56 protein-coding genes and 1 riboswitch (2 of these 57 running past the window's edge) are annotated in these 57671 nt (G+C 48.8%); of the genes, 42 read left to right on the forward strand and 14 right to left on the reverse strand.

All coding sequences use genetic code 11. The features are described 5' to 3' along the window. Positions 1-607, forward strand: the 3' portion of a protein-coding gene (locus tag MHB82_RS02550; protein ID WP_341173735.1) for an anti-sigma factor domain-containing protein. It extends 377 nt beyond the left edge of the window; the window shows 607 of its 984 coding nt (coding positions 378-984); its start codon lies off the left edge, out of view; the stop codon is at positions 605-607. Between the two features lie 231 nt (positions 608-838). Beyond that, the gene (locus tag MHB82_RS02555; protein ID WP_341173736.1) at positions 839-2362 is read left to right on the forward strand and encodes an HD-GYP domain-containing protein; all 1524 of its coding nucleotides are present in this window, start codon (positions 839-841) and stop codon (positions 2360-2362) included. On the opposite strand, the gene MHB82_RS02560 is transcribed toward MHB82_RS02555, so the two are convergent. Then, positions 2355-3008, reverse strand: coding sequence for a phosphatase PAP2 family protein (locus MHB82_RS02560; RefSeq protein WP_095361518.1), 654 nt, complete (start codon positions 3006-3008; stop codon positions 2355-2357). The genes MHB82_RS02555 and MHB82_RS02560 overlap by 8 nt on opposite strands. Before the next feature lie 232 nt (positions 3009-3240). Here MHB82_RS02560 and MHB82_RS02565 point away from each other — a divergent pair, with 232 nt between their 5' ends. The 4 genes from MHB82_RS02565 to MHB82_RS02580 all read left to right on the forward strand — a co-directional run bounded on the left by MHB82_RS02565 (position 3241) and on the right by MHB82_RS02580 (position 7175). Then, complete coding sequence (locus MHB82_RS02565; protein ID WP_110756837.1) at positions 3241-4656, forward strand: sensor histidine kinase; 1416 nt, start codon at positions 3241-3243, stop codon at positions 4654-4656. Between the two features lie 91 nt (positions 4657-4747). Next, entirely contained in the window at positions 4748-6022 is a 1275-nt protein-coding gene (locus MHB82_RS02570; protein ID WP_341173737.1) for an MFS transporter, read from the forward strand. A 19-nt stretch (positions 6023-6041) separates the two neighbouring features. Beyond that, positions 6042-6728 carry an oxidoreductase gene (locus tag MHB82_RS02575; RefSeq protein WP_258377571.1) on the forward strand — a complete coding sequence of 229 codons (687 nt, stop codon included), beginning with the start codon at positions 6042-6044 and terminating at the stop codon, positions 6726-6728. A gap of 72 nt (positions 6729-6800) precedes the next feature. Beyond that, positions 6801-7175: a RidA family protein gene (locus MHB82_RS02580; RefSeq protein ID WP_095291831.1), complete on the forward strand. Its 375-nt coding sequence runs from the start codon at positions 6801-6803 to the stop codon at positions 7173-7175. 107 nt (positions 7176-7282) lie between these two features. On the opposite strand, the gene MHB82_RS02585 is transcribed toward MHB82_RS02580, so the two are convergent. Beyond that, complete coding sequence (locus MHB82_RS02585; protein WP_110756845.1) at positions 7283-8041, reverse strand: tryptophan-rich sensory protein; 759 nt, start codon at positions 8039-8041, stop codon at positions 7283-7285. Between the two features lie 229 nt (positions 8042-8270). Here MHB82_RS02585 and MHB82_RS02590 point away from each other — a divergent pair, with 229 nt between their 5' ends. Then, a complete protein-coding gene (locus tag MHB82_RS02590) occupies positions 8271-9218 on the forward strand; it encodes an arsenic resistance protein (RefSeq protein ID WP_181429692.1) in 948 nt (315 codons plus the stop codon). Between the two features lie 9 nt (positions 9219-9227). Here MHB82_RS02590 and MHB82_RS02595 read toward each other — a convergent pair whose 3' ends face one another. Genes MHB82_RS02595 through MHB82_RS02605 form a run of 3 tightly spaced genes read right to left on the reverse strand, consistent with a single transcriptional unit; the run spans position 9228 to position 13187 of the window. Beyond that, positions 9228-9713 (reverse strand): AAA family ATPase, encoded by a 486-nt coding sequence (locus MHB82_RS02595; RefSeq protein WP_220039401.1) that lies wholly within the window; start codon positions 9711-9713, stop codon positions 9228-9230. A gap of 4 nt (positions 9714-9717) precedes the next feature. Next, positions 9718-11352 carry a response regulator gene (locus tag MHB82_RS02600; protein WP_341173738.1) on the reverse strand — a complete coding sequence of 545 codons (1635 nt, stop codon included), beginning with the start codon at positions 11350-11352 and terminating at the stop codon, positions 9718-9720. A 5-nt stretch (positions 11353-11357) separates the two neighbouring features. Then, positions 11358-13187: a sensor histidine kinase gene (locus MHB82_RS02605; protein ID WP_341173739.1), complete on the reverse strand. Its 1830-nt coding sequence runs from the start codon at positions 13185-13187 to the stop codon at positions 11358-11360. A 143-nt stretch (positions 13188-13330) separates the two neighbouring features. Between MHB82_RS02605 and MHB82_RS02610 the strand changes: the two genes are divergently transcribed. The 6 genes from MHB82_RS02610 (at position 13331) to MHB82_RS02635 (ending at position 21084) form a co-directional block, all read left to right on the forward strand. After that, positions 13331-14212 carry a carbohydrate ABC transporter permease gene (locus tag MHB82_RS02610; protein ID WP_095361509.1) on the forward strand — a complete coding sequence of 294 codons (882 nt, stop codon included), beginning with the start codon at positions 13331-13333 and terminating at the stop codon, positions 14210-14212. Next, complete coding sequence (locus MHB82_RS02615) at positions 14213-15049, forward strand: carbohydrate ABC transporter permease (RefSeq protein ID WP_095361508.1); 837 nt, start codon at positions 14213-14215, stop codon at positions 15047-15049. It abuts the gene before it with no gap. A gap of 612 nt (positions 15050-15661) precedes the next feature. Then, complete coding sequence (locus MHB82_RS02620) at positions 15662-16963, forward strand: ABC transporter substrate-binding protein (protein ID WP_095361507.1); 1302 nt, start codon at positions 15662-15664, stop codon at positions 16961-16963. Between the two features lie 408 nt (positions 16964-17371). Continuing rightward, entirely contained in the window at positions 17372-17992 is a 621-nt protein-coding gene (locus MHB82_RS02625; RefSeq protein WP_341173740.1) for a TetR/AcrR family transcriptional regulator, read from the forward strand. A 60-nt stretch (positions 17993-18052) separates the two neighbouring features. Next, positions 18053-20020 carry an alpha/beta fold hydrolase gene (locus MHB82_RS02630; RefSeq protein ID WP_341173741.1) on the forward strand — a complete coding sequence of 656 codons (1968 nt, stop codon included), beginning with the start codon at positions 18053-18055 and terminating at the stop codon, positions 20018-20020. A gap of 116 nt (positions 20021-20136) precedes the next feature. Further along, a complete protein-coding gene (locus tag MHB82_RS02635; protein WP_110756855.1) occupies positions 20137-21084 on the forward strand; it encodes an aminopeptidase in 948 nt (315 codons plus the stop codon). A gap of 351 nt (positions 21085-21435) precedes the next feature. Here MHB82_RS02635 and MHB82_RS02640 read toward each other — a convergent pair whose 3' ends face one another. Then, on the reverse strand, positions 21436-23415 hold the full coding sequence (locus MHB82_RS02640; protein ID WP_341173742.1) for a methyl-accepting chemotaxis protein: 1980 nt from the start codon (positions 23413-23415) through the stop codon (positions 21436-21438). 298 nt (positions 23416-23713) lie between these two features. Between MHB82_RS02640 and MHB82_RS02645 the strand changes: the two genes are divergently transcribed. From MHB82_RS02645 to MHB82_RS02670, 6 genes are all read left to right on the forward strand, one after another. Continuing rightward, positions 23714-24157 carry a chemotaxis protein CheW gene (locus MHB82_RS02645; protein ID WP_176476190.1) on the forward strand — a complete coding sequence of 148 codons (444 nt, stop codon included), beginning with the start codon at positions 23714-23716 and terminating at the stop codon, positions 24155-24157. A gap of 230 nt (positions 24158-24387) precedes the next feature. Then, positions 24388-27588, forward strand: coding sequence for a DEAD/DEAH box helicase (locus MHB82_RS02650; protein ID WP_341173743.1), 3201 nt, complete (start codon positions 24388-24390; stop codon positions 27586-27588). A 47-nt stretch (positions 27589-27635) separates the two neighbouring features. After that, the gene (locus MHB82_RS02655; RefSeq protein ID WP_146239786.1) at positions 27636-28403 is read left to right on the forward strand and encodes a hypothetical protein; all 768 of its coding nucleotides are present in this window, start codon (positions 27636-27638) and stop codon (positions 28401-28403) included. 65 nt (positions 28404-28468) lie between these two features. Then, positions 28469-28642: a hypothetical protein gene (locus tag MHB82_RS02660; protein ID WP_176476187.1), complete on the forward strand. Its 174-nt coding sequence runs from the start codon at positions 28469-28471 to the stop codon at positions 28640-28642. Between the two features lie 80 nt (positions 28643-28722). Further along, positions 28723-29688, forward strand: coding sequence for a M15 family metallopeptidase (locus MHB82_RS02665; protein WP_095361499.1), 966 nt, complete (start codon positions 28723-28725; stop codon positions 29686-29688). Positions 29689-29904: 216 nt separating this feature from the next. Further along, positions 29905-30306, forward strand: coding sequence for a RidA family protein (locus tag MHB82_RS02670; protein WP_095291863.1), 402 nt, complete (start codon positions 29905-29907; stop codon positions 30304-30306). 138 nt (positions 30307-30444) lie between these two features. On the opposite strand, the gene MHB82_RS02675 is transcribed toward MHB82_RS02670, so the two are convergent. Then, positions 30445-31521 (reverse strand): copper amine oxidase N-terminal domain-containing protein, encoded by a 1077-nt coding sequence (locus MHB82_RS02675; RefSeq protein ID WP_095361498.1) that lies wholly within the window; start codon positions 31519-31521, stop codon positions 30445-30447. Between the two features lie 280 nt (positions 31522-31801). Here MHB82_RS02675 and MHB82_RS02680 point away from each other — a divergent pair, with 280 nt between their 5' ends. Together MHB82_RS02680 and MHB82_RS02685 are read left to right on the forward strand one after the other, a co-directional pair. Next, the gene (locus tag MHB82_RS02680) at positions 31802-32278 is read left to right on the forward strand and encodes a GNAT family N-acetyltransferase (protein WP_095361661.1); all 477 of its coding nucleotides are present in this window, start codon (positions 31802-31804) and stop codon (positions 32276-32278) included. Between the two features lie 41 nt (positions 32279-32319). Continuing rightward, the gene (locus MHB82_RS02685) at positions 32320-33390 is read left to right on the forward strand and encodes a Gfo/Idh/MocA family protein (RefSeq protein ID WP_341173744.1); all 1071 of its coding nucleotides are present in this window, start codon (positions 32320-32322) and stop codon (positions 33388-33390) included. An 85-nt stretch (positions 33391-33475) separates the two neighbouring features. Here MHB82_RS02685 and MHB82_RS02690 read toward each other — a convergent pair whose 3' ends face one another. The 3 genes from MHB82_RS02690 to MHB82_RS02700 all read right to left on the reverse strand — a co-directional run bounded on the left by MHB82_RS02690 (position 33476) and on the right by MHB82_RS02700 (position 36709). Further along, positions 33476-33844 (reverse strand): hypothetical protein, encoded by a 369-nt coding sequence (locus tag MHB82_RS02690; protein ID WP_341173745.1) that lies wholly within the window; start codon positions 33842-33844, stop codon positions 33476-33478. A 94-nt stretch (positions 33845-33938) separates the two neighbouring features. Beyond that, entirely contained in the window at positions 33939-34115 is a 177-nt protein-coding gene (locus MHB82_RS02695) for a hypothetical protein (RefSeq protein ID WP_341173746.1), read from the reverse strand. A 17-nt stretch (positions 34116-34132) separates the two neighbouring features. Next, complete coding sequence (locus MHB82_RS02700) at positions 34133-36709, reverse strand: UvrD-helicase domain-containing protein (protein ID WP_341173747.1); 2577 nt, start codon at positions 36707-36709, stop codon at positions 34133-34135. A 338-nt stretch (positions 36710-37047) separates the two neighbouring features. On the opposite strand from MHB82_RS02700, the gene MHB82_RS02705 reads away from it, so the two are divergent. Next, on the forward strand, positions 37048-37842 hold the full coding sequence (locus MHB82_RS02705; protein WP_341173748.1) for a zinc ribbon domain-containing protein: 795 nt from the start codon (positions 37048-37050) through the stop codon (positions 37840-37842). Between the two features lie 67 nt (positions 37843-37909). Next, positions 37910-38713 (forward strand): TrmB family transcriptional regulator, encoded by an 804-nt coding sequence (locus tag MHB82_RS02710; protein ID WP_095361492.1) that lies wholly within the window; start codon positions 37910-37912, stop codon positions 38711-38713. 228 nt (positions 38714-38941) lie between these two features. On the opposite strand, the gene MHB82_RS02715 is transcribed toward MHB82_RS02710, so the two are convergent. Further along, on the reverse strand, positions 38942-39601 hold the full coding sequence (locus MHB82_RS02715; protein ID WP_341173749.1) for an NUDIX hydrolase: 660 nt from the start codon (positions 39599-39601) through the stop codon (positions 38942-38944). Between the two features lie 80 nt (positions 39602-39681). Here MHB82_RS02715 and MHB82_RS02720 point away from each other — a divergent pair, with 80 nt between their 5' ends. Continuing rightward, positions 39682-39984: a hypothetical protein gene (locus MHB82_RS02720; protein ID WP_095291879.1), complete on the forward strand. Its 303-nt coding sequence runs from the start codon at positions 39682-39684 to the stop codon at positions 39982-39984. A gap of 155 nt (positions 39985-40139) precedes the next feature. On the opposite strand, the gene mscL is transcribed toward MHB82_RS02720, so the two are convergent. Next, the gene (mscL, locus tag MHB82_RS02725; protein WP_095291881.1) at positions 40140-40634 is read right to left on the reverse strand and encodes a large conductance mechanosensitive channel protein MscL; all 495 of its coding nucleotides are present in this window, start codon (positions 40632-40634) and stop codon (positions 40140-40142) included. A gap of 245 nt (positions 40635-40879) precedes the next feature. Then, positions 40880-40979, forward strand: a riboswitch (purine riboswitch). Positions 40980-41229: 250 nt separating this feature from the next. Between mscL and MHB82_RS02730 the strand changes: the two genes are divergently transcribed. Both MHB82_RS02730 and MHB82_RS02735 read left to right on the forward strand, forming a co-directional pair. After that, positions 41230-41817 carry a xanthine phosphoribosyltransferase gene (locus MHB82_RS02730; RefSeq protein ID WP_110756883.1) on the forward strand — a complete coding sequence of 196 codons (588 nt, stop codon included), beginning with the start codon at positions 41230-41232 and terminating at the stop codon, positions 41815-41817. A gap of 1 nt (position 41818) precedes the next feature. Beyond that, positions 41819-43180 carry a nucleobase:cation symporter-2 family protein gene (locus tag MHB82_RS02735; RefSeq protein WP_110756885.1) on the forward strand — a complete coding sequence of 454 codons (1362 nt, stop codon included), beginning with the start codon at positions 41819-41821 and terminating at the stop codon, positions 43178-43180. A 192-nt stretch (positions 43181-43372) separates the two neighbouring features. Here the strand turns inward: MHB82_RS02735 and MHB82_RS02740 are convergent, their stop codons facing one another. Beyond that, positions 43373-43711, reverse strand: a complete 339-nt coding sequence (locus tag MHB82_RS02740) for a DUF4870 domain-containing protein (RefSeq protein WP_341173750.1) — start codon at positions 43709-43711, stop codon at positions 43373-43375. 241 nt (positions 43712-43952) lie between these two features. After that, a complete protein-coding gene (locus MHB82_RS02745; protein WP_095361487.1) occupies positions 43953-44234 on the reverse strand; it encodes a transposase in 282 nt (93 codons plus the stop codon). A 397-nt stretch (positions 44235-44631) separates the two neighbouring features. On the opposite strand from MHB82_RS02745, the gene MHB82_RS02750 reads away from it, so the two are divergent. From MHB82_RS02750 to MHB82_RS02825, 16 genes are all read left to right on the forward strand, one after another. Continuing rightward, positions 44632-44820, forward strand: coding sequence for a hypothetical protein (locus MHB82_RS02750; RefSeq protein WP_017690840.1), 189 nt, complete (start codon positions 44632-44634; stop codon positions 44818-44820). 192 nt (positions 44821-45012) lie between these two features. After that, positions 45013-45774: a type I methionyl aminopeptidase gene (gene map, locus MHB82_RS02755; RefSeq protein WP_095361486.1), complete on the forward strand. Its 762-nt coding sequence runs from the start codon at positions 45013-45015 to the stop codon at positions 45772-45774. Positions 45775-46358: 584 nt separating this feature from the next. Continuing rightward, positions 46359-47411, forward strand: coding sequence for a cytochrome c oxidase subunit II (coxB, locus tag MHB82_RS02760; protein ID WP_095361485.1), 1053 nt, complete (start codon positions 46359-46361; stop codon positions 47409-47411). Between the two features lie 71 nt (positions 47412-47482). Then, a complete protein-coding gene (gene ctaD / locus MHB82_RS02765; RefSeq protein ID WP_426643393.1) occupies positions 47483-49333 on the forward strand; it encodes a cytochrome c oxidase subunit I in 1851 nt (616 codons plus the stop codon). Beyond that, positions 49330-49956 (forward strand): cytochrome (ubi)quinol oxidase subunit III, encoded by a 627-nt coding sequence (locus MHB82_RS02770; protein WP_341173751.1) that lies wholly within the window; start codon positions 49330-49332, stop codon positions 49954-49956. The genes ctaD and MHB82_RS02770 overlap by 4 nt, the downstream gene beginning before the upstream one ends. Before the next feature lie 3 nt (positions 49957-49959). Beyond that, positions 49960-50280: a cytochrome C oxidase subunit IV family protein gene (locus tag MHB82_RS02775; protein WP_095291893.1), complete on the forward strand. Its 321-nt coding sequence runs from the start codon at positions 49960-49962 to the stop codon at positions 50278-50280. Positions 50281-50386: 106 nt separating this feature from the next. After that, on the forward strand, positions 50387-51307 hold the full coding sequence (gene ctaG / locus MHB82_RS02780) for a cytochrome c oxidase assembly factor CtaG (protein WP_095361483.1): 921 nt from the start codon (positions 50387-50389) through the stop codon (positions 51305-51307). Positions 51308-51343: 36 nt separating this feature from the next. Further along, positions 51344-51808 (forward strand): DUF420 domain-containing protein, encoded by a 465-nt coding sequence (locus MHB82_RS02785; protein ID WP_341173752.1) that lies wholly within the window; start codon positions 51344-51346, stop codon positions 51806-51808. Between the two features lie 112 nt (positions 51809-51920). Continuing rightward, a complete protein-coding gene (locus MHB82_RS02790; RefSeq protein ID WP_095291899.1) occupies positions 51921-52292 on the forward strand; it encodes a hypothetical protein in 372 nt (123 codons plus the stop codon). A gap of 349 nt (positions 52293-52641) precedes the next feature. Continuing rightward, positions 52642-53355 carry a hypothetical protein gene (locus MHB82_RS02795; protein WP_095361481.1) on the forward strand — a complete coding sequence of 238 codons (714 nt, stop codon included), beginning with the start codon at positions 52642-52644 and terminating at the stop codon, positions 53353-53355. 87 nt (positions 53356-53442) lie between these two features. Next, positions 53443-53841 (forward strand): GntR family transcriptional regulator, encoded by a 399-nt coding sequence (locus MHB82_RS02800; protein ID WP_095361480.1) that lies wholly within the window; start codon positions 53443-53445, stop codon positions 53839-53841. A 6-nt stretch (positions 53842-53847) separates the two neighbouring features. After that, positions 53848-54741: an ATP-binding cassette domain-containing protein gene (locus MHB82_RS02805; RefSeq protein ID WP_095361479.1), complete on the forward strand. Its 894-nt coding sequence runs from the start codon at positions 53848-53850 to the stop codon at positions 54739-54741. 20 nt (positions 54742-54761) lie between these two features. Next, positions 54762-55664 (forward strand): ABC transporter ATP-binding protein, encoded by a 903-nt coding sequence (locus MHB82_RS02810; RefSeq protein ID WP_095291910.1) that lies wholly within the window; start codon positions 54762-54764, stop codon positions 55662-55664. After that, entirely contained in the window at positions 55657-56955 is a 1299-nt protein-coding gene (locus MHB82_RS02815) for an ABC transporter permease (RefSeq protein WP_095361478.1), read from the forward strand. Before MHB82_RS02810 ends, MHB82_RS02815 begins: the two co-directional genes overlap by 8 nt. 87 nt (positions 56956-57042) lie before the next feature. Next, positions 57043-57225: a hypothetical protein gene (locus MHB82_RS02820; RefSeq protein ID WP_095361446.1), complete on the forward strand. Its 183-nt coding sequence runs from the start codon at positions 57043-57045 to the stop codon at positions 57223-57225. 135 nt (positions 57226-57360) lie between these two features. After that, positions 57361-57671, forward strand: the 5' end (the start) of a protein-coding gene (locus tag MHB82_RS02825) for a TraB/GumN family protein (RefSeq protein WP_095361445.1). It continues 907 nt past the right edge of the window; only the first 311 of its 1218 coding nucleotides appear in the window; the start codon lies at positions 57361-57363; its stop codon lies beyond the right edge, outside the window.

Below are 57671 nucleotides of genomic sequence, written 5' to 3' on the forward strand. Positions count from 1 at the left end.
GGCAGAAGAGGCTGCACAGGCACAGCCGTGGCAGCCGCAAGGGCGCGCGCGTGCACGCAGCAGCCGCGCCTGGCGCGTGGCCAGCGCCGGCCTTGCTGCGGCGGCGCTGGTGCTCGGCATCTACGCTGCGCAGCTGCAGAGCCGAATCGATGCACTCACGCAGCAAGCGGCAGGCTCATCAGCTGCACAGGAGCAGCTCGCACAGGCACAGGCGCAGAATGAAAAGCTGCAGCAACAGCTTGCGGCTGTGCAGGAGCCTTCGCGCTCCGTGCGCATGGGCGAGGCCGTGAAGCTTAGCCCTGCAGCACAGGACATCGTGGCGAATGGACTGGCGACCATCGTCATCGACGATAAGGGTACACATCTGGTTGTGCAGGCAGAAAACCTGCCTGATCTGGAAGGGAACGAAGCATTCCAGGTATGGTTGATCAAGGGAGATACGCCTCAGAATGCCGGAACGTTCCTAAGCCATGATGGCATGGGTGCTGTGTACTATACTTTGGATTCAGTCAATGACTATGACACAGTTGCCATTACTCTGGAACCGGATGCGATGGGTGACCAACCTCGGGGGACGATGATTCTGGCTGCTAAGATTGAAGGATAAATAGAACAAGTGATGATACGAGGCTGTTTCCTACGGGAAACAGTCTTTTTTTTGCTGGGAGCATGACTACAAATGGAGATATGCACATAGTGTAATATGCCGGAGATGAATGATTGTGAAGATCATTAATTTTTTGACGCGGCTTGACCGATAAAAAATAAAGGCAATGCCCTGAATCTCCCCCTTACATTATCGGGAGAACTGGTTGCACATAGAGAGTGAGGGGTTTGGGTGGAGGTATACCGTTCATTTATCTTTCGTCTGGTGCGCAATTATCTGGTAGGTTCACTCGCAGCCGTATTTGTTGTTGGTACTGTGGTGATGGTCTCTACGCTGCAAATACCAAATGTTGAATATGTGCGTTTGATTCTGATTGTGTTCATTTCCCTTTTGTTTATGCTCGTTGCCGAAGGCATTGCTTTCCGGGTTCAGCTTAGACCAATTAGACAATTTTTCGCTGGGGAGCATCACGAGCGGGCTGAATTGAGCCAAATGTATGAGGTTATTCACCATTTTCCGGGGCGAACCATTTACCGGATCATGGGACCACATCTGCTGGGATTTTCATTGCCAGCTGCCGGGTTAACCCTATGGATGCTTGCAGTGGGTTGGTTGGACTTCCCAACAAACTATGTTGCTGTAGCAGCGGCCTGTGCCATGTTGATTGCCATCATGCATGCGTTAATTGAATATTTTCTGACCGTTCGGGCGATCAGACCACTTCTGATGGAGGCGCGCCGCCGAGGTAAACAGCAATATGGCACCGAGCCGTCATTGGGAGGACGTGTGCTGGTATCCATTCAACGGAAATTTCAGCTGAGCACAGCCCTCATTGGACTATTTCCATTGTGTTTATTTTTCCTAGCTACGTTTATCAGGCTTCAGTATATGGATCAGGAATTTGCGAAAGAGTATATCCTGTGGGGAATCATCGTTGTTGTGTTGGGGGCGGGCTTTGCCCTGGTAGGCAGCTGGTTGCTGATCCGGGATGTGCGTGATCCGGTCGCAGAATTAACAAAAGAGATGAACCGAATTCAGGAAGGGGACCTGGGCAGAAGAGCACCCGACCTTTATGCGGATGAATTTTCGGCACTTATTTCCGGGTTTAATATGATGATTAATCGGCTGGAGATGAGGCAGGAACGTAATCGGCAGCTGCTGCAGAGTTATTTTTCCACGCTGGCTGCTGCACTGGATGCGAGGGATAAGTATACGGCCGGACATTCCATGCGGGTGGCCGAGTATTCACTCATGATCGGCAAACTGAGTGGTATGAGTGAGGAGCAAGCAGATTTGCTGTACAAATCTGCCCTTCTTCATGATATTGGTAAAATCGGAGTGCCTGATGAGGTTTTGCTCAAGGACGGGAAACTCAGTGAGGAAGAATTCGCAATCATTCAGACCCACCCGGTATTGGGCGAGAGCATTTTATTACAGATCGAACCGATGGATGCAATGGCTGATTTTTTGCCGGGTGTGCGGTCTCATCATGAACGTTACGATGGAAAAGGGTATCCGGATGGCAAAGCAGGCCTCGAAATTCCGCTCTTCGGGCGGATTATTGCCGTTGCGGATGCCTTTGATGCCATGACCTCGGATCGTCCATATCGTAACGGCATGAGTCATGAGAAAGCGCTATCTATCCTGGAAGAAGGAAAAGGGACCCAATGGGACCCTTATTTTGCAGGCTTGTTTATAGAAGAGTGGAGAAGGAAAGAGCATCTCCACGGTTCTTCGGAGCGAGGGGTCAGTTGATCCCCTCGGTCCACTTTGAATCTTTCCGGCGCCGCCGGTATAAGGACAGTCCGGTAATAATGGTGAAGATGCACTCACCAAGGATGATTGCGCCCAGAGCATCATAGATCACATGCTGCTTAATCAGCAGGGTAGATAGAACAATTAGTGTTGCCCCAGCTGCTACGAGTAGTTTGACATAACGGCGAATGCTCTGCACCGAGAGGACTGCTCGCATAACAAGATAGGAATGAAGTGCATGAATGCTTGGGAAGCAATTATAAGGGCGATCCTGGCTATAGAGCCATCCCAGGACGGATGCGCCGAGGCCCGTACCTGTGATTTCTGGTCTAGGAACACTGGTCTGAAAGTTGAAATAAATCAGATAACAGATCCAGACGCAGATGTTCATGGACAGCAGTACGCGATAATAGGTAAGTCTGTCTTTGGCACATAGGTATGCCAATACACCGAACACAAACGGGTACCAGCCCAGATAAGGAAGGGACATTCCGGGTACGAAAGGAATGAGCCGATCGATCGGTGAATTGAGCACTGCGAATCCGCGCTCAGGGCTGTTAAGAACATCATATAACAGTCCCATGACAGCCAGAGAAAGCATCAAGCTTAATGACAGCCAGTAGGATTTGCTTTTTAACGTTTGCACTACAACGTTTCTCCTTTCAATCCAAATCCGTCAAGGAAGTGGATCACAGCGATAAATTAAACAACACTATATTCTACTATGTTTCGAGCACAAATTGAATCCGAATTTGTGTATTTTTGTGTATTTTTTTGACGTGCCAAGAATGTCGAAGGCTGTATGGGCATGATATGATAGAAGTACATACGGACAAATGGTGTGTCTACGAACAAATCGGGGCAACAGGAGTGAGTGAATGCAATTTTCTAAGATGTTCGTATTAAATATGGGGATGCTCATCACCATAGCCTATCTGGCTAGTGTGTTCTATAAATACATTGTGATACGTGCATCCTCCAGATTTAAACAATGGAGCTCTGTACTGGTTCTTATTTTCGCAGGTTGGATTAGTACGGTATTTGGCTTTCAGTTAACCGATGAAGTGATTTTTGATCTCCGGTTTGTTCCATTAATCATTGCTGTTCTGACTTTCAGGCAGTCCTATAGTTTAATTATTATTGGTGCCGGGATCGGCTTGACCCGATTGACCTTTGGTATTAATGAAGCTACGCTCGCGGGTCTGGGTATCATGACCATCCTTGGAGTGGTATGTGCTGGGTTAAATATATGGATGAGACGCAGTGATTACAGACTCATTATCAAGGGTGTGCTGGTTATTGTCATCGTCAATGTCGTCAACAGCATCAATATTGCCCTGCTTGGTGTCGTTCCTCCAGCGTATTTTTTCTCCCATATTATGCCCTACACGCTTCCTACCGGTATTTTACTTAGTCTTATTTTTGCTTTTATCCTGCGGGACTTCCAGAATGAACGGAATCGAATTCTGCTTATTCAACGTACCAACCGCTTATTGTCTGTGCAGAAGGAAGAGCTGCAGAGCGCCAAAATTGTACTGGAAGAGCGCGCCAAGCAGTTGATGCTGGCTTCGCAGTACAAGTCTGAATTTCTCGCCAACATGTCGCATGAGCTGCGTACACCGCTCAACAGTGTGATTAACTTTGCCCAGATGATTAGTGAAAACAGCGAAACGATGGACCAGGAGGATATTGCTCGGTTTGCAGCGATGATAGACCAATCCGGCCAGGAACTGCTTACGTTGATTAACGATATTTTGGATTTGTCAAAAGTGGAGGCTGGGCGGCTTGATATCGTATATGAGGATATTAGTGTGTCGCAGCTCGTTGAAGACGTAATGAGTCACTTCCAGTTGGTGGCTGAGAAAAAAGGAATTCAACTGCTGATGGAGAAATCGCCTGACGCACCAGACACAATGTGGTCTGACCCACAGCGCGTGCAGCAAATTTTGCGTAATCTGATGTCCAATGCTATCAAGTTTACGCATAAAGGAGCTGTACATTTGACGGTGAGCACCGAACAGTGGGACGAGCCTGAACGTTCGGGGAAATGGCTGGTCTTCTCGGTTAAAGACACGGGAATCGGCATTCCTGCAGATAAGCACCACTCCATTTTCGAAGCTTTCCAGCAAGCAGATGGGTCGATCAGCCGCAAATTTGGCGGCACAGGACTTGGCCTGTCCATCAGCCGGGATTTGGCGCGTTTGCTGGACGGATCAATCCAGCTTGAAAGTGTTGAAGGCAAGGGAAGTACCTTCCGGCTTTACCTTCCTCTAAACCATGAAAAAATGAGTTGACAACCATCTTGCTGTGAGTAGAATTTGTGGTGATAACTAGCATCGGCCGGCAGTCAAAACCCGGTCTAAGGAGTGTATCCCCATACAGAAGATGGTCAAAGTTAACCCTCCCTCGTTTGCTGGCAAACGTCGCAAGGGTTCGACACAACGCATCAACTTATCGATCGCAACATGGGAGGGTGTACCGGCAATTATATTGCAAACATTGCTGGGTGGACCATTCTTAACGGGATTTCTGCTGTATCTTGGGGCCGGGTCAAGACACATTGGTTTTGTACTCGCCATAACCACGTTTGTGAATATTGCCCAGATTGGAGCAGCCTTCTGGATGCAGCGTATTCGCAGCCGGAAACGCATGCTGCTGTTATTCGTTGGGGTACACCGCATACTGTGGAGCGCCACCGGATTAATACCCTTCCTCTTCCCCAAAGAGTGGTGGGTAGGCGTTTACATTGGAATGTACACGGTTGCATTCATATCCAATACCATCGGGGGCATGATCTGGACCTCTCTGATTGGGGACATCGTACATGCCAAAGTGAGGGGACGTTATTTCGGCATTCGGAATACAATCCTGAATGCACTTGGAAGCGTATGTTTGTTTGTGGGAGGTATCGTTTTGGACCGTTTTCCGGGCGAGATGGGGTTCCTGATTCTGTTTATTCCGGTATGGATCTGTGCGATAGCGAATATCGTTATTTATTTCTTTTATCCGGATGTTCCCTTTGAACGTTCGACCGAGACGGTTTTCTGGCGGATGCTGAAGAAGCCGTTTCAGGATCGGTCTTTTCTGAAGGCTGCCCTATTTCTGGCGGTTTGGTTATGGATTCAGACTCTGATTGTTCCGCTGTATTCGTATGTAATGCTTGACTTGCTTAACATTAATTATCAGATGGTTTCTCTCATTACGGTAGTACAGACCATCGTCATGATGGCCGGATTCTATATTTGGGGTAATCTGAACGCACGATTCAGCAACAAAACTTTATTATTTTGGACATTGCCGATCATCGCACTCTCCTGTTTATCCTGGGGTTTGATGTCGTTCATGCCCGTATTGGTAGCGCTCTTTTTGTCTCATATCTTTTTGGGTATTGGTGTCGGAGGCTTTAATCAGCTGGCCTTCAACTTTACGATTGGAGATACACCTAAAAGTGAAAGACCGATGTTCGTCGCCGTTTATTCAGCCTTAACGGGGGTAACGTCGTTCCTCGGACCGCTGATTGGCGGTTGGTTGTATGAGAAAATGGAAGAATGGCCGGAGACGCTAAATTGGATGGCTGCCTATGGGTTTCAGGTAGGTATTGGTGTCGCCATGCTGCTTCTTGCTTTTACGCTGGGACGCCGGGTGCTTCTGAAATCGTAATCACAGGTGAAATGGAGGGATGAGTATGGAAATTAGCGGGCGAAAGGCCGTTGTGATCGGGGCCACAGGTCTGGTGGGCAGCTTGCTCGTCCATCGTTTGCTTCGGCAACCCGAATATGGATTAGTTCGTATTCTGGTCAGGAAGCGACTGGAACTTGAGCATCCCAAGCTTGAACAATATGTGGTGGATTGGGATCAACTGGGGGACGTCAAGGATTTGTTTCACCATATGGATGACTTATACTGCTGTTTGGGCACGACGATCAAAAAAGCAGGCAGTCAGGAAAATTTCCGCAAGGTCGATCTTCACTATCCGATAGAGGCGGCCAAACTTGCGAATGAGCAAGGGGTGTCCCAGATGCTGGTGATTTCCTCCATGGGGGCGAATGCGGCCTCGCGAGTGTTTTATAGTCGAACCAAAGGGGAGATGGAGCAAGCTCTATCCTCGGTTGGCTTCCGCTCTTTGCATATCTTCAGACCATCTCTGATCTTGGGTGACCGCGGTGAAAAACGTGTTGGGGAACAGCTTGCCGCCCACCTGATGACGTTCATGGATCGCTGGATGAAGGGGAAAGCTGCCAAATACCGTGCGGTACATGCTTCAACCATCGCCAGGGCTATGATTAATATTGCGCTTGTCAGGGCCAAAGGCAACCATGTCTACTCCAATGAAGTGATTCATGCACTTGGAACAGAGAATTCCTGAGATGTTTCTTGCCAAGAGAAGATCATGATATAATAGGCTTCAAAACTTGAGAACATGAAGGAGAACCAGCCCATGAAAAAACCAATTTCTACAGATCAGGCTCCAGGTGCTATCGGTCCATACAGCCAGGCTGTTGCTGCAGGTGACTTTGTCTACACATCCGGTCAGCTTGGCCTGAATCCCCAAACGGGAGAGTTTGGCGCAGATGTTCAGGAACAGACCCGCTTGTCCTTAAGTAACGTAAAAGCAATTTTGGAAGCGGCAGGCACAAGCATGGATAAAGTCGTAAAAACGACTGTATTCCTGAAAGACATGAACGATTTTGTTCCTGTGAATGAGGTATACAGCACATTTTTCGAACAGCCTTACCCGGCACGTAGTGCGGTTGAAGTAGCTCGTTTGCCGAAGGATGCGCTTGTGGAGATCGAAGTTATCGCTCTGAAATAGAACGGGAACACCCTTTTCTGAGTGTTACAATACATAAAAAGCCGATTCCGAATGAGTTGACCGGAATCGGCTTTTTTTCAACGACGTTTACAATGGACTCTTTCCACTTAATCACGGTCTTGGTTACGGGCGAAGAAGAGATATACGGCATAGATCGCAAGCAAGATTGCAAGGATAATCGCCGTATAATAGACAGAGGAAACATCCTTCTGTTTAAGGGCGATGGCAATGTATGCCCATGTAAAGACAAGAGGGTAGATGCTGTCCCGATAAGGGAAGCTCACCAGTACAGCCAGCACAAGACCTACAATCAGCATGATGATCGTCCAGGTAGGTTCGCTGATACCGAAACCATCCCAGCCGATTTTGTATAATAGAACAGCCGCATTTATAATGGTCGCGACACTAACCCATCCAAGATAGATGCTGAATGGCAGTTTAACCAGCCAAATCTCCGCTGTTGTTGGGAGGGTGATGGCACGTGTTTTGAGATACAGCATGATCAGGCACAGCAGAAGCAATACAATAATAAGCAGGGCGAGGCCTGTCTGAAGATTTTGAAAAGCGAAGATCCAAGCTACGTTAAAGACGCAGCTTGCTAGAAACCAGTAACCGAGCCGGGTGATGGAATCCCTTTTAAACGATGACGGAAGAAACTGATAGATCACGAAGCCTGCAAGCAGCAGATAGATCAATCCCCAGATGGAGAAGGCGTACCCTGAAGGTGTAAGCAGCACGGGATACATATCGGATACTTCCTTGTTGGTCCTCCCGCCGATGGGTAGAGAATTCGACAGGTAGTTTACAACGATAACTGCGATAAAGCCAATCGCATTTAACCATTTGTACGGATTGTTACGAGACATTGTACATCCTCCTTGGTTTACAAAAGAATAAATGAACCGCGGGTCAGTCTACAATGAATATACCCAATTCTTCCACATTCTAATTAGGAGCCGCAAAAAATTCACAGGATTCATGACAGGATAACCTGTATTTCCTTCACAGGCTGAATCATGCTCTGTCCAATGTACGCTTAATGAAAAAGGAATATGCTTCAAATAAGGAGGTTGAAGTTTGCTTACGAGAGAGACGATGGAAAAGCAGCAAACCTGGTTCTATGTTGCAGCACTGCTCATTGGTGCAGCCATTGGCCTGGGAAACGCTGAGTGGGGATCTGCTTTGCATTACTCAGTGTCACCCGTGCTGGCCATTTTGCTATACAGCATGTTTTCACAGATTCCTTTTTTGCAGTTAAAACAATCGTTATCCAACCTCAGGTTTATCGGCGCTGTTCTAACAGCCAATTTTATCGTTGTACCTGTGATTGTATCGTTGCTAACGTGGATATTCCCGCAATCGCCTGCGGTTCTCATCGGTGTGTATCTGGTTTTGTTAACCCCGTGCATCGATTATGTCATTGTTTTTACCCAGCTTGGACGTGGGAATGAAAAGCTTATGCTGGCTGTAACGCCAATCTTGTTTGTGGTGCAGATGCTGTTACTGCCTTTGTATTTGTGGTTACTGATCGGGAAGGAGACGGCCCAGCTGATGAAGGTGGGGCCATTTGTGGAAGCATTCCTGTTTCTCATTGTTATACCACTGATTCTCGCAATCCTTACTCAAGTGTGGGCGAGGGAAAAAGCCGGTGGAGAACGGATAATGAATGCAGCAGCGTGGCTGCCTGTTCCGATGATGGCGCTAGCATTAATGGTGGTGGTTTCATCGCAGATTGGCAAGGTGTATTCAGACTTCTCCATTATTGTGAATGTAATTCCTATTTACGTGGCTTTTCTTATATTGATGCCATTTCTGTCCCGCTTGGTGGCGCTTCTGTTCCGATTGGACATCGGTGCCGGACGTGCGCTGATCTTCAGCTCGGCCACCCGCAATTCGCTCGTCGTGCTGCCGCTGGCGCTTGCACTCCCGGAAGAATGGGCTACAATTGCTGCTGCAGCCATCGTAACCCAAACCATTGTCGAATTAGCGGGAGAGTTAATCTACATTCGTTGGGTGCCTTCATTTTTCATTAAAGATAAATGAGATAATCATTTAGGTTATGCTTCGCTTACAAGGTGAGGCAGCTATTCTCTCAAGCTCGTCGGTCACTTCCTCTATGGATTTGCGCGTGTCGATCTCAAACGTAGATCCGGCACGCAGCAGTGGCTCTACCGTATGCACATAATGAATAATTTCTTCTCGTTCAGCCATGGTCTTCCCGTAAGGATTATTCTCACGGGAAGATATTCGTTCCAAGATAACTTCAAGTGGCGCACTTAATAAGACAATTGCATCAAAGAGGGAGTAAAATTTGCCTTGGTTAGAAACTGTACCTGAAATAAATAGCGCTCCTTCGTTATGCCCTGCAAGAAGTGCCATGATCCGTTCTTCATTCCATAACCAACCGGTGCTATCTGTGTGCTCGCTCCATTCCCCATAATCGGTGTCCACCACACGATACCCTTTTCTGGCCAGTTCGGCCAAAGCTGTTGACTTTCCCGTACCAGACATTCCTGTAATCAAAATCAGCCTTTTCATTTTACTAGGTATTCGCCTCCGTTAACGTTTTACGATATTCTCCGGGGGTTAAGCCTTCCATCTTTTTAAACACTTTGCTGAAGTACTTCTCGTCCTGGTATCCAACCATTTCTGAAATTTTTACGATTCGTAGTGAAGGATTCTGGAGGAGCAGTTTGGCATTGTTGATTCGCAGTTTCCCCAAATATTCGGACCAGTTCAAACCGAACTGCTGTTTGAATTTGCGAGATATATACTCTCGGCTGAGATAGAACCGTGCAGCGATCTGCTGCAGGGACAGATCCTCTTGATAATGGGCATCTGTGTAACGCGCAATATCGGTCATCGGATCAGAATGGGTATTGGGTTGAAAAGTAAGAGCTTTCCCCGCTGCCAGCAGTCGCTGTTCCAGCAGAGACCGAAGCAGTGGCAAGGACAGCAGCCCTTCGGAGTCCAGTGGTAATTCCGCAAAGGGGATAGACAGTTCCTCCACTGCATCCTCATCGCTTGCTGGCGGAGAGTCTGCCGCATCATCAAGCCACCGCCCAAGGATCCATTCCAGTTCTTCCATCCACTGATGAACCTGTTCGGCGGAGATGATCTGAAGCTGCGTTATGGGCTCGATCCACTCTGCCACAGCAGTGGTTACACTGGAAGCACGCCCACTCATTGAGGCAAGCCGCATGGATTCTTCATAAGCATTTAAACGTAAACCTTTATTATTCCCTGAGGAAGTCTCTAGAGAATCGTGGAATCTTTGAGCGTTCTGGAGCGTATTGCGCCTCCATAACCGAAGGCTGGCTTCCTGATAGGCAGCCGCGATTCCGGAAGGATAGGATTCGCACGCGGAGACACCAAAGTGAAGCCGGCGCTGAATGGTTTGCTGCAATCCATCGTTTATCTTCTCAAGCAAAGGGCGAAGAGCAGTACAGCTTCCCCAGTGCAATATTACGATCTCATCAGGCTGATCCAAGTGGCGGAATGCTACGCCTTCCTCAGGTGTGGATAACATCTCGGCGCAAATATTCAGAACAGAGAATACAAGCAGATCGGGATGGCTGCGGTATTTGGCCAGACATTCTGCGTCCAAATGGGACAGGCTGGTGACAGCTATATTGCAATTTCCAGCCTTCACCGGAAGATTCAGCTCATCCCTCAGCCGCTGAATTTGAGCTTGACCATTGCCGCGTCCAGCGACAAGCTCTGTCAGCAGCCTGTCATGATAGTGGGGTCGCATGCGGTTAACCACAATGGACTGGCGTGCTGCCTGCATACGAGCGGATTCTTCTTCCTGCCAGGCGCTCACGGCTTTGGATAGGGAAGCATTCAGCTCATCCGCTTCTACGGGCTTGAGCAGATAATCCATGCCCCCGTAGCGAATCGCATGCCGGACAAGCTCAAAATCGTCATACCCACTGATAACCAGTACCTTGCTCTGCGGAGCGTGAACCGATATCCATTCGAGCAGGGCCATGCCATCCTGACCGGGCATGCGCATGTCACTAAGAACAATCTCCGGTTGGTGGGCTGAGATCGCTGCTGCCGCTTCATGGCCGTCTGCGGCTTCGAGGAGGGTATCTATCCCCAGGTCATCCCAATGCCCAAGCAGCCGGATCGCGTCGCGAACGTGCTTTTCATCATCAACAATAAGTGCTTTCATGTTGTTCACTCCCCCGCGTAAATGTTGAGCTTAATCATGACACCGTGTGGTTCCAGATTGCTGATCTCCAGCGTAGCCGTATGCTCCGGCGGCGAGTTCAGTTGGAGCCTGCGCATCACATTCCGTAGGCCGATGGATTCGGATGGGTCAGAATCCTGAGCGGCAAGTCCGGAAGAGGTGTGAATCAGACTTAGCCATCCCTGAATCTCGGACAACTTCTCCTCGGGTATGGGAGGTCCGTTATTCTCCAGTTGAATTTCAATCCAGTGGTCAGATGTCCTGCGACTGCTTATGCGAATGAATCCTTTACCCGGCTGAACATCCGCACCATGCTTGAAATAATTCTCAATCAATGGCTGCAGAGTCATTCTCGGCAGTTCGGTGCGTAACGTATCTTCGGCAAAATCAAGCTGTACCTCAAGGCGGTCGCCAAACCGCTCTTGTTGAAGTTCCAGATACAACCTTGCATGCTCGGCTTCCTCTCGCAGGGTGACACGAGTTTGGTCCCGCATGCTGTAACGCAGCATTTTGGAGAGGGAAGAGAGGAGTACGTACACCCGCTGCCCTTGATGCTGGAGGGCGAGTGTGCCTATGGATTGCAGTGTATTGTATAGAAAATGTGGATGGATCTGCGCCTGCAATGCTTTGAGCTGGTTGGTTTTGTTGGCAATCTCCAGTCGGTATTCTCGCAAAATCAGATTGTTTACCGTATCCATCATATCCCGGAAATGACGCGCAAGTACTCCAATCTCATCCTGGCTCTTAAGCCGAATGTCCACATGCAGACGTCCCGCCTGAATCTGATTCATATACCGCATTAATTGCTTGAGTGGTCCGGTAATGCGGATCGAGATGAACAGGGTAGCCACGATAACGAGTACAAGCGCTGCAATGGCAATCATGGCATTATTCCATGTCAGTGTGGTAGCCCTGGCATATAGCGTCTCATTCGGAATTTGTTTGATGATCGTCCAGTCGGCGAAGGTGCTTCCCATTTGTTGATAGACATACATGGAATGCTCTTGTTCAAAATGTCCTGCAGCGGTGCTGCTTGTTCCCGTTCCGGTCCGTGCTGCATCAAGCTCCCTGGATGCTTCCTGCCTTAATTGATCTGTTCCACTGATCTCAGAACGACCTTGGTATATGATCTGATTCTGACCATCCACGACATAGATTTGTTCCTTCTCCGGATCGTACAGCCTACTGCAGATGGCTGCAATGGTATTCATGTTCAGGTCTATGGCGAGTACCCCCAGGCGCTCGGTTGAGGGCACATCCTTGATTACACGATGTAATGTAATTACTGTTCGTGCAGGATCATCGGCGGAAGCCGCCTTGAAGCCGTAAGTATGACTCATATGCGCTGATTCTACCCATATATCCGGACTCTCACCACCTGTTTTTCCATGAAGGGCGTCAGAATAGGCTTGTTTGCGTTCCTCCCGCTTTGGAAAAGGACTCATAATTAAGGTAGATTGATTGGCTGCAAACGAGTGCAAATAGAGCTGGAACACATCCGGTACAGCTGAGCGAATGGTCTGCAGCGTTGTATACACCTCGGCTACAGCGCGATAATCCCCAGGGATTTTTGCCAGATTACGCAGGAAATTAGGGTCACTGTATACGGCAAGTGATGCTCGGGCCACATTATCCACATAGTTGTTGAGGTTGGTGGATGCCTGATAGATGAGACGTTTGTTCTCGGCAACAGCCTGCTCGCGCAGGGCTGTTTTGGTCTGGATGAATGACATGCTGATGGAAGCCAGCAGGGGAAGTGTGGTGGCTATGAGCATGAAAGCGATTAACTTGGTGCGAATGCTGTAGTATTTTGACATCGGGACACCCCTTCTGGTTGCAGGATAAGAGAGGACAATATTTTACACCCAACTGTTCACGAGGGTCAGTGTTTCCAACCGGAATATTGGGGTTTAATAGAAAAAGAGACCAATTCCATCCATCTATAGAAGGGGAGAACGATATGAAGCATCGCAAATCTTCGCAGCTGTTACAGCAGCTGGTGTTCGTGGGTCCCTCCATCGTGTTCTTTATTCTCATCATCGTGGTCCCTTTCCTGCTGGGAATGTATTACTCCTTTACAGATTGGAACGGGGTGTCAGAGAATATCAATTGGGTAGGGTTCGACAACTTTCTTCATATTTTTGCGAATGATCCCAAGTTCCAAACAGCGTTCTGGTTTACGGTACGTTTTACGGTGGTCGGTGTAGTATTAACCAATATCATCGGTTTTTTCCTGGCGTACTTCCTGACCAAACCGCTTAAGACGAGAAACATTCTGCGCACGATCTTTTTTATGCCTAACGTGATTGGTGGACTGTTGCTCGGCTTTATCTGGCAGTTCATATTTGTGAAAGGGTTTTCAGCAGTTGGTGACGTGACCGGCTGGTCCTTCTTCAACCTCCCTTGGCTGGGAGACGAGCCGACCGCCTTCTGGGGAATCGTCATTGTATTTGTCTGGCAGACCGCAGGTTATCTGATGGTCATCTACATCTCGTCCCTGACCAATGTGTCGCCGGATCTGCTGGAAGCTGCTGAAATTGATGGAGCAAGCCGCTGGCAGGTACTGCGGAGCATCATTCTACCGCTCATTATGCCTGGGGTAACGATCTGTCTGTTCCTGGCGATCTCCTGGTCATTCAAAATGTTTGATCTCAATCTGTCACTGACCAAAGGTGGACCGTTTGGATCAACGGAGTCCGTTGCACTCAACATTTACAACGAGGCATTCGTAAACAACCGTTACGGCATTGGTACGGCGAAAGCACTCATTTTCTTCGTAATCGTTGCGATCATTACGATGATTCAGGTCCGTCTGACGAAGAGCAAGGAGGTAGAGGCATAGATGGAAACGACGAAAAACTATCGCTTCGGTACGATCATAACCGAGATCATCATGGTACTGATTGGACTACTGTTCCTGGTTCCGTTCTACTTCCTGTTTGTCAATTCGGTCAAAACATTTGGTGACCTGCTTACCAATTCGGCAGCATGGCCGGAAGTCTTTCAATGGGGCAACTATGCAAACGCCTGGGAGAAAATCAACTTCCCTTCGGCACTGATGAACTCACTTATCGTTACAGTAGTCAGCAACCTGCTGCTTGTACTGATCAGCTCGATGGCTGCATACCGAATGGTTCGCAGTGATACCCGCTTCAACCGGATTCTGTTCGGCATGTTCATTGCCGCCATGGTGATTCCGTTCCAGTCTATCATGATTCCGCTCGTTACGGTAACCAGTAATCTTGGGCTGATCGACAGTCTGGGAGGATTAATCATCTGTTATCTCGGATTTGGTGCACCCATGTCGGTGTTCCTGTTCCACGGGTTCGTTAAATCGGTCCCGGTTGAGATTGAAGAAGCCGCCCGGGTGGATGGCAGCTCCGTATATGGGGTGTTCTTCCGGATTGTATTCCCGCTGATGAAGCCGATGTATGTCACGGTCATTATCCTGAACACACTCTGGATCTGGAATGACTATCTGCTTCCGTCCCTCATCTTGCAAAGCTCCAACCTGCGTACGATCCCGATTGCGACCTTTGCGCTATTCGGTCAATATACGAAGCAATGGGATCTGGCACTGCCTGCTCTGGTGCTGGGCATCATGCCAATCATTATCTTCTTCCTGCTGATGCAGAAGTACATTATTCAGGGTATTACTGCTGGATCAGTTAAGGGGTAGGAGCGAAGGTGAGGTGCTCAGGGATCATGGGAGTGCGAGGGATAAGGTTGCTTTCGGTCTCATGTGCGCTTTCAATCGCAGTTGCTCCTCGGTGGCCTGATTGAATTAGGGAAGGAAGCCACCGAGTATCAAAGGCGAACGCTCCGCTTTTCCAGCGCATCATGCTCCCTACGCTCCACCTCGCATGGAGGGGGGCAAAAGGAGTCTTGCCCGCATGGCCTGGCCTGACTCCTGGAGGAAAGGGCCAAAAACTAAAAGATGTAGAGCTAGAATAAGTAAGGCCAAGAGGTAAGCAAGGGTAAGAGGGGAACTTCATTTTGGCAGAAATGAGGGATTACACCAAGATCAAGTTCTTAAGAATCTAGCGCATCTTAAAAGGTGAGTAATCAGGGCATGCAAAGATTAACGAACTCCAGTAACGTTATTTAGGTATCAACAAGCATCAGCAATCAAAAATTGCCGGAATAACGTCTCTATAATTCGTTAAACTGCAAACCTGAAGAAACAAAGACAGATAGCATGCGCTCAGTTCGTTGGAAGCTGCCTGCGCCCATGTGGCTGAATCAAACCAACAATTTGGTAAACAGAAACTACTATAGGGAGAGTGTATGTATGAAAAGAATGACAAAGTTGACGTTGCTCATGCTGATTGCTTTTTCGGTAATGCTCGCAGGTTGTGGCAACGGGGACAAAAGCGGTAGTCCGGTGAATACAGATGCTCAAACGGGCGGAGGAGAGGCTGCTGCAGGGGACAAAACCATCAAAATCTTTCAATTCAAAGTCGAAATTGCGGAAGCGCTTAACCGCCTTAAGGCAGAGTATGAATCCTCGCATCCAGGCATCAAGCTGGATATTCAGACCGTTGGTGGCGGCAGTGACTACGGTGCAGCACTGAAAGCCAAGTTTGCCGCAGGCGAACAGCCGGACATTTTCAACGTTGGCGGATACCGCGAACTGGACACTTGGCTTGAATATCTGGAAGACCTGTCAAATGAAGCTTGGACGAAGGACGTGCTTGAGGTAGCCAAAGAGCCAATGACCAAAGATGGTAAACTCTATGGACAGCCGCTGGCACTGGAAGGCTACGGATTCATTTATAACAAAGACCTTTTTGAAAAGGCAGGCATTACTGAAATTCCAACAACATTGGAACAGTTGGATCAGGCAGCTCAGAAACTTCAGGCAGCCGGCATTACACCGTTTTCGAACGGATATCAGGAGTGGTGGGTGCTTGGCAATCATAACGTAAACGTTGCATTTGCGAATCAGGCAGATCCGGTAAAATTCATTCAAGGCCTTAACGAAGGTACAGAGAAAATTCCGGGCAACCAAGTGTTCACAGACTGGATGAACCTGCTCGATTTAACGCTGAAATACAGCAACAAAAACCCGCTTACTACCGACTACAATACACAGGTAACCCTGTTTGCAAGCGGGGAAGCAGCGATGATGCAGCAAGGGAACTGGACTCAAGTGCAGATTGATGGAATTAACCCCGACCTGAATCTCGGTATTCTGCCAATGCCAATTACGAATGAACCGAATGATAAATTGTTTGTAGGTGTACCTAACTATTGGGTTGTAAACAAAAACTCGCAAGTGAAGCCGGAAGCGAAGGAATTCCTGGAATGGCTCGTGACATCGGATATCGGGAAACAGTACATGACCAAAGAGTTCAAATTTATCCCGGCGTTCAGCTCCATTCAGGCCTCGGAAGAGGATTTGGGCGATCTGGCGACAGAGATCATGAAGTACAGTCAGGAAAACAAAACGTTAAGCTGGAACTTCAACCGCTTCCCGGAAGGTGTTCCGCAGGAATACGGCAGCACCATCCAAGCATATGTGGCAGGCAAATCGGATAAAGCCGGATTGCTTGATGCTTTGCAGCAAAACTGGGACAGTCTGAAAAAGTAAAAATTTCAGAATGACGTTTATACGTAAGTGGAATAGGAGATGGACCAGTATCACTAAATGTTATCCACAGAAAACAATATCCACAGGCCATCTAATCCTGTTCGACAATTCACTACAATGACTCATTCCATAGGTCAGCCAGAATATCGTTCTGGTTGGCCTATTTTTTTTTATTTTGAGAACCATCCTGAAAGGATAACATGGCTATCTGTATTTCGATTGTGGATAACAACAATGATTATGAATAGGTAAGCTAAAACTTAGCCTAGTACTGGATACTATATGTGGATATCCTTTGAGCATAAGTGTCTACATATGGATGAGAGCTGTGTATAAGTCAGGCTCGTGTCCTACTCTGCAAAAAAAGAAAACTTGCAACGAAGTATCTAGTACTATATAGTTCTAACTATGACAAATCAAACATCAAGCTCAGGTTCTACCAAACCGAGAAGTGCCAATCCGGTCAACCGGACCAAAGCGGTCGAAGTGGCAGCGCAGTTATTTTTGCGTCAGGGATACAGCTATGTCAGCATGGATGAAGTTGTGCGGGCAAGCGGGGTGTCCAAGTCCAATATTTATTATCATTTTAAAAATAAGGAGGAACTGCTTCAGGCAGTGGTACAATATTGGATCGCCCAGTATGAGTCACAGGTCTATATACTGCTCAGTCAGCGGGAAAGAAGCGTCGAAGAGCGCGTTAACTCGTTTATAGCCACGTTATCGGCAGGCATTGAAGGGCGCAATTTCGAAGGCAGTTGTCCTTTTATAACGCTCTATATGCAGACACCCGCAAGTGCCCCCGACGTGAAGGCCAGTATCTCCCGATTCTTCCGGGAATTGCAGCCCATGATTGAGAAGCTGTTTCAGCAGGGAGTGGACAGTGGAGAATTCCGTGAAGGCATGGATGCAGGGTCAGTATCTTCGCTGTTTGTTGCTGCATTGGAAGGATCTCTGGTTCTGGCTGAGACCGCGCGGGATACCGGGATTATAGAACAATCCGTACGTACATTTTGTCAGATGCTTCGTTAAGCGAAGCTCTTTTTTTGGATTTTACTAGTACTATATAGTTCTAATTAGGAGGAAAGAATAATGAACGTAAATTCTACATACTTAAAAACAACTGACCAGATGCTTACCCATAAGGTGGACTCAAGGGCTGCATCCATTATTTTTATGACAGGTAGCACCGGATTTATTGGCAAGGAGGCAGTAAAGCAGCTGGTCGATGAAAATCTGGAATTGCTGCTGCTTGTCCGTTCAGAATCCAAAGCCAGACAAGGCCTGACTTCATACGGAATATCGGATTTCAGCAGAATTACATTTGTACAAGGAGACTTATCGGTGGAGGGACTCGGTCTTACTGAAGCAGATCGCAGGCGCGTGCTGGAAGCAGACGTCATTATTCATGCTGGAGGAACGATGGATGTCACCCTGGGGCGCAAAGTGGCGGAACGGATATTCATGAATGGAGCGCGAGAGGTTGCCGGGCTGGCTGAAGAGATTCAGCAGATTAAAGGTCTGAGGCATTTCATTCACGTCGTTGGATTCATGAGTCCCTATGGCCTGCGTAATGAGAAAGGAGAAGCCATACCCACTGGCAATGTGGCCCCGAATGAAAGTGCATATGAAGAAATGAAGTTCCACGCCGATCTGTACCTCCGTGAGCATGCTGTAAAAAATCAGTATCCACTTTCTGTTGTAAACCCAAGCACAGTCGTTGGACCGCGCCCTACAGGTGAGACTGAGCAAACTGGCGGTATCGGGCTGCTCATCCAGGCGATGCAAAAAAGACTTATGCCGGTTGTACCTGGAGGTTCGTCTTATTGGTTACCGTTAGTGGAGAATGATGTGGTTGGGCGGACTCTGGTCTTCCTAACCAAAGAGGCGTTCCCAACAGGCGGGACCTATCCACTTCTGGCACGCAAGGAAACCAGTCCCAATATGAAGGAACTTCTTCATCTTCTTGCGAAGCAGCTGGACGTGCCGAAGCCAAAATGGACTGTACCCTTATCCTGGATGCAATTCGCAATGAGATCAGGAGGGGCGCGGATCAGCGGTGTCCCTGCGGAATCGGTTTCCTTTGTTACAGACAGAATATGGAATGTGGAAGGGACGGAAGACTTATTTAAACGCATGGGTCAAACATGGCCCGACATCCGGGAGCAGCTTCCGTCCGTTACGGCGGATCTGGATTATCGCCTGAGCCTTCAACCTTACAAAAATCTCTCTTCCGGTTGGACCCGAACCCGGATAGGGGACCTAGCAGCGCTTGGCTGGGAGGGCGAAGGTGAACCGTGGCTGATCGTGCATGGAATGCTGAATTGTGCAGATGAGATGCTTCCTTTGGGAGAAGTGCTCCATCAGCTGACTGGGAATCCGGTTTGGCTTGTCGATCTGGCAGGGTTCGGACGTTCGGCTGTACATCAAGGGGAGGAGGCCTTTGAGGGTCAGGTGGATGAACTGGTTACAGCCATTGGCGAGTTTGAAGGTCCGATGAAGCTGGTAGGCCATTCCATAGGTGCTGCGATTGCATCTGAGGCGTTGCAGCGCAGCGGACGAACAGATATCCGTCTTGCTTTGCTTCAGCCCGTCGCTCACAATACGAATCCAAACATGCTGCGGTGGATTTCCCGCTTGCCCAGAGGAATAATGCGTACCCTTCTCAGCCGGAGGTCGGAAAAAAGCTGGCGGCACCTGTTAAATCCACACAGCACTCAAGCTGAAGGAAGCATTACGGCATCTGCACTGGCTGGAAGAATCAGGTCCAGTCTGCAGTCCCCCCGAATAGCAGGAGCGCATGCAGGCTTGCTACGATGGATTTACTCCGGCAAAATAAAAGGCAGCACCTCGACGTTTGGGGGGAGCACGTGGAATCGGGCAGACCTCGCCAATAGTGCATTGGTGGTATGGGCTGGCAGAGATACGGAATATCACTACCCTGGAGATTTGAATCCACAATGTAAACGAGTCGATGTCCCTTACGGGCACTATTTTCCGGTCTTTCAATACCGGGAAACGGCAGCGATTCTCGTCAAATGGGCGGAACCTAAACATTGATTTCAGGTTTCAGTCCGAGGTGGAAATGTACGTGATCCCCAACAGATTACCCAAAGGGTCAATTCAAGCGCAAAGAAGTACAAAGGGTTCTACCAATGACAGGAGCGATTAGTGAAATGAATCAGCAGCGTGTGGAAATTAGTAAAAATGTATTAACCGAATGTCTGGGTCTGCGTGAGGGAGAGAATCTCGTGGTTGTGGCAGATGATGCCAAAAGGGAACTCGCAGAATCCATTTATGAAGCGGGGAAAGCACTTGGAGCGGAATCCGTGCTGATGATTATGGCGGAACGCAGCAGATCTGGGGAAGAACCGCCTGCACCAATTGCACAAGCCATGATCCAAGCCGATGTAGCCGTATGTGTGACAAGATACTCCTTAACCCATACACAGGCTCGGAAACAGGCCGCTGCATCGGGTACACGTGTCGCAACCATGCCTGGCATGACAGAGGATATGTTCATGAATGGTGCCATTACAGCCGAATATCCGCAGGTGAAGGCACTGACCGAGAAGGTCACGGCTTTATTAACTGGGGGAAGCCAGGTCCGGATCGAAAAGGAAGGGCACAGTCTGTCCTTCTCCATCAAGGATCGAAGCGGAGTACCCAGCACAGGGATGTATTTGAACCCTGGTGAATCGGGCAATTTGCCTTCAGGGGAGGCCTATATTGCACCGCTTGAAGGAATAGGTGAAGGCAGCATTGTCGTAGATGGATCTGTTGCGGGAATTGGAGCACTCCGTGAACCGATGACTTTGAAGGTAGAAGAAGGCCGACTGGTCTCGGCTGAGGGTCCGGATGGACAACAGCTGCTGACGATGCTGGGTGATGGGGATGGCCGTTATCTCGGCGAATTTGGTATTGGCACCAACAATAAGGCGCGAATTACGGGAGTCGTTCTGGAAGATGAGAAGGTGTATGGAACGATCCACGTTGCCTTTGGCAGTAACAATACCTTCGGAGGGACGATTGCGGCAGGAGTGCATATCGATGCAGTAGTGCAGAAGCCTGATGTCTATATTGATGACAAATTGATTATGAGACAAGGCGAACTGGTTAATTAAACGAATAAAGACTGCTGCAATCCACAGTGTGTCCACAATGAGGGATAAATGAAGTAGATGATTAAGCTTTTACGTGAGATTTACAAACAAGTACACAACATGTCCACATCAAATTGTTGTATATCCACATAATCATGCCCATTTATCCACAAACTGTGTGCAATATGTGCACAACTTATCCACATATAGGGTATAACTTAAACTTTTTCGTGTGAATTTCACTCTATTTAACCAATCTGGATAGTTATCCACAGCATCACGTGCAAAAAAGACCAGAGTTTTGGCATATAGCCAATCTCTGGTCTTTTTGATGTAGTTTACATTCGTTAGTTTATTTTATAGCGATCTTTCTTATTTATCTTCCGTATTGAAACGACTGACTTCACGCAGCAATTGATCTGCATGATCGGATAACGCCTTGGCTGTTTCCGAGATATTACTGATCGACAAGGATTGTTCCATTGTGGAAGATGCGGCTTCTTCGGTAGAAGCAGCGCTCTCCTCAGCGACAGCGGCGAGCCCTGTAATAACGTCAGATACCTGGGCAGCACCTGATTTGATCTCATTCATACCCAAAGTGATCGAGCTAATTTTGTGTATGATTTCATCTACGGACCCACGAATCAGATCAAAGGAAGCTGATGTTTCTGCCATGGAATCCAATTGATCCGAGCTATTCAGGCGGAACTGCTCCAGTTCGGCTGCGCTTTGCTTGCCTGCTGCATTCAGGTCGTTCAATAACTGATCGATCTCAGCAACGGAGTGGGAAGATTGTTCGGCAAGCTTGCGAACTTCCCCGGCAACAACGGCGAATCCTCTGCCATGTTCTCCTGCACGTGCAGCTTCAATGGATGCATTCAGGGCAAGCAGATTGGTCTGTGCTGCAATGTTCTGAATACTGCCTGTAATGACGGATATTTCACCAATTTTGCTCAGCAGCAGTTCATTGGATGTTTCGACCCGACTGGTGGATTCCTGTCCTGCCTGGGATAGATCTGACTGACGAGCGATTGCACTTTGGCCGCTCTCCATCGCGTGATTAACGTCCAATATCGTTTCGGAAGCCTGCCGGGCTTCGTCTGTAATCTGATCAATGATTCCGTTAATTCCGGACACCATTTCAGCTCCGGCTTGAATCGATTCAGCTTGTTCTCCCGCACCTTTGGCAATTTCCTCGATTACTGTCGAGATCTGCCCGGCAATTTCGTTACTGCCGGAAGCATCTTTGAACATGGTTTGGGAAGAGGCCTGAACCTGCTGAGCCGATTGATCGACCTTTCCGATCAAACTGCGTAGTGAAGCAGACATTTCATTAAATGACGAACCCAGTTGTGCAATCTCGTCTTTTCCTTTCACGGCAACTTGCACGGTAAGATCTCCGGCTGCCAGCTGCTTGGCACTATTTTTCATGGCAAGCAAGGGCTTGATCGTTTTTAGAGCAAAGAAATAGGCGAGAGCCGCCAAAATCAGTGTAAATACAACGATAAAGGCCAGATACAACGTTCTTGTCTTCGTAAACTCAGCCAGGGCAGCTGCCTTGGAGATGGATGTGGCAACAATCCAATTGGTGTTCGGAATTTTCTCATAATAGATTAATTGGCGATCATTATTGTAGGTATATTCGGATAATCCGCTTGGCTCCTTAAGCATCGTGCCCACAATATCGGTATAGTCACTTTGATCCGCAAGTGGGGTATTCAACAACTCCTGATTGGGGTGGGAGAGCACTACACCGGCCTGGTCCAGCAAAAAGGTAAATCCGTTCTCCGTCTGAATGGAGTTAATCTCATCCTTGATGGAATCCAGAGCAATATTTTCAGCGATCGCACCTTGGAAATTCCCGTCTGCATCATGGAGAGGCACCCCAATGAATATGGACTGTACACCGGCTTTGGTCACGTAAGCGTCACTATATGTCAGCTCATTGGAAGCTTTGGTTTGCACGTACCAGGGGCGTTCGCGGGCGTCGAAGGTCGCATCAGGAATAAAGCCTGCTCCATCCATGTAGGTTCCGTCCTCAAGCCCGAAATATATGGTAGCGATATTCTCCTTATTAGACGGCAGTTGGAAAGCTTGGAGGTGGTCCATACCGATCTCGTTCAGAGGCACGGTATCTTCAATGACCTTCCCGAGTGTCTCAATCACTTTAGCTTGGGCTATGGCCCATCCATTGACCTCGGCTGCAGCATATTGAACCGTACTCTGCAGTTGGTTATCCACAGACTCCGTAGCCTGTTTTTCAATTACGAGGAGGGCGATATAACTTAGCGGGGCTGCGAGCAAAATACAAATAGCGGTGACGATGACAATGACTTTGGCTTTTAGCGTCATGTTTTTCCTCTTTTCATAAAATATGATCGTTAGAGCAAGTATTGATTCAAAAAGAACTTATAGTGTATATCGACATTTTTCGCGTTTTTTATAGAGTGATTATAGGAAAAATGAACTATATGATAGAAAGTTATATTTCTTCTGATGAAAGAGAACTCTTCACGACTTCTTCCGCCCTCGCTTCGGTTGTTTGGAAAGGAATAAACAGCTTGTTAAATTAAATGAAGCTCTAAATATTTCGTGGAAAATAGCCGATACACCAAGTAACCTTTAAAAGTGAGAGGGTATGGGGACAACTATGAATGAGGAAGCTCAAGTTCAATACATTAATTTTACGGTTGGAGATCAGTTTTTCGCGCTTCGCATTGAGGAAGTACATGAAATTATCAGAATGATTCCCGTGACAACTGTTCCGTTCGGCAGTCCGGAGATCAGGGGCTTTGGGTCTTTGTACGGCAAGGTGGTTTCCGTCGTTAGTCTGCGGGTTCTGCTGGGCATGCCCGATAAAGATGACGATGCTTCTACGCGTATTATTGTCGTACCGTATAAAGGAGGATATGTGCCTCTAATTGTGGACACGGTGGATTCTGTGGTGACCTACGATCGGTTTGAAGAACCTGCAGAAGAGCATAAGCGTTTCATGACAGGTGTATTCAAAGAGATTGGACATGCCCCGGATCATACGGCGGGAATTTTGAACCTGGAAGTAATGTTGGGCCTGCTGACAAGTTTAGGTGAATAAATCGTTTGGTGTCATTTTAGCAGCAGGTGAAGACCTGCACACAATCTTAATGTTCCTAATCCCATCCAGGGGAGAAGGAACATTTTTTTATGCGGATTGAAGTGATCAGGAACGTATCTGGAGTGTATCAAGAGATGAATAAAGCAATTTTTGTGCGTAAAGGTTTTTAAATCCGGGCATTTTCGTATATGATGGAGAGTAACAATGCGAAGGGATGACGGGAGACTGTAATGATGCAATCGCTGTATGGAGTATGGCTTGGTGACGTATTTTTTTGTTTTTCCGGTGAAACATCGGAGCCGCGTGTGGATGCATGGACCCACGTGGTAAGGAGGCTGAATTTTGGCGACGGAGGTCGTCTGTTTCAGCCTGCCGCTCTTCGCCTTGCGGAGCTGCGCTGGCCCAATCCGATGCGTAATGCTGCGGAAGCCAAGAGTACGAAGCGGCGCCAATTGCTTGGACGGACGCTGGAAGGGCTTGCGATCTCGCCCAAAGATACATTTAAACTGCTGCTCCATTGGGATGACAGCATATTGAAGGCCGCAGGGATTCAGGCAGGTGAGGAGATTCGCTACTGGATAAAAGCAGCACAGTTCACACAGGAGCTGCTGCTGCGCGGAGAGATTGCTCCTTCTGCCGAATTTGCTGCCAAGACTGGGGCGCGGCGACGGACGGGACAAGAAACGCTGACAGGGGTATGGCGACCTCGTCTGTCTCAGGAAGCAGATGTGGAACGTTTCCGCGAACTGGCGGAAGCCATGCCGCCAATCGGTTTGTCTGCACCTGGGGCATACGCTTCATCCGAGCCGGAATCGCGGGAGGAGGCAGGTGCTGCTGTCCTGTTTTCATTCATGAGCGGCATGATTCATGCTGTTGTGACAGGAGAACTGGAAGGGATGGACAGTGAATTGTCAAGATACCGCACCCCGTTTCGGCGTGGATCTTCTCCAGCAGCCGAACTGTGGTGGAACAGCCTGATCTCGATGTTCCGTCCCGTGACTGTACAGGGGCCAACGGAGGAAATGGCAGAGCTGATCGAGACATTGCGGGAAGCAGGGGGCACAGGGATGCCCGTAATCGGCAGTGAGGAAACTGCCCCTGCCGAAGGGGAACTGAAGCTGGTGCTTCGGCTTGAACCGCCTCTTGGCGAGCATGAAACGTTGTGGGGCATCACCTTTTGGGTAGATAGTGCACAGGAGGCTGGTCTGAGATTACCTGCACGAACCATTTGGGCTCATCCGGATCGGGACCTGGATCGGGGGAAGGTGCGCTACGTATCCGCAGCGGAGCAGCTGCTCATGGCCCTCGGTCAAGCCAGTGAATTGGCACCTGAACTGGAAATAGCCCTGCTTCAACCCCGCCCGGAAGGGATAAAATTGGAGCAGCAGTCCTTTTTCGAGTTTTTGACTCATGCGGTGCCGCGTTTGCAGAAGGCAGGAATAACCGTACTTATGCCATCCCGCTGGAGTCGTGCGGGTCGGCGTAGAGCTGGGCTGCGTTTACAGATGCTCAATCGTGGTACGGAACGGGCACCTGGCGCTCCGAATGCACTGGGGATGGAACAACTGGTTGCCTTCAAGGCGGAACCGATGCTGGACGGCAAACCTGTTACTGCAGAGGAGCTTGCTGCGTTAGCCGAAGCTTCGGTACCTTATGTGATGTTCCGCGGCGAATGGATCGAAGTCGACACGAAGGAGATTCGCCAGGTTCTGCGTTATATGAAAAAAGAAGAAGAACAATATATGCCGTTATCCGAATGGCTTCATCTGGCTGCGGAGGAAGGCGAGGATGCAGCCTGGAAGGGATTATCCGTTTTTGGTGCGGAATCCGAAGGTCTGCTCTCCTTCCTGCTGGACGGACAGGTGCTTCGCAGTATCGAACCACGTCAAGTGCCTGCGGAGCTGCATGGGGAACTCCGGCCATATCAGGAGCGCGGCTATCAATGGTTGTCTGCGATGCGTGAGCTTGGCTTCGGAGTTTGCCTCGCGGATGATATGGGTCTCGGGAAGACGATTCAGGTGATCACGTGCCTGCTCGACCAGAAACATGAGGAACAGCAGGCAGCGGCGGAAGAAGCGCGTGAAAATGAAATGTATGGTTCGGTTGATCCATCGGAGTCTGGCGAGATTGAACCTGCAGAGGCCGTCAACTTGCCAGCACTCATCGTCTGCCCGACTTCTCTGCTTGGCAACTGGCAGCGTGAGCTCAAACGATTCGCGCCAAATCTGTCTCTGTACATTCATCATGGGGGACAGCGGCTTCATGGCACTGCGTTTCAGGCCGAGGCACAGGCACATGATATCGTGCTGACGACCTATCACTTGGCTGGCCGGGACGGACCTGACCTTGCCTCATTGCATTGGTCAACCGTGGTCCTTGATGAAGCGCAGTATATCAAAAACTATCGTACCAAGCAGGCACAAAGTGTGATGCGCTTATCGGCGCCTCACCGGATTGCGATGACTGGTACACCGGTCGAAAACCGTTTGAGCGAGCTGTGGTCCATTTTCCAATTCCTCAATCCCGGATATCTTGGAACAGCTTCATCGTTCCGCCAGCGATACACCGGAATGGGGACATCCGAAGAAAACAGCACGTCCCTGCGGGAGCTACACCGGCTTGTTTCGCCGTTCATGCTGCGCAGGCTCAAAAGCGATCCGGACATCCGCAAGGATCTGCCAGAGAAGCTGGAGCTGAAATCATACTGCTCACTGACACCAGAGCAGACGATCCTATATCAACGTGTAGTGGATGACCTGATGGGTGGACTGGATGGCAGAAACGGCATTGCCCGCAAAGGGATTGTATTATCGTCACTCACCAAACTGAAGCAAATCTGCGACCATCCGGTACTGGCAGACAGCAGCCGCAAGGATCATGCGAAAGTGGAGGCATCCGGCAAAATGGAACGCTTGCTGGAATTGGTTGATGCGATCCGTGACAACGGAGAATCGGCACTCATCTTCACTCAATATGTGGCAATGGGCGAGCTGTTGGTATCGCGCCTAACGCAGCGTTATGAGGAAGAACCGTATTTCCTGCACGGCGGCGTGTCCAAGGCACAGAGGGACGAGATGGTGGAGACATTCCAAAAGGGCGAGGGACCATCACTATTCGTTCTATCCCTCCGGGCTGGTGGGGTAGGTCTAAACCTGACGCGTGCCAGCCATGTCATCCACTATGATCGGTGGTGGAATCCCGCGGTGGAGAATCAGGCAACAGACCGGGTGTTCCGAATTGGGCAGAATCGCAACGTGCAGGTTCACAAATTGATCTGCCAGGGTACGCTGGAGGAACGCATAGATGAGCTAATCGAGAGCAAGAAGGCACTTTCCGAACAGGTGGTTGGTTCCGGGGAGAACTGGCTGACCGAAATGTCGGATGACGAATTGCGCGGGCTGATCTCGCTTCAGGGTGAGACGTGGTTATAAGTTTGACAAGTATATTGGTGGGCGATCATATGAGAAGGGGGAAGGTTATGAGCGAAAAATGGAATGTGGAGCTGCATATGTCCCCCGGTGGATGGACAGCAGGGGTGAGTGAGGCTGCTGAAGCGCGTCAGAACGCATCAGCAGCCGCGGAGCAGGCTGGAACATCCGCCAGCCTGTTCACGGTAACAGGTACGCTGCCGCAGCTCAGCGAAGAAGCTCGCGAGGCCGTGCTGGTCCAGCTGCGCAAACGGCCGCTGGCCCTGTACGCGCTGCTTCGCGGCGGCCCTGCCCCGGCGGAGCTCGCGGGGCTGCTGCCCGCTGCGCCGGCCGCTGCGGCATGCTCCTGCGGCCGCGCAGACTGCGCGCATGCTGCGGCTGCGGAGCACGCCATCGCTGCGCGCTTTGCGGCCGAGCCGCTGCTGCAGCTTGCGCACGCCGGCCTGCCGCGCGAAGCGCTGCTTGCCGGCGTGCTTGGATCATGGGCAGAGGAACTGGCCCATGATCCAAGCAGCGCGGGCCGCGCCGCGGAAACGGCGGGCCGCCCGCAGGCGCGGGGCGGCGAAGGCGGCGCTGCCGTCGGTGAGTGGATCGCCGAGGCTGCCGCAGATGGCGCCATGCACCAGCCAGGCCCTGGCTTCGGCGCGGTGCAGGTGCGGCTGGCGCAGCCGGGCAAGCCTCCGGCAACGCCGGAACTGGCCGCGCTGCTGCCGGGAGTACCCGTGGCAGCAGGTCTGACCATGATCCGCGAGCGTGTAGCAGCGCGGATCTGGCAGGCTGTCCAGAAGAAGAAGGACAGCCCGGCAACCAAATCATAGCAGGCATGAAGCGGGGGAGATCTTGGATCACCCTCGCTTATTTGTCTGTGTAAGATGGCCTTATGGTGAGCAAGATTGGAAAGGATATCAACCCGGACTTTAATCTGGATCTGCTGATTAAACGTTGGGATGATGCCCTAAAAGTCCGAAAAATAGCCGTATATGCCGTGCGACCCTTTTCACATGATGGCTATTCCCTGCCAGTAAGCTTGGAGCGGTGGAGCTTCACTGCAATTTGATGTATACTGTCGCAGGGGATGAAATGCCCCGGAGCGTATTTTATTTTTTTCATACTTATATTGCGATAGGAGTTTTTTAGATGAAATCACGAACAGGAAGACAGCGCCATATAGCGGTATTGCTGTCCTCGCTTATGATATGCGGAGCATTGCTGTCCGCCTGCCAGGATGGCTCGGGATCAGAGGAAAGTCAGGATCTGAACGCAGCAGGCAATACGCAGCAGGAAACAGACGGAACTACCGTTCATTTAACCGAGGACACAGGGGATGACGGCGACAAGACAAACAGCAGCGAGACAGATCAGCCATCATCTGGTGAGAACGGGGATTCCGGCAATGCTTCTGCGGGTGAAGAGCAGGACTCTTCAGATGCTGGCAATGAGACAAATGCGGGTGACCCTCTGCTGGAGAAGCGAAGCATTAGTGCGATGCAAAATACGATTGACAGTCAATCCGTTGTTACCAATGCAGAGTCCATGACGGTTATCGTGAACAAGCAGCGCAGCCTGCCGGAAGGCTATGAGCCAGACGATTTGGTAGAGCCGAATGTGCCATTTTCCTTCGATGGTCCTCACGAGAAGCGCCACATGCGGAAGGAAGCCGCAGAAGCGCTGGAGAAGCTGTTTGCAGGAGCTGAGGCAGACGGCATTGAGCTGCGCGCGGTGTCTGGATACCGTTCATATGAACGCCAGGTTTCCATCTATAACAACAATGTGCAGACCAAAGGACAAGAATATACAGATCGTGTGAGCTCTAAGCCGGGCAGAAGTGAACATCAGACGGGTCTTGCGATCGACGTATCCAGCCCGAGTGTAGGTAATGCCCTGGAAGAAGTGTTTGGCACCTCGAAAGAAGGCGAGTGGCTGGCAGAACATGCTGCAGACTATGGCTTCGTTATCCGCTACCTTAAGGGTGAGGAAGACATTACGGGTTACGTCTACGAGCCTTGGCACATCCGATATGTCGGAACCGATCTGGCACCCGATATTGCGAAAAGCGGATTGACCCTTGAAGAATACTTTGATGAGGCCAATATTAAACTGTAAGCCGATTGGCAGCGTATTTAGTTTGTGCTTGAATACCTAAATGAAAAAAAAGTCCTGTAAACGTGTCTGGTTGCACAGCAGCTGGTTACGTACATGGGACTTTTTTTAGTAGATTTATAACTTTCGATTACCTAATTTCTGGTACCTAGATTGAATCCGGCCTGTTATAATGCAGAGATTATCCAATAAAAGACAAGCAGAGCGAGGGAGGACACAATGAGTAAACAGCAGGTATTTACTGGTTCCCCATGGGAACCGCTTGTGGGCTATTGCCGGGCCATCCGGGTAGGAAACCGGATAGAGGTGGCAGGAACGACAGCCATGCAGGACGGCGTTGTAGTGGGAGCGGGGGATCCATACGCCCAAACCAGATTTGTTTTGCAGACGATTGAGAAGGCGCTCAATGAATTAGGTGCAGACTTGTCGGACGTGATAAGAACCCGCATGTTCGTGACGGATATCTCCCGCTGGGAGGAAGTAGGCAAGGCCCACGGCGAATTCTTTGGGCAGATCCAGCCTGTAGCCACAATGGTTGAAGTAAGTGCACTCATTGATCCCCTGTTAATGGTTGAGATTGAAGCAGAAGCCATAATTGAAAGTGATCCAGAAGCCGAATAAACAAAGGCCACATAGCTGGAATGGAAAAATAACCTTATCCCACGTCTGTAAAAGAACAGACCGGGTAAGGTTATTTTTTGCAATTGGAACGTTATAGGTTAAATCGGTCTAATTTAATAAACCTGTGACAACTCCTGTTTATTGAAACGGTACAATCTCTGCACCCGAAGTATCCACGACCACTTTCCAGGCATTCCCGATTGGAGGCAGGCTGCGAGTTAGCATCGGACTATAGAATCCAATGACTTTTGCGTCTTTCGTCAGTTCCTCTGCTTTGATGGCCTCACCCTTTTGGTTGACCAGCTTGGTATCTTCCGAAATGTTGAGAATGACATGGTCAGGCGATGTTTCGGTCAAACGGAAACCAGAGATCTCAATCTGGGTCCCTTGATCCTTGGTTGTTCTTACATTTTCTATGGTACCCGAAGTACCCAGAACATCTTCCGATTTCGTAACGGATTCCTTAGCAACGGTATCCACAACAGTCACTTCGTAGGTCGGTGTTTGCGGTGGAAGGCTCATGGTCATGATTGGTGCGTGTACAGCTTCTACAGTCATGCCAATGGTCAGATCGGTAAGTGCAATCTCCTTGCCGTCTGCAGATTTGATAACGGTATCCTCACCCAGATTGAGCACCAGACCTTCAGTGCCCGCGCCACCAATATGAATGGAAGGATATTTAGTATCCGGGTTAATTCCTGTAATGACGCCGCGCTCAGTAACGTTTTTCACGTCCTCTTCGCTAGAAATCGTGACTTTATTGCCGGTTGTTGTTACCTGGGTATGTAGCACCTTGTCTGCAAATGAAGCCGGTACGAACATTTTGCCATCGGTGATTTGAGGTGCAGTTCCCAGCGTAATCAACATTTTATTGAACGAATATTGATCTTTGTCTGCCATGACTAGTGTCCAGAAATTACCTTTAGTCAGCTCGGCCGACTTATTCTCTTTATTCCACTTCAGCTCAATGCCGAGTGCATCCGTAAGATCGCGCAGTGCGATCATGGCTTCCTTGCCATCTTTGTTCCAATAGCCGTCCGTGATCGCTGTGCCATTGACAGTTACGTTTACGGATTCAGACAAAGCACTATCTACAGCTACGGAGGTTGGGCTGCTAGACTGGGTCGTTTCCAGTGTCGCAGCATATGCTGCTCCTCCACTTAGGGCCATGGACAGGACCATTAGGGCACTTACTTTTTTCATGTTGTTGTTCATTGTTGATCTTCCCTTCTAATCTTGGATAGTTCGCGGTAAACTCCTAATTAAGGCCGCGTTCATTCTCATAGACGGAACAAACCATCCAATTGTTGCAGATGAACGATGAGTCATGTGAGTGGCGTGTCAGATTATTATTTGCCCGATGTGAGAATTTCCGGGTTACAGGCAGCGGGATACGGTTAATTTCAGATGAGTGGTACAACCTTTGCTCCGTTCCTGTTCGCTTGGAAGTTCGAGAAAAACGCCATAACATTCAATGAGGAGAGGAATGGATCAGATGAGTGATATGTTGGTAGCGCTCTATCATTTGCCGGAGCAGGAGAGTGGATTGAAAAGACTGGAGCAGTCCTCGATCGTAATTCGAAGAGCCATTGCTCCGGAGAAACAGCTTGTGCTGGATTGGGTTAGATCGCATTTTAGCCAGCCTTGGGTGGATGAGTGTGATGTATCCTTTGCGCGCCAGCCCGTATCCTGTTATATTGCCCTCGAACACGGGAAAATAATAGGCTTCGCCTGTTATGAAGCGACCTGCCGCAACTTCTTCGGTCCAACAGGAGTGAGCCAGGAGGCGCGGGGCAAAGGTGTGGGTACAGCGCTGCTGCTGGCTTGCATGCACGCCATGAAGGCGGATGGTTATGGCTATGCGATCATTGGATCAGCAGGGCCAGTGGATTTTTATGCCCGGACGCTGGGTGCCGTGAAGATCGAAAATTCAACACCGGGTATTTACAGAGGCATGCTGCGGGCAGACTAGAGAGATCATGAAGCTTCCGGAAAAAGGAAGGGAGGACGAAGATGAGTACAAGCAAAATGCTGCACATCGGAATGATCGGCACCGGATCCATCTCGGATCTGCATATGAGGTGTTATGCCAAAAACGAGAACGCTGTCATCTATGCCATATGTGACCTGAACGAACAGCGCGCAACAGCCGCAGCTCAGAAATATGATGCACAGTCCGTCTACACCGATTATAGGGAAATGCTAAAGGACCCTCATGTGGATGCAGTCAGTATCTGTACATGGAATAATACGCATGCCGAATTTGCCATCGCAGCCCTTGAGGCGGGCAAGCATGTGCTGCTGGAGAAGCCTGTGGCAACAAATGTGGAAGATGCATTGCGAATTGAAGAGGCCGTGAAGAAAAGCGGCTGTACCTTCATCGTTGGATTTGTGCGGCGCTACGACAACAATATGCAGATGCTTCGGAAATTTATTGATGCAGGGGAGTTTGGTCAATTGTATTATGCCAAGGCATCCATACTTCGCCGTCTGGGCAATCCCGGAGGCTGGTTCGCGGACAAGAACCGCTCTGGTGGAGGTCCTCTTATTGATCTGGGCGTACATATCATCGACCAATGCTGGTATCTCATGGGCCGGCCGAAACCAGTTACGGTAAGTGGGAACACCTATCGGAAGCTGGGCAATCGTGCTCATATCGAAGACCTTTCGTTCTACAAGGCAGCGGATTACAGTTCTGCCGTGAATAACGTAGAAGATATGGCTAACGCACTGATTCGCTTTGAGAATGGAGCTTCGCTCGCTGTGGATGTGAGCTTTACTTTGCATGCTCGCGGGGAGGAATCCTATGTCAAATTGTACGGTGAACGCGGCGGCTTCGAGCTCGAACCTGAGACATTGATTGTTACGGAAAAACACAACACCATCCTGAATATCGAGCCGCAGACAGATCATACGGGGCTGCATATTCATAGTGCATTCCAGAATCAAATTGATCACTTTGTGGACTGCTGCTTAAACGGTACCGGACCGATTAGCCCGATTGCAGACGGGGTAGCTTCGACCAAGATGTTATGCGGAATCTATGAGTCTGCTGAGAAAGGGCAGGAGATTCGTCTGGATTAATTTTATCGCAGAGTTTGCTGAAGTGTTCCGATCACACAAAAGCATGCGGTTCCGCATCGTGCGGCATCGCATGCTTTTGACTGTGTCATTTGTTCATTGGAGAGTTCTCATACCCGGGGTCATCGTAGTCTGTATCCTGCAGCTTTGGCAGCACATTCATGCTCTCAATCGCTTGCTGGGTATCAGGAGTCCCGTGGTCGTACAGGAAACTGTACAGCAAGGTCATACCATCCGAAAACTGTTCGGTTGCTTCGTCGTGATCTGCTGATTTGTAGGGTACAGGCGCGCGCTGTAGCGTATAGGCATCGTCGTCCTCCAGCACTTTCATCAAGTCTTTCAGCCGATTTAACTGTTCATCATCCACCACGACTTCAAATGGTGTTGATTCATTCTGAGTCTGTTCAATGAGGTTATGGGTTACGGATACAAAATAATGCGTTTTACTGTCCTGCATAATCCAACCTCCATTCTAAAATGGAAAAAAGACGCTTCTACTGTTAATAAACAGCAGTAAGCGCCCTGAAACGAGCACAACCGTTCAACCGTGCCTATTCATAAGACTGCTCGATTACGATTCCCCATCCATTCCCTTTGCCTTCCAACCGCCCCTGTTCAAAAAAATCAATCCCGTCTACAGTAAACGTCATTACATAAAAAAGCCTATCCACCAATAAACCATTGTGGATAGGCTTTGCTGCCAATCTGGCATTATATCTAGGTTTCATGCCGCTTAAGTAGCAGCTTATCGTCCTGCCCGTCCAGTTACAGGCACCTCGCGTGTTCCAGCTTCCATGGATCCTGAACACAGGGGGCATGGAGGCGGTCCGGCTGCTGCCCGTTTGGCTGCTTTTGCAGAAGGTACGGCGGGTTTCTGACGGAGCCATGCCTTACAAGTAGATGAACTGCATTTCCAGATCGCTACCGTCTCTGTTCGTTCGGAACGTCCTGAGGACGATGACCCTAAACTGGATGAAGCTGAGGCAACCTGACTTCCCTGACGAACACCTGTCGTGCTGAACGCCTTATGGTTGCGAATTTGTCCGCTGCCACGACGTTCACTGAGGCGATCCTCGTCACGTTCGTTGTGCACGTCATGGTCACGATCGCTGTAGCTGATTGCACGACGATGTACCACATTCCTGCCCTCGGAACGAGTGCCAGAGCGGGCAGATTGTCCATTGCCTTTGCCATATGAAGCTGAATGGCCTGTTCGGCTATCGTCGCGCTCTTTACGTTTGTCTGGAACCTCCAGCCCGAAGGCTTCGAGCAAAAAGCGGGATACGTCTGCCGGTTTCCCGTGATGACTGGCCGGTGAAGTGACGTATAAGTACTTTTTCGCCCTTGTAATCGCAACATAAGCGAGCCGTCGTTCTTCTTCCAGAGCCATATCCAGCTCCGTATCGGTCTGCTGAACTGCAAGAGCTGCCTTTTGATCTTCAGGGATATCCTGCCGCAGGGCTGTACTGTGAGGCACAATGCCCTCGCTGGCACCGATCCAGTATACGCATGGGAATTCAAGTCCCTTGGCCCGGTGTATGGTCATCAGCTGCACTGCATCACTGTCCTGGGAGCGGCGCAGGGATTCCATTTCACGGTGTCTGCGGGAGAGCTCATCGGCAAACACTATAAACTCTTCTACCGTTTCGAACTTTTTGGCTGCGGCTTCGAATTCGTCCAGTGTCTCCAGCATCGTTTCCTTGTAGTGGGTGAAGATGCTGGGATCACCGCTTTCCATATATTTGTCGTAGAACTGGCGGCGCATCTCCTGGATGGCGATGACCGGTTTCATTTTGTGCAGCGACTTGATCAGCTTGATGCGTTCCTTGACCTGTTCCTGCTGGAAGGGCTTGAGCTTGTCCCATTTGGCCAGATGGATCAGCGGATACTTTTTGGCTTGCTGCTGTTCGCTGCGCTGAATCCACTCGAGCCCGGCATCACGGGATACGTATAGTGGTCCAAGTGCACTTGGGAGAGCATCTACAGCGCGTGGATCCAGGGAAAGGCGCATATGATCCATCAGGGGCCTGATGAGGGACTGGTCGTAGAATACTGGGGAAGCCCCATGCTGAACAAACGGAACATCTTTCAATACCAGCTGCTCAAATACGGCCCGGCTGCTGCTGGCTGTTCGGTGCAGGATCGCTATATCGCGATAAGTGTGCAATCCTTCCTCAACCTGCTGACAGATCTGGTTCACGACCCAGGCTGCTTCCTCCTCTGCGTTTGAAGGCGTGGCGAAGCGTGGTGCGTCTCCGCGATGACCAGCTGCACGCAGCCGCTTATCCCGTCTTCGCTTGTTGCGGGCGACCAGTTCACTGCCCAGTCCGAGGATGCGTGCATCACTGCGATAATTGATATCCAGCGTCACGATGCGTGCCCCGGGGTAAACTTTATCGAATTCAAGAATGGATTCCTGGCGCGCTCCATTGAACGTATAGATCGTCTGATCGTCGTCACCCACAACCATCAGGTTGCGATGGGCTGAAGCGAGCTTTTGCACAATTTCATATTGCAGTTTATTCGTATCCTGGAACTCATCGACCATGATGTACTGAAAGCGCTGCTGCAGCGGCTTCAGTACGGCGGGATCACGAAGCAGGGCTGCAGCCCGCAGCAAGATATCGTCGAAATCCATCTTGTTACGCTCACGTTTCCAGTTCTCGTAACCGAGGAGGACCCGTTTGGCATCACGTTCCTCCTGCGATTTTTCGGGAAGATCGGTCGTTTCGGAGCCCTGCATCTTCCATGCAGAGAGCATGGACAGCAGACTTTCGGGCTGGAAGGCCTCACTCATGCCGTATTGCCGCAGAAGCATTTTGATAACGGTATGCTGGGCACGTGGTTCCCCAAAGATCTCTTCCTGTACACCGTAATGACGCAGCAGTGTCAGGGCGAAGGAATGGAATGTGCGAGCCTGTACCGCTCGTGCGGATGCAGGACGAATACCTGGCAGTGATGCGATCCGGTCTTTCATCTCGGCAGCGGCCTTGTTGGTAAACGTCACGAGCAGGATACTGCCTGCATGAACGCCGCTGACTTCCATGAGATAACCAGCTCTGGCCGCCAGTACGGTCGTTTTGCCGCACCCGGCTCCGGCGAGCGTGAGCAGTGGACCTTTGCCGTGACGGACGGCTGATATTTGTGGCCCGTTCAGACGGATGCCTGCTTCTTCCAGTGAGCGGAAATAAGGCGCATCCTGATGATCATCGCCCACGAGCTGCCGACTGGTTTCCAGCGGAGCAGACGGGGACTGGGGCAGGGACGCCGCCGGAGTGACACCGAGCGGACGGGCGTAGAACGTTGAGTTCGGACTTAACATGTTTCATCCACCTCTGTATGCATTCAGGGATAGGACTATCCCGCTTAAAAGTAAACCATTTGCCCTTTTCACAATCACAATGTAAATTGGTATGATAGAGTTAGTCGCCTACATCGGCGATTATGTCGGGCCAAAGCTTCATTATACCCGAACGTATGGTCCTGACGAAAGCCCCCGAATTCATCCAGCATCGGCAGAAAACGGGCACTCACGCGCGTATGCGCAACTTTTTGGCATGATATCGTATAAGATATATACTATGAAAATTGAAAATTAAAGAACAAATTGCAGTTGAACCAGAAGAGTTCAACGTCTGACGGGACAGAGGAGGAGATGTCATGAAATTGCTTCAACGAATCAAGAACGGAGCGAACAAAGCAACGGAGCGTGCACAGCATGCTGTTGAGATTGGGAAATTAAACAATCAAATCGTGGGCTTGCAGCAGGAACAGGAAGTCCATTTTACAGATATGGGTCGCATCTTCTATGAGGGTTACCGTGCACAGGATATGACGCGCGCCGAAAAGGAAATGGTTGATCTGTCACACCTGTGCGATGAACTGCAGGATGAGATTGATGGTTTACGCAGCAAAATTGCCGAACTCAAAAATGAGCGGTTGTGCGAATGCGGCCACGTTGCTTCACTGGATGCGAACTTTTGCCCGAAGTGCGGACGTAAACTGGGTGAATTCAAGTCTGCAGCATCAGCTGCAGGTCCTGCATCTGTACGGCAAGAAGCGGCAGTGGCTCAAAGTGCGGAACGTCCTTTCTATGAGGAAACGACAACAATTCAAGATGAAGTGGATGAAACTGAACCTTATCATACGGTAATTCCGTCCATCGCAGATCTGGAGACCGAATCCGAATATAACAGTACCGAATTCACGCAGGAGGAGAAGGAGGCGTTTGATGCAGAATGGGAACGCCGCCGGGAAGAAGAGATGCTGCGCGAACGGGAACGGCAGCAGGAACTCGATGAGCGTATCCGTTACTGGAAAGAGAATAATCCGATCGTAAACACGGTTGACGTACAGACTGAAGTACCGCGGGAGATGGTGAAATGCCAGATTTGTACATCCGAGCTGCCCAAAGGCTCCAAATGGTGCCCACGCTGTGGTGCGGAACAGATCTGATGTAGTAGGACCACTGCCGCAGTAAGATAGGGCAGTGTGGTTGCTGACAGCATGGGGGGACGGGAATATGGACCAACTGCTGCATCATCTGAATCATCTAGGGTTTACCGAGATGGAATCCAAAATTATGGTGGAACTCGCGCGCCAAGGTTCAGCCTCAGGCTATGAGGTTGCGAAGCGCCTTGGCGTGTCCCGTTCCAATGTGTATTCCACCTTGCAGCGGCTCTCTCAGCGTGGATTTCTGCGCTGCAGTGCCGGAGAACCTGCGAAGTACAGTGTGCTGAAGCCCGAGGAGATGACTCAAATGATCTCCGGGCAGATGCGTGCTTCTCTTGATTATGTACAGAGCAGCATGCCACAGCATGAACCTGAGAAACCGGCCTTCTATAATATCGAAGGTGATAAAAACGTATTCGATAACCTTAGCCGTGAACTGGCTGAGGCCAAGCATGAGATTGTCGTGGACATTTGGCGTGAGGAAGCCGAATTGCTGCATGACCTCCTGAAAAAGGCAGAGGATCGGGGAGTTAGGCTGTTATGGTCATGTGATGGTGGCGAGGGGATATTGGATCAGCCTGCACCGTGGCCAGGGCATCCTCTGTACGGTAAAGGGAACGGGAGAAAGTTCTCCATTGTTGTTGATCGGCGCTGGTGCATGCTTGGGATGCGCGGGGAATCCTGTGCAACTCAGGCTGTTGTAACAGAACATCCGGTCATGACAGGTTTGCTTCTGAATCATTTTGCACAGGAATTGGTACTGTACGAGCTGGAACAGGATATGAGTGAGGAGCTGGAGTCCCGCTATGGACGCCGTTTTGAACAGCTGTCCGCTCGTTATTGGTCTGTTCCTGCGGCAGGCGATCAGGGCTGAGCAAAGGTTGCTAGGATCTGGCCTGGTAAGCTGGAACAGCGTAAGAATCGGAGACTAAAATAGTGCAGGCGCTGCCTTTGGGCAGTCGCCTGTTTTGTGTTTTGAAGTAAATCAGTGATGTTCATCACGGCACCGCTGTCCTGTTGAGTTAGAGTTAAGGTATGAAGTCATACTAATTTTGAGAAACTGGAGTTATGAGTACAGCACTCGATTTGAGTAGATGCTGAATCAGCCTTTGGGCACGTGATACAGAGCTTCGAGTACGCCAGTGTAATACTCTGTCCCATGAGGGACGAACTCGGAAGCATGGATTGAGCGAGTATGACGTTCCGGAATGGGAGAAGAAGAATCCAGGGTAGAAGCCTGTTCCGCATAAACTCCAGTGGCCTGAATCGCATCCGTTTCACCACGAAACAAGGCGAACAGATCATGCAGAGGTGCTTCATATAGGCTGTGCACTTCACTGGCCTGCAGGGTGTACGCCTCGAGTGGCTGGTTAAGACATAGGCCGTATACCGAGCTGAATTCCCGGTCCATAAATGGTACACCTCGAACCTCGCCTTGCAGCTGCTGCTTGGCAGTGAGCAGGTAAGACAGGGATTCAAATGGAGCATGGACGCCCAGTTCTTCCTCCAGTTCACGACTTGCCTCCTCAAGCTGCTCACCCGCAGTGAGATGTCCCGCTGCTGTAATGTCGTAACAACCCGGGAAGGTATCCTTAATATCACGGCGACGCTGAAAAAGAACCATCCGCTGATCAACATCATCACGCACGATCCAGCAATGGAATGAACGGTGCCAATAGCCTTTGGCATGTACCACACTGCGGAGCTCTGTGCCGATCCAATTTTGCTGATCATCATAAATGTCGAAACGTTCTGGGGTCATGATACGTATCTCCTTATATAGCAAGTTTTAAAGTTCAAAATTTCACAAAGTATGTTTTTAAATGAAAGGGGAACGAACGTATGGAATGCATTGTACACTTTCAGGTTATCTATCCGCAACCACAGGAACGTAAAAGTCTAAGAGGACTTATATTTGTCGGGCAAGGTCAGGAACCGGCCAACAACCAGTTGACGACCATGTTTAAGGATATGGGATTCAATGTACGTCTCGAAGATGAAGCGCAATTGCTGTTTAAACCAGTGGATGCTTCGGCCAACTTTGAATATATTCGGGTAACCGAACTTGATACCGGGGAAGAAGTATACAAGGAAGATAAGGATCTGAAGTCGATTCTGGAGCATCTGCTGCCGCGCCGATTCTAGTCCATAAGGAATGTAATAAGAGAGTATAAGTTTCTGCAGCCTTCATTTGCTCTTAGTCATAATGAAAAAAAAAGGCCCCACCTCTAGGGTGAGACCTTTCATATCGGAGCGGTTTCCTTACATAAAAAGGGTCTAGACAGGAGTAAACCTGTTGATTATGCGGGAGCGCCGCTGCCTTCTGCCTCCAGCTCTGAAGTACAGTGTGAACAGCGGGTAGCTGCAGCCGGTATTTCGGATAAACAGTACTTGCAAGCCTTGGTTGTTTTTTTCGGCTCGGGCTTTTTGTGCTCTTTGCTTTTAATATAATTGACGCCCTTGACGAGCATGAAAATGCAAAATGCAACGATCAGAAAATCAATGAGGATGTTGATAAATTGACCATAGGCGATGACTGTAGCGCCTGCCTCATTGGCTTGAGCCAATGTTGTAATTTCCTGACCGCTCGCAGTAGTCATATCCCGATCCAGATTAATGATTTTTTGACTGAAATCAATGCCTCCAAGCAGCTTCCCGACAGGGGGCATGATGATATCATTCACGAGGGATGTGACGATTTTACCAAAAGCAGCCCCGATGATGACACCGACTGCCAGGTCTATCACGTTGCCGCGTACGGCGAATTCCTTAAACTCCTTAAGTATGCCTTTCATCTCTGCAATCTCCTTTAACCAATAAATTCATAGTGTAGGCCGCGCATCCGTTATCATATTGTACAAAAAAAACACGCTCCAATCACCCCCCTGTCTACAAATTAAGACATGTTTTCACAATTTCCATGAAAATACTTCTTTATTTCACGCCGCCGATTCGGTATACTTCTAACATTGTCAGTTACGTTTACACTTTTATATTCAGGTTCGCGATCATATATTGTAACGAATCTTGGAGCCAAAAATGAATTGAATATGCCGTTACTCGTATATGTGCAGGAATAGGCCTGCATGTCTCTACCCGATCACCGGAATGATCGGACTACGGGAAAGATCTGCATGATCGCTATGGTTGGGCTACCTATACAGGCAATGACCCTGAAGGTGTAAGCCTAGAGGTTACCATATTCGGATGTCCATTATATCCATGCGCACATGCAGCATTTTATACGGCTTGTCCTGATAAGTACAAGTCCGTCTTTTCCCGTCTCCGGTTTTTCCGCAGCGTGTGAAAAGGCGGGCTTTTTGCTTTTTTACCATCGGAGAAGGACATGCTGGCAGGCTGTATAGAGGGCACACAGGGGGAAGAATCTCAATGCAATTGTTAAAAGACAAAGTAAGACAGGAAGGAATCGTCCTGTCAGAGCAAGTACTCAAAGTGGATTCATTCCTGAATCACCAGATGGACCCGGTTCTCATGAAGGAAGTGGGCAAGGAATTCATCCGCCGCTTTGAAGGAGAGAACATTACACGGGTGCTTACCATTGAATCGTCCGGGATTGCACCGGGGATCATGACTGCACTGGAACTGAATGTGCCGCTGATTTTTGCACGGAAGCAGAAGTCGCTCACACTCACAGAAGATATTCTGGTTGAGAAGGTGTACTCATTCACGAAGCAGGAAACGAATGAAATTACGGTAGCCAAGAAGTTCATGCAGCCTGGTGATCGTGTGCTGATTATTGATGATTTTCTGGCAAATGGTGAAGCGGCCTTTGGTCTGGCGCGCATCGTTGAGCAGGTCGGAGCTGAAGTGGTCGGTATCGGAATCGTCATTGAGAAGGCATTCCAGCCGGGAGGTCGCTTGCTGCAAGAAGCAGGATACCGCGTGGAATCGCTGGTTCGCATTGGGGCTCTGTCGAATGGACAGGTCACATTTGCGGATGAGGAGGGCTTGAACTAATATGGCACGCGAGCGCATTTTCCAGCGGCACCGGCATCCCATCAAAACGTTCTCGCTTGGTCTGCAGCATGTCCTTGCGATGTACGCGGGAGCGGTAGTCGTACCACTTATTGTTAGTAATGCATTGGGCTTCACTCAGGAACAGCTGACATATCTTATTGCGATTGACCTGCTTGCCTGTGGTGTAGCAACACTCCTCCAAGTATGGGGGAATCGTTATTTTGGAGTTGGGCTGCCAGTTATGCTCGGCTGTGCGTTCCAAGCAGTATCTCCAATGATCTTGATTGGTCTGAACAGCGGGGTGTCTGCCATTTACGGGGCGGTCATTGCGTCAGGAATTTTTGTAGTGTTATTCTCGGGGCTGTTCGGCAAACTGATCCGTCTGTTTCCACCGGTTGTGACAGGTTCGGTTGTGACCATTATTGGTCTGACACTGATTCCTGTAGCATTCAGAGATCTGGGAGGCGGTCAGAATGAACCAGATTTCGGCAGCGGGACGAATCTTCTGCTCGGCTTTGGCGTATTGGTGTTTATTATTCTTATGACTCGTTTTACGAAAGGATTTATCCGTTCAATCGCCGTTCTGGTTGGTCTTCTTGCCGGTACGGTAGCAGCCGGGTTTATGGGCGAGGTTAACTTTGCCCCGATTCGTGAAGCAAGCTGGTTCCACATGGTGAAGCCATTTTACTTCGGAACGCCAACGTTTGAGATTGTTCCAATTCTGACGATGATCCTGGTGGCCATTGTGAGCGTAGCTGAATCGACAGGCGTATTTATGGCTCTCGGCAAAATTCTGGACAAGGATCTGTCCTCCAAGGATTTGGCCCGGGGATATAGAGCGGAAGGGCTCGCAATCGTACTTGGAGGGATTTTTAACTCGTTTCCATATACCACCTATTCACAAAATGTAGGGCTTGTACAGATGACTCGTGTTAAAACTCGGGATGTCATCGTGGTAGCAGGCGGCTTACTGGTCGTGATCGGATTCGTTCCGAAAATTGCTGCACTTGCACAGCTTGTACCTGGCTCAGTATTGGGCGGAGCGATGGTTGCGCTGTTCGGGATGGTTGTTTCATCCGGTATTCGCATCATTGGCAGTCAGGTCGATCTGAATCGGCATGAGAACCTGTTTATCATTGCTTGTTCCGTAGGCATGGGCTTGGGAGTTACCGTAGTACCTGAACTGTTCGCGGGTGCACCGGACTGGGCACAAATTATGCTGGGTAACGGAATCATTGCCGGCAGCTTCACCGCCATCTTCATGAATTTGCTGTTTAATGGCCTTGGTACGAAGGCGACAGCTGCGAAAATGGCTGAGAAGCAGGCAGATGCGATTCTTGGAGAGACGGAGAAATCAGCATAAATATGTAGATGTGGTTAGGTGGTATCCGGAATGGATGCTATGTTAACTCACAAGATGAATAAGTCACGTGATGAATGAATGAAGTTAATGACATGATTAATTCACGGAATAAATGATATACCACCTTAACATCCGGATCGCTGCACGAGAGCAGTGATTCGGATGTTTTTTGTTTTATTTTAGGAGTGGATGCTACAGATGTCTCATCTGTTTTTCAGCAAAATCCCCTACCCAAGGCAGTTTCAGCCATTTTCCCTGCAAGCTGGTGACGACCATGATAATCCAAACGACTACGCCCAGCAGTGATAACAAGGATGCGACCAGAGGGCCGAATAGAGGCAGAAATGCCGACAAAACATGGCCGATCATAATAAAGCCAAAGACCGTGACGGATTGAAGAGCGTGAAACAGTACAAACCGGCTGCGTTTCTCCACGGCCAGGAAGACGATTCCACCTACAAAGGTAAACAGATAACAGAGCATGCCGGCGATATTCTCATCCAGACCGCTTGAGGATTTCATGGGGGACATCCGGTCCAGCCTCCTTTGTCCTTTTTCTATACGTTATGAAGAAGGTGGACAGAACTGAACCGGGTTTAATAACGAATGTTATGAGATAAAGCATAAGATATGGAAACTTATGAGTCTATAGGATGAAAAGCGGGTTAGACCTCGCATTCAACCTATATGGAAACAAGGGCCCACCAGCCATAGGTAATGGCGTGATGTGCCCCGGTCATGTTTACGAGATATTCAACAGGCTTAAACGAATCTAAAGATCTTTTCGTTGAAAGTTTCTGCGTGGAGAAGTCACTTTGCCGATTTTATCGGTATCGTTCTCTTTGGGTACCAGACGTTCGTCCGTGCGGCCTTCGTGATGATTCTCAAACATGAACTCCGTCAGCTTCCATTCCGATTTGCCCAGAACCGGATCAGCAGGGAAATGTTGACCACGGTGCAGATGTTCCTCGCGACCCGCTTCATTGATGTAAACTCCGTCGACTTCCACCTTTTCATGCGAAAGGGGCAGCATATCCTGTTCTTCGCGGTCCATGAAACAGCGCCTCCTTTGATACCAATAATTTAACTGTATGGGTTGTCCGTGATAATATCCCCCGAATAGTTCCGTGTTATGCTGGATAGAATTAATTCCGTACAGAAGGGACATATTCATAAAATATGATTCGGGATTAAACTTTTTGGGCGTAAAAACCGTTATAAATAATAAGCAAAATCGTCAAGTCGTAACATACTCCCGAATATGCTACAATAAGATTATGATTCAAACTGAATCATATCGGGTATTTATAGTGTCAGGTACTTGCTTTCAGCGAGGTTCCCGACCTAAGCTTGCTTTAAGCCGCGCACACAACTTCATGGATGGCATTTAAGACTTATTCGGCGTTCTCTAAACGGAGCATTCACTTTCAACGTTTTGGGAGGGAATTACAATGGCAACGAAAGGTCACAATGAGGTCAAAGAAAGTTTGAGGGAAATGACTCGGATTTTCCGTCCTAAGGATCCAAAAAAATTCGTGAAGGAGTACGTGAGAAAATACCGGATTACGGGTGGATATGAGGAAGAATTGACTTCTGTGGTCGAGCACGAGCTTGTCAAGATGGATTCTTCCGTGTCCTGAAACACATCATTGAATTATACTGTTCCGATATGAATAGAACCGTCTCCCGGGCGATATGCTCCGGCAGACGGTTTTTTTTGCTGTCCTGGGATTTACTCTTGAAATGAAAGGACATGAAGCATTGCATGACTTTTGGGCTGTGTGGCATTTCTTTTGCATATACATGGAAGTACACATAGGCAGGAAGGATGAATGCATGTGGACCCTATTTTGAAAACGAGAGAAGAGATTGGCTACATGCGGGAAGCAGGCCGGATTCTGCGAAGCTGCCACGAGCATATTGAACAATGGCTTACCCCTGGCATAACCACAGGTGAGATTGACAGACGGGTAGAGGCATTTCTGGCCGAACGAGGGGCCACTCCGGAGCAAAAGGGATATAAAGGCTATCCGTATGCGACTTGTGCTTCAGTGAATGAGGTTGTCTGTCACGGCTTCCCGGATGAACGGGAGTTGGTTGCAGGGGATGTTGTGACCATTGATATGGTGGTAAACAAGGATGGCTGGCTTGCTGACTCGGCATGGACTTACGGAATTGGCGAACAACGCAGATCCATTCGCAAGCTGATGAAACGCACAGAAAGGGCCCTCCACCGGGCTATAGCACAGGCTGTACCAGGAAATACGCTGGGGGATATCGGCAACGCGATTGAACGGACTGCGAGATTGTACCGCTATGGCATTGTTAAGCCACTCATCGGTCATGGGATTGGTCAGTATATTCATGAACCACCCAACGTACTGCCTTATGGTAAACGCAGGACTGGCATGATGCTTACGGAAGGCATGGTTATTACAATTGAGCCCATATTTACGAGAGGCAGTTCAGGAGCCGTGTTTTGGGATGAAGATGGATGGACTGTCCGAACGGTCGACGGAACATGGGGAGTCCAGTATGAACATACGATTGCGATAACCCGAGATGGACCGCTTATACTAACCGATGGAACGTAAGTCCTTTGACTAGGCTGGTTAGGTTTGTTCAAATGATCGTTTAGGAGTGAAGCCAACATGCAGGGTCAGACGCCAAAGCTAGTTCATCGATGTGAATAGAACAGAGTGTAGGATTTGGCCCTGTAGAAGCTGGGAAAAAAGGAAGCTGAGAAAAGCTCTTATTCTTTTGCATAATACTGCATGTTTTTTACGTGAGAAAAGTCACTGAAAATTCACGATAAATCGCCGAAATATGGCAAATATTTTCAAATTAAGAGGTTTACATTTATAACTGAAATCGTTTGCAAACTAAGTTGTGGTGCGGTTTTTATACATAAGTGAACAATTTGTGAACATGTGTCCAAAGATTGACAAAATCATACCCTCAACTTATATTTAATAAGTGATTGAACCATATAGAATGAATTGGAAGAATGCGCAGACATGCCCTTTGAAGGAAATGAAGGGGGTTCTGGAAGCGTTATTTTTGGAAGCGTTCTGTATGACGGACAGGATTATGCGGATCGGGCTGAAGTGACCTTATCAGGCTAAACTTCGAACGATAACGGTAGTCTACGAAAATGTTAAAAAAGTGGGGTAGATCAATGATGAAACAGTGGCAGGTTGCAAAGCGAATTCTCCCCTTGCTGGCGGTGTTCTCTTTGCTGCTATCCGCATGCGGGCGGGAAGACTTGTCGGTAATGAAACCTCAGGGTCCTGTGGCACAAGGCCAATATGATCTGATGAAGCTGTCCATTGCGATTATGATCGTAGTGCTCATCATTGTATTTGCCATTGCTGCGTATGTGCTGATCCGGTTTCGCAGACGTGCCGGGCAGAATGAAGTTCCCGAACAGGTTGAAGGCAATTTCAAGCTGGAAGTGATTTGGACAGCCATTCCGCTTTTGTTGGTTATTGTACTGGCTGTACCGACAGTTCAGACGATCTTTGCCCAAGGCGAAGATTTGTCCAAGGACAAAAATGCAATTCAGGTCAAAGTTACCTCACATCAGTATTGGTGGGAATTCACTTATCCTCAATATGATGTTACCACCTCTCAAGATCTTATCATCCCGACCGGCAAAAAAATCGCATTCGAATTAAAAACCGCAGACGTGCTTCACTCCTTCTGGGTGCCGTCACTTGCGGGCAAAATGGACACAAACCCGGATGGAACAGTGAACAGATTTAGTTTCTCAGCACCTAATGAAGGCGTTTACCGCGGGAAATGTGCGGAGCTATGCGGAAGGTCGCATGCCTTTATGGAATTCAAAGTAAAAGCAGTCAGCCAGGAATCCTTTGACAGATGGGTCAATGAGATGAAGGCACCGGCAGTGCTGCCGGAAGATACACAGCTTGCTGAAAAGTTCAAAACGAACTGCCTGTCTTGCCACGCAGTTGGCGATCAAGGCGGACCTGTTGCCCCGAATCTCACAGGAATCGGCGGCAAGGAAGCTGTCGCAGGTATTTTGCTGAACCAGCGTGAGGGACAGGAAGAAGGCAATCCGGTGCTGGATAACATGAAACAATGGCTCCATGATCCACAATCCGTGAAGCCGGGCAATACGATGCCGAATCCAAAAGATCTTGGACTTACGGATGAAGAAATCGACGGAATTGCCGAATATCTAGCCAACTACAAATTGGACTATGAATAGAACAGCAAGGACGAAGAAGGGGGTACACTACCTTGGCTCATGCTCATAGCGTCAAGCGGTACAGGGGCTTGATGGATTGGATCACCACCGTCGATCACAAAAAGATTGCTATACTTTATTTAATTGCAGGTGGATTTTTCTTCGGGATTGGCGGTATTGAAGCCATCCTGATCCGGATTCAGCTGATGAAGCCGATGAATAGTTTTGTGACGGCTCAGGTCTTCAACGAATTGATTACGATGCACGGAACAACGATGATCTTCCTTGGTGTCATGCCGATCATATTTGCCATCATGAATGCTGTCGTTCCTTTGCAGATTGGTGCCCGGGACGTCGCCTTTCCATTTATTAATGCACTAGGATTCTGGACGTTCCTGTTTGGCGGACTGCTGCTGAACCTGAGCTGGATCATGGGTGGGGCGCCTGATGCAGGCTGGACGTCATACACGCCGCTCTCCAGTAGTGAGTACAGCGGAACCCATGGTGTGGACTTCTATACGATTGGCCTACAGATAGCTGGTCTAGGAACACTCATCGGGGGCATTAACTTTCTCGCCACGATCATTACGATGCGTGCACCCGGCATGTCCTATATGCGGATGCCGATGTTTACATGGACTACATTTATTACTTCAGCCATCATCCTTTTTGCATTCCCTGCCATTACGGTAGGACTCGTACTGTTGACGTTTGATCGTATTCTGGGAGCCAACTTCTTCGATGTCGCAAATGGTGGTAACCCTGTACTCTGGCAGCACATTTTCTGGATCTTCGGACATCCGGAAGTGTACATACTCATCTTGCCGGCGTTTGGAATTATCTCGGAAGTTATTCCGACCTTTGCACGGAAGAGATTGTTTGGTTACAGTTCCATGGTGTTTGCAACCATCCTGATTGCCTTCCTGGGATTCATGGTATGGGCACACCACATGTTTACAACGGGTCTCGGCAATGTGGCCAACGCACTCTTTTCAATCTCAACCATGCTAATTGCCGTACCGACAGGGATCAAAATATTTAACTGGCTCTTCACGATGTGGGGTGGACAGATCCGTTTTACGGCTGCGAACCTGTTTGCTGTAGGATTCGTTCCAACCTTCGTCATGGGTGGTGTCACAGGTGTCATGCTTGCTTCTGCACCAGCTGATTTCCAGTTTCATGATACGTACTTTGTCGTAGCCCACTTCCACTATGTAATCGTTGGTGGTTTGGTTCTTGGATTGTTCTCGGGCCTGCATTACTGGTGGCCGAAGATGTTCGGTCGCATTTTGAGCGAAACACTTGGGAAATGGACATTCTGGACATTCATGATCGGTTTCCAATTAACGTTCTTCGTGCAGCATTTCCTCGGTCTCATGGGGATGCAGCGCCGGATCGTTACATACTTGCCGAATCAGGATTTTGACCTGCTTAACCTGGTCAGCTCCGTTGGAGCATTCCTGATGGGTGTAGGTGTGATTATGTTCCTCGTGAACATCGTCATTACAACAAGAAAACCGGTGAATGCGCCAAATGATCCGTGGGAAGATGGCCGTACGTTGGAATGGTCCATTCCGTCTCCGCCGCCGGAATATAACTTCAAGCAGACTCCGCTTGTTCGCGGAATCGATGCATATTGGAAGGAAAAGATGGCAGGACACACGGAGATGACTCCTGCTGAACCGGTAGGTTCGATTCATATGCCATCTGCAACACCGCTGCCGTTTATCATGTCTGTCGGTATTTTCATTGCCGGACTGGGCCTGATGTTCAGCAAAGACGATTTTGGCAATGCTTTTATGAACGGACTTTTCAATAATTATATTGTGGTCATTATCGGCCTTCTGATTACATTCGGAGCGATGGCAATGCGTTCACTTTATGATGACCATGGCTGGCATATCGAGCCCGAGGATCAGGATGAGAAGGGGGTTAGAACATGACAACTTCACATGCCGAACCGGTAAGTGGCCAATTGCCGCATGAACCGGAGAAAGCAACGCTGGAGGGACGCAACAAGCTCATTGGCTTCTGGTTGTTCCTTGGCGGCGAGACGGTATTGTTCGGTACACTCTTCGCAACCTTCCTGGCGCTTCGTGGCCAGACGAATGAAGGGCCATCGGCGAATGAACTGTTCCATCTGCCGCTTGTGGCAGCAGCTACCTTCATACTCCTCGTCAGCAGTCTGACAAGTGTATTTGCGATCCAGGCCATGCATCGGGGTAACCGAAGTGCATTGACACTTTGGCTCGGAATTACGGTAGTGCTGGGCCTTGGATTCCTTGGTATTGAAATTTATGAGTTCTATGAATATGTGGTGCACAAAGAGTTCGGGATGACAACCAGTGCATTCAGCTCCGCTTTTTACACGCTGGTTGGATTCCATGGAGCCCACGTTGCATTCGGTATTCTGTGGATCGGACTTATTATCGGGCAGCTGTTCAGAAAAGGATTAACGGTCGTAACTGCACCAAAGGTATACGTCTCCGCAATGTACTGGCACTTTATTGACGTGGTCTGGGTGTTTATCTTTACGGTCGTCTACCTGCTCGGAAAGGTGGGTTAACACATGTCGGTACAGGATAAGAGTGATCAACAACCTGTGAAACATCGTCACCGGACAGAAGGACCGCAGAAGCATGTCGTTGTGTTTATATTCTCCATCATCCTGACACTCATAGCGTTTGCAGCCGTTAAGGCAGGGGGCGTCAATACATCCTTTACCATCATTCTATTGGTGGTTATGGCCATTCTTCAGGTGTTTGTCCAGCTGGGATACTGGATGCACATGAAGGATAAAGGCCATCTGATGCCCATCCTGTTTATGGCTTTCGGATTTTTCGTAGCATTCACGTGCATCATCATGGCACTCTATTGGGTTTGGTGGTAAATGAGATGGCGGCGGCGCAGTGCCGCCGTCTTTTCCCCTTTTAGGCGATGGAATGAAAAGATGGTTTAAGGCTACAACCAAATCAGGTCACCGGGAGGTTTCCCGTATGCTCGGGTTGCAATACTTCAGTTTCAACGATTTATGGAGTCCCTTCATTCTTGCGTTATTTTTGCTCATTGCAGCTGTGTATCTGTTTGTCGTAGGTCCGTTAAGTGAAAGGGTTACTGATGCAGAACCTGCTAACGCTGCACAGAAAATCATGTTTATTACGGGTCTGGCCGTGTTCTATCTTGCCCAGGCTGGACCATTTAATTTGCTGGGGCACGTCATGTTCAGCTTTCACATGGTAAGCATGGCTCTGTCTTATCTGGTTGCTCCACCTTTATTGATGAAAGGGCTGCCCCTCTGGTTGTGGCGAAAGATCATTCAGTGGCTGCCAGCGCGGCAGTTATCCTTTTTAGCTCATCCGATTGTCGCGGCATTACTCTTTAATGGTTTATTTTCGCTGTATCATCTGCCCGTTGTCCATGACTATGTCATGCTGAATTTTACGGTTCACCGACTGTATTACTTGGTTCTCTTTATTACCTCTATGCTCATGTGGTGGACACTTCTTAATCCGCTGCCGGAGGCAAGACAGGCGTCAGGACTGTCGAAGATTGGATTTATCTTTCTTAATATGGTGCTGCTAACACCAGCCTGCGGCCTGATCATTTTTGCGTCCGAGCCATTATATGCAACGTATAGCAATCCTGCCGTATGGGCGGAAGCAATGAGATATTGCGTGTCAGGGGACTCCTCGGCATTATTGCGTACATTCGGAGGTCCGGGTTTCTTTAACTTCCTGTCTTCTGCCAAAGAGGATCAGCAGGTGGGTGGTATTTTGATGAAGTTTATTCAGGAGGGTATCTTCGTATCCATGCTGGCATATGTTTTCTTTCAATGGTACCGCAAGGAAAAACGCGAAGATGATGATGATCCGTATCCTGTAGAACGTTCAGGTGGACCGCTCAATCCTGCGAAATAAGCCTTAGTTATGTTCAGACAAGAGGGGGAACACACGATGGATATGCATTTTTTGCTACCTACGATCAGTACTTTTTTCATTGTGATTAGCGCTGTACTGGTTGGGATCGGGTGGGTGTTAATCGTTCGCGGCAAAAAGGAGGCTCATCAGTCCATGATGATAGCAGGAGCTGTGGCGGCTCTGCTATTCTTTATCATCTACATGTCCCGAACGATATTTGTTGGAAATACCGCTTGGGGCGGTGATCCGGAGATGGAGATCTTCTATCGAATCTTTCTAATCTTTCATATTATTCTCGCCACAGCAGCTGCGGTCTTCGGTATCTCTACCCTGGTGCTGGGCTTTAAGAAGAAATTTGCTACACATCGTCGCTGGGGACGGTTTACATCCATGATCTGGTTCAGCAGCGCACTTACAGGCGTCATCGTATATGTCCTGTTATATCTCCTTTATCCTGGCGGGCATACGCGCCCTGTATGGGAAGTCATCCTCGGGGTGTAGAACAGTAAACAAATTCTTTGAAAATATGAAAATGGATGAATGGATTCGTTCAATCGTCCATACCTTCTCTCTCATCCTTACATAGAATGAGATCGAGAGGGGGAAACAACAAGTGAAAAAAACAGTCCAAGTCAGTCAAACGTATCCACGTCTCACGGTGTATTCAGAAGAGAACTACAGAGGGAGAAGCCGGATTTACCGTGGTAACACGGGTCTGCGCAATCTGGATAACATTCTGGATGGGGTAGAGAGCCTGCGCTTTTTCTCGACAAGTTCCAATGCAACGCTGGTTGTGTTTACGAGACCGAACTTTCAGGGTGGATTCCGCGTCTATCGTGGCAATACCAATCTGAGAGATCTGGATGATCTGATCCGGGGAAATGATGTAGAATCCCTGATCTCCACCAATCAACGGCTGACACTAGCCGAAATTCGTGCCATCCGCAGTAATCGCAGTTTGCCAAGCGGCTACAATTTGGTGTAAAAGTTTGACCTCTTCTGCATACAGGTGCCGGAAAATTGAAAGAGTTGATTCCGTTTTGTGTTCGCACAATATCGGAGTCAGCTCTCTTTTTTTGCCTGCTTTTTATCTGCAGGCCTTTAGTTCGAAGCAGTTGTCAAACGTACATTGTGGTAACTGCCCTAAGCCAGCCTTTCATACTGCATCATTTCAATGTCCAAGGGAATAAATTCCTGCTATATTCCTGATTCAGGAAAAAAAGGGTTGACGGTACGAAGTGGAGGTCTGTATACTGTGTATATTGATATATACAGTAAACACAGTGAACACAGCTTGCATAGTAAAAGTGTGAGATGGAAAGGCAGGCAATGTTATGAATGATTGGAAGCAAGCTTGGTGGCTAACCCGCAGCGAATGGAGCAAGGACCGGTATCAATGGTTATGGTCTGCAATGTTTATGATCTATGTTGGTGCTATGGGTGGTGTCATGTTATATGGACAGAGGGAGGAAAGTGCGCTTAACATCATTTCCGATTCCTACTTCTTGCTTATGATTCCATTTCAGGGATTTATCTTCTCCAGACGCTCTTTCCGCTACATACAGGAAGATTCGTATACACAGATGCTGACCTACTATCGCAGACTTCCCATCTCGGCAGAGACCGTCATGTGGGGACGCATTCAGCAGGCTTTGCTGGCCTTCATCTTTAATGGCATATTCTACTATGGCGCGTTGTATGTCTCGGTGATGCATCTGGAAGGGTTTCGATGGGATCAGTATCTAGCCTTTGCCCTAACGTGCACAGGATACGGGATACTGATTACAGGATTCTATATCTTTGGGGAATTTCTACACACGGGCAAAAAGTATTTGTTAATCAGCATGCTGTTTGTACCCGTAATTGTCCTCATTGCGCTCTTCATTCGAATCATGGGTGGAAACGGATTGCAATATGCCGTAGAAATCAGCAAAACCTGGGGATTGTTATCACCATTTATGTGGGGTTCGCTAATATTGGGATTTGCGGTGTTATGGTTGCTTAGTCGCTTAACACTAAGGAAGTTATCGAAACGGGATTTAAGTTAATGGCAAGTCAAATATAGAACGACATCGAGGATGACCGGCACTATCGTGCAAGTGAACTGAAGTGTACGCGAGGGTGAGGTGCAGGGCTTGAATATACCGATTCAAATTAATGAAAATAGTGCTGAACCTTTATATCACCAAATTGAAAACCAGCTAAGATCTTTAATTATAACGGGTCAATTGGGGGAGGGAACGCATTTGCCATCCATTCGCGAATTTGCAGGTTCGTTGAATTGCAGCGTGATTACTGTTCGCCGGGTTTACCAGGATCTGGAGAATGAAGGCTTGCTTCGCACGAAGCAGGGTACGGGCACGTTTGTAGCCAAGGTTGAGGCAGGAGATCGGGAGAACTACAAATTGACAGCAGCAAGAGAAGCGTTGCAAGCAGCCGTGCAGTCTGGTAAATCCGTTGGATGCAGTGAAGAGGAAATGGCAGGATTGTTTCAAGAGATTTTGCAGTCAATCTACTATCCGAATAAGGGGTGACCAAACATGGAACCAATTGCGGTTCAGCTAAACGGTGTATCCAAAATGCGCAAGCGTAGAATCATTGGCCCTATTGATCTCGTCATTCCCGAGGGATACGTGGTTGCCATATTGGGTCATAACGGTTCGGGAAAAAGCACGCTGCTGAATATGCTTCAGCGGGTAGTGCTACCGGATTCCGGTCAGATCATGTGGTTTGGACAGCACCACGAAGGTGAACTTCCTACAGAGCTTAGAGAGCATATTGGTTTTGTTGCAGACGGTGGAGGTTCGGAAGAAGACAATATAACCGCTGTTGAAGCTGCCAGATTCCGGGCACATTGGTATACCCGTTGGGATGCTAAGCTGTTCAACCAGCTAATGGATGATATGGATGTTCCCTATGATGTAAAACTGAAGAAGTTGTCCAAAGGAGAGCGTCGCAAATTCGAAATAGCGGCTGCGCTTGCTGCGCGGCCGAGATTGCTCCTGCTGGATGAGCCTTCTTCTGGGCTTGATCCATTTGCCTGGAAGGTCATGGTTGAGCAGTTCCGCAATTTCATGGCGGATGGGGATACCACCATTTTAATAGCAACACATATAGCAGATGAAGTGAAGCGTCTGGCGGATTACATTGTACTGATGCACCGGGGCCAATCACTTGGAATGGCCGAAAAAGATGTCGTGCTCGATCAATGGAGAGAAATCTGGTACGAAGGCGATCTAAGACCGGAAAGTATACCAGGAGCTGTTGAGTCGAAGCAGGAGGCTGGAGCCATACGGGTGATTACGACCCGGGTAGTTGAAGCACAGGAGAGGCTGGAGCTTGCGGGTAACCGCATCATGAAAATCCGAAACCTGGAGCTGGACGAAGTGCTGCAATATTGGATTGCAGGGTACGCTCCGACACTGTGGAGATAAACGAAGGAGGATGATAGATGATGAACAGATTGGAACTGAAGCAGGTAGTCAAGCAATATGCAGATAAGACGGCTGTTAATGGTGTCACGCTTAATGTGGAAGAAGGAGAAATCTATGGATTGCTGGGTGCCAATGGTGCGGGTAAAACAACAACGATGCGCATGGTACTTGGTCTGATTCATCCCGATGGTGGAGAGATTCGATACAATGGCAAGCCGTATAGTACCGAGCTGCAGCAGATCATGGGTTATCTTCCGGAAGAACGCGGATTGTATCCCAAGGTAAAGGTCAGTGACCAGATCAATTATTTGGCCCGTCTTCGCGGCATGAATGGCAAGGATGCAGACAAAAGCCTAAGATACTGGCTGGATCGATTCGAGGTCCCTGAGTATTACGACAAAAAGATCGAGGAGTTATCGAAGGGTAACCAGCAAAAGATGGGCTTTATCGCTGCGGTGGTGCACCGTCCTCAGATTCTTATTCTTGACGAGGCGTTTAGCGGCTTAGATCCAGTAAACGTAGAATTGCTCAAATCCACTGTTAAGGAATTGCGTGATGAAGGAACGGCTATCCTGTTCTCGACACATCGCATGGAGCATGTTGAAGAGCTTTGTCGTCAGATAACAATTCTACATCGCTCCAATACCGTAGTTCAGGGAGAGATCAAGGAGATCAAGAACCGCTATCCGCGTGAACAGGTTTTCCTGAATACCACTGGCAATGTGGATGGTTTGGATCAATTGGCCGGTGTGAATAAGGTGGAGCGGAATGAGCGTGGATATCTTATTCATATTGCGCAGGTTGAGGCTGCCCAGGAGATATTGAAGCATGCAATGAATCAGACGACTGTAGAGCATTTTGAGATCAAAGAACCAACGCTTAACCAAATCTTTATTCGTGAGGTGGGTGAGTCGAATGAATAAAATGGGAACAATCATCGGATTTACGTTCAAAAACAAAGTCAAAACGAAATCATTTGTAGTTACGACCATTGTGCTCGCACTTTTAATTTCAATCGGACTTAATGTACCTTATTTCATTACTCTGTTTAACGGTGGATCAATCGGTGGTGGAGCTGCAGGAGACCATCCTGTAAATATTGGGCTTCTAAGTGCGGGACAGCCGGAAGTATCGGAGAAGCTGGAGAAGTTCTCGTCCGCACAAGGAGATCAGGCGTACCGATTCATTGCTGATGGTACTAAAGATGAAGCTGCGCTGAAAGCAGACGCGGAATCCGGACTTACTAATGGGTATCTGAAATTTGAAACGGTCCAAGGACAGGAGTTCCCACAGCCGATCCTGTATTCAACAGAAGAGGTGTCCCCTCAGATTATTGCTTCTATAGAAGCAGCGCTGCAAAGTGTGAAGCTGGATGTCGTTGTGAAGGACGTACTCACGGCTGAGCAAAAGGAATTGATTAATACACCTGTTAAGGTTAGTGAGCAAAGCTTGAGTACTGAAGAAGCAGGAGCTGGGGCAGAGTCAGAGAATGGCATGAGCCCGATTAACTATATTGTGGTATACCTGCTGATCATCCTTCTGTTCACATCTACTATGATGACAGGTAATATGATCGCATCCGAAATCACAGCGGAGAAGAGTTCCCGCATTATGGAGATTTTGATTACCAGCGTGTCTCCACTGAGTCAGATGTTTGGTAAAATCATCGGGATATTTATGGTAGGTATGCTTCAGATCGGTATCTTCGGTGCAGTGGTTGCAGGGAATGTGCTGCTTCCTCACAACCGTGACGTCCTGAGTGATTTCAGTTTGAACCTAAGTGATGTAAACATCGCCGTTATTGTATACGGACTAATCTTCTATATCCTGGGTTACTTCCTATACGCAGTGATGTTTGCGGCAATTGGTTCGATGGTTAGCCGTACAGAAGAACTAGGTCAAGCGGTGCTGCCGATTACGATGCTTTCACTCGTTTCCTTCTATATTGCAATCTTCAGTATCGCAACACCGAACATTCTGCTATTAAAAGTGGCCAGTTTCATACCGTTTACCTCACCTACGGCTATCTTGGTGCGAATCGGGGCAGGGGTTGCTCCAACATGGGAGATCCTAGTGTCTTTGGCCATTCTGGTCGTATCGATCTTTATCTTCGGCTGGCTGGCTGCCAAAATCTATCGCACGGGTGTGTTGATGTATGGTAAGCGCCCAACTTTCAAGGAATTGTTCAAGGCGATGAAAGCTTACAAAATTTAAGTCTCAAGCAGGCTACTACTCCTATACTACTACTGCTTTAGAAAAGAAATGGTCCAACTTAACAATAAATCACTGGAGGCGTTGAGCATGATCAAAAGCATAGATTCAAAATCATTCATGATGTTAAGTGTTGGTGCAGCCGTACTTTTGCTAGGATCGCTAGTAAGTGCAGAAGGATCTTCCATAAAGGATGCTGTGCAGGGGTTTCTGATGGGTGCTGGAGCTGTTATTGCTGTTGCAGGGCTGTGGATGGCTGGAAGTAAGAAGTAACTATCAAAAGGGAGAAGGGGGCCATCTCAGGAAAAAGGCGGAACCCTTCTCAGTCTATTATCGTAAAAATGATGGATGTTCATTCTTTGAACGAATAGATTCACCCTACTATATATCTAAAGGAGAATACATAATATGAAAAACTGGAAACGCATGCTCTTGTCTCTCACCATCTCGGTTGGTTTGCTCGCTTCAGCGGTACCGGCTATGGCTGCGCCTCAAGAGACTTCCATTAAAGTCAATGACCAGACAGTAGAGTACACTGTAGGGGCGCCAATGAATAACAAGGGAACAACATTGGTTCCGCTTCGCTCCACGCTTGAGGCAATGGACGTGAAGCTGACGACTGCGACAGATGATACAATTACGGCTGTGGTGGACGGCAAAACGATTACACTCAAAAGCAAGCTTACACGCATTAATGGCGTAACCTATGCACCGATTCG

The organism is Paenibacillus sp. FSL K6-2862 (assembly GCF_038005125.1).
GTDB classification, from domain to species: Bacteria; Bacillota; Bacilli; order Paenibacillales; family Paenibacillaceae; genus Paenibacillus; species Paenibacillus illinoisensis_A.

What these genes read in the sequence shown, in the direction of transcription:
- MHB82_RS02595 (WP_220039401.1), bottom strand. Translation starts at nt 9,713, where the DNA reads ATGAAAAGGCTGATTTTGATTACAGGAATGTCTGGTACGGGAAAGTCA.
- MHB82_RS02570 (WP_341173737.1), top strand. Translation starts at nt 4,748, where the DNA reads ATGGTCAAAGTTAACCCTCCCTCGTTTGCTGGCAAACGTCGCAAGGGT.
- MHB82_RS02775 (WP_095291893.1), top strand. Translation starts at nt 49,960, where the DNA reads ATGTCGGTACAGGATAAGAGTGATCAACAACCTGTGAAACATCGTCAC.
- MHB82_RS02745 (WP_095361487.1), bottom strand. Translation starts at nt 44,234, where the DNA reads ATGGACCGCGAAGAACAGGATATGCTGCCCCTTTCGCATGAAAAGGTG.
- MHB82_RS02815 (WP_095361478.1), top strand. Translation starts at nt 55,657, where the DNA reads ATGAATAAAATGGGAACAATCATCGGATTTACGTTCAAAAACAAAGTC.
- coxB (WP_095361485.1), top strand. Translation starts at nt 46,359, where the DNA reads ATGATGAAACAGTGGCAGGTTGCAAAGCGAATTCTCCCCTTGCTGGCG.
- MHB82_RS02590 (WP_181429692.1), top strand. Translation starts at nt 8,271, where the DNA reads ATGGAAAAGCAGCAAACCTGGTTCTATGTTGCAGCACTGCTCATTGGT.
- MHB82_RS02635 (WP_110756855.1), top strand. Translation starts at nt 20,137, where the DNA reads ATGAATCAGCAGCGTGTGGAAATTAGTAAAAATGTATTAACCGAATGT.
- MHB82_RS02705 (WP_341173748.1), top strand. Translation starts at nt 37,048, where the DNA reads ATGAAATTGCTTCAACGAATCAAGAACGGAGCGAACAAAGCAACGGAG.
- MHB82_RS02640 (WP_341173742.1), bottom strand. Translation starts at nt 23,415, where the DNA reads ATGACGCTAAAAGCCAAAGTCATTGTCATCGTCACCGCTATTTGTATT.
- MHB82_RS02585 (WP_110756845.1), bottom strand. Translation starts at nt 8,041, where the DNA reads ATGTCTCGTAACAATCCGTACAAATGGTTAAATGCGATTGGCTTTATC.
- MHB82_RS02680 (WP_095361661.1), top strand. Translation starts at nt 31,802, where the DNA reads ATGAGTGATATGTTGGTAGCGCTCTATCATTTGCCGGAGCAGGAGAGT.
- MHB82_RS02625 (WP_341173740.1), top strand. Translation starts at nt 17,372, where the DNA reads ATGACAAATCAAACATCAAGCTCAGGTTCTACCAAACCGAGAAGTGCC.
- MHB82_RS02750 (WP_017690840.1), top strand. Translation starts at nt 44,632, where the DNA reads ATGGCAACGAAAGGTCACAATGAGGTCAAAGAAAGTTTGAGGGAAATG.
- MHB82_RS02670 (WP_095291863.1), top strand. Translation starts at nt 29,905, where the DNA reads ATGAGTAAACAGCAGGTATTTACTGGTTCCCCATGGGAACCGCTTGTG.
- ctaG (WP_095361483.1), top strand. Translation starts at nt 50,387, where the DNA reads ATGCTCGGGTTGCAATACTTCAGTTTCAACGATTTATGGAGTCCCTTC.
- MHB82_RS02690 (WP_341173745.1), bottom strand. Translation starts at nt 33,844, where the DNA reads ATGCAGGACAGTAAAACGCATTATTTTGTATCCGTAACCCATAACCTC.
- MHB82_RS02665 (WP_095361499.1), top strand. Translation starts at nt 28,723, where the DNA reads ATGAAATCACGAACAGGAAGACAGCGCCATATAGCGGTATTGCTGTCC.
- ctaD (WP_426643393.1), top strand. Translation starts at nt 47,483, where the DNA reads ATGGATTGGATCACCACCGTCGATCACAAAAAGATTGCTATACTTTAT.
- MHB82_RS02655 (WP_146239786.1), top strand. Translation starts at nt 27,636, where the DNA reads ATGAGCGAAAAATGGAATGTGGAGCTGCATATGTCCCCCGGTGGATGG.
- MHB82_RS02575 (WP_258377571.1), top strand. Translation starts at nt 6,042, where the DNA reads ATGAGTATGGAAATTAGCGGGCGAAAGGCCGTTGTGATCGGGGCCACA.
- MHB82_RS02730 (WP_110756883.1), top strand. Translation starts at nt 41,230, where the DNA reads ATGCAATTGTTAAAAGACAAAGTAAGACAGGAAGGAATCGTCCTGTCA.
- MHB82_RS02820 (WP_095361446.1), top strand. Translation starts at nt 57,043, where the DNA reads ATGATCAAAAGCATAGATTCAAAATCATTCATGATGTTAAGTGTTGGT.
- MHB82_RS02600 (WP_341173738.1), bottom strand. Translation starts at nt 11,352, where the DNA reads ATGAAAGCACTTATTGTTGATGATGAAAAGCACGTTCGCGACGCGATC.
- MHB82_RS02630 (WP_341173741.1), top strand. Translation starts at nt 18,053, where the DNA reads ATGAACGTAAATTCTACATACTTAAAAACAACTGACCAGATGCTTACC.
- MHB82_RS02610 (WP_095361509.1), top strand. Translation starts at nt 13,331, where the DNA reads ATGAAGCATCGCAAATCTTCGCAGCTGTTACAGCAGCTGGTGTTCGTG.
- MHB82_RS02810 (WP_095291910.1), top strand. Translation starts at nt 54,762, where the DNA reads ATGAACAGATTGGAACTGAAGCAGGTAGTCAAGCAATATGCAGATAAG.
- MHB82_RS02645 (WP_176476190.1), top strand. Translation starts at nt 23,714, where the DNA reads ATGAATGAGGAAGCTCAAGTTCAATACATTAATTTTACGGTTGGAGAT.
- MHB82_RS02710 (WP_095361492.1), top strand. Translation starts at nt 37,910, where the DNA reads ATGGACCAACTGCTGCATCATCTGAATCATCTAGGGTTTACCGAGATG.
- MHB82_RS02700 (WP_341173747.1), bottom strand. Translation starts at nt 36,709, where the DNA reads ATGTTAAGTCCGAACTCAACGTTCTACGCCCGTCCGCTCGGTGTCACT.
- MHB82_RS02675 (WP_095361498.1), bottom strand. Translation starts at nt 31,521, where the DNA reads ATGAACAACAACATGAAAAAAGTAAGTGCCCTAATGGTCCTGTCCATG.
- MHB82_RS02695 (WP_341173746.1), bottom strand. Translation starts at nt 34,115, where the DNA reads ATGAAACCTAGATATAATGCCAGATTGGCAGCAAAGCCTATCCACAAT.
- mscL (WP_095291881.1), bottom strand. Translation starts at nt 40,634, where the DNA reads ATGAAAGGCATACTTAAGGAGTTTAAGGAATTCGCCGTACGCGGCAAC.
- MHB82_RS02615 (WP_095361508.1), top strand. Translation starts at nt 14,213, where the DNA reads ATGGAAACGACGAAAAACTATCGCTTCGGTACGATCATAACCGAGATC.
- MHB82_RS02620 (WP_095361507.1), top strand. Translation starts at nt 15,662, where the DNA reads ATGAAAAGAATGACAAAGTTGACGTTGCTCATGCTGATTGCTTTTTCG.
- MHB82_RS02650 (WP_341173743.1), top strand. Translation starts at nt 24,388, where the DNA reads ATGATGCAATCGCTGTATGGAGTATGGCTTGGTGACGTATTTTTTTGT.
- MHB82_RS02770 (WP_341173751.1), top strand. Translation starts at nt 49,330, where the DNA reads ATGACAACTTCACATGCCGAACCGGTAAGTGGCCAATTGCCGCATGAA.
- MHB82_RS02685 (WP_341173744.1), top strand. Translation starts at nt 32,320, where the DNA reads ATGAGTACAAGCAAAATGCTGCACATCGGAATGATCGGCACCGGATCC.
- MHB82_RS02580 (WP_095291831.1), top strand. Translation starts at nt 6,801, where the DNA reads ATGAAAAAACCAATTTCTACAGATCAGGCTCCAGGTGCTATCGGTCCA.
- MHB82_RS02720 (WP_095291879.1), top strand. Translation starts at nt 39,682, where the DNA reads ATGGAATGCATTGTACACTTTCAGGTTATCTATCCGCAACCACAGGAA.
- MHB82_RS02785 (WP_341173752.1), top strand. Translation starts at nt 51,344, where the DNA reads ATGGATATGCATTTTTTGCTACCTACGATCAGTACTTTTTTCATTGTG.
- MHB82_RS02715 (WP_341173749.1), bottom strand. Translation starts at nt 39,601, where the DNA reads ATGACCCCAGAACGTTTCGACATTTATGATGATCAGCAAAATTGGATC.
- MHB82_RS02565 (WP_110756837.1), top strand. Translation starts at nt 3,241, where the DNA reads ATGCAATTTTCTAAGATGTTCGTATTAAATATGGGGATGCTCATCACC.
- MHB82_RS02605 (WP_341173739.1), bottom strand. Translation starts at nt 13,187, where the DNA reads ATGTCAAAATACTACAGCATTCGCACCAAGTTAATCGCTTTCATGCTC.
- MHB82_RS02735 (WP_110756885.1), top strand. Translation starts at nt 41,819, where the DNA reads ATGGCACGCGAGCGCATTTTCCAGCGGCACCGGCATCCCATCAAAACG.
- MHB82_RS02805 (WP_095361479.1), top strand. Translation starts at nt 53,848, where the DNA reads ATGGAACCAATTGCGGTTCAGCTAAACGGTGTATCCAAAATGCGCAAG.
- MHB82_RS02740 (WP_341173750.1), bottom strand. Translation starts at nt 43,711, where the DNA reads ATGTCCCCCATGAAATCCTCAAGCGGTCTGGATGAGAATATCGCCGGC.
- MHB82_RS02795 (WP_095361481.1), top strand. Translation starts at nt 52,642, where the DNA reads ATGAATGATTGGAAGCAAGCTTGGTGGCTAACCCGCAGCGAATGGAGC.
- map (WP_095361486.1), top strand. Translation starts at nt 45,013, where the DNA reads ATGCATGTGGACCCTATTTTGAAAACGAGAGAAGAGATTGGCTACATG.